Annotated in this window: 51 protein-coding genes, 2 tRNA genes and 1 other RNA gene (1 of these 54 only partly in view); 21 read left to right on the forward strand and 33 right to left on the reverse strand. The window is 66.4% G+C overall.

Annotated features, from left to right (window positions below):
* From ppk2 to ACW18C_RS14170, 4 genes are all read left to right on the forward strand, one after another.
* On the forward strand, positions 1-710 hold the 3' portion of the coding sequence (gene ppk2, locus ACW18C_RS14155) for a polyphosphate kinase 2 (protein WP_492071573.1). It extends 40 nt beyond the left edge of the window; the window shows 710 of its 750 coding nt (coding positions 41-750); its start codon lies off the left edge, out of view; its stop codon occupies positions 708-710.
* Positions 711-1,059: 349 nt separating this feature from the next.
* Positions 1,060-2,490 carry a metalloprotease TldD gene (gene tldD / locus ACW18C_RS14160; RefSeq protein ID WP_492071575.1) on the forward strand — a complete coding sequence of 477 codons (1,431 nt, stop codon included), beginning with the start codon at positions 1,060-1,062 and terminating at the stop codon, positions 2,488-2,490.
* Positions 2,491-2,550: 60 nt separating this feature from the next.
* Complete coding sequence (locus ACW18C_RS14165; RefSeq protein ID WP_492071576.1) at positions 2,551-2,856, forward strand: hypothetical protein; 306 nt, start codon at positions 2,551-2,553, stop codon at positions 2,854-2,856.
* A gap of 192 nt (positions 2,857-3,048) precedes the next feature.
* Positions 3,049-5,121, forward strand: a complete 2,073-nt coding sequence (locus ACW18C_RS14170) for a TonB-dependent receptor plug domain-containing protein (protein WP_492071577.1) — start codon at positions 3,049-3,051, stop codon at positions 5,119-5,121.
* Positions 5,122-5,191: 70 nt separating this feature from the next.
* Here the strand turns inward: ACW18C_RS14170 and ACW18C_RS14175 are convergent, their stop codons facing one another.
* Positions 5,192-6,877 carry a peptide MFS transporter gene (locus ACW18C_RS14175; RefSeq protein ID WP_492071578.1) on the reverse strand — a complete coding sequence of 562 codons (1,686 nt, stop codon included), beginning with the start codon at positions 6,875-6,877 and terminating at the stop codon, positions 5,192-5,194.
* A 259-nt stretch (positions 6,878-7,136) separates the two neighbouring features.
* Between ACW18C_RS14175 and ACW18C_RS14180 the strand changes: the two genes are divergently transcribed.
* Positions 7,137-8,285, forward strand: coding sequence for a GNAT family protein (locus ACW18C_RS14180; RefSeq protein ID WP_492071580.1), 1,149 nt, complete (start codon positions 7,137-7,139; stop codon positions 8,283-8,285).
* Positions 8,286-8,314: 29 nt separating this feature from the next.
* Here ACW18C_RS14180 and mscL read toward each other — a convergent pair whose 3' ends face one another.
* From mscL to aroA, 7 genes are all read right to left on the reverse strand, one after another.
* On the reverse strand, positions 8,315-8,731 hold the full coding sequence (gene mscL, locus ACW18C_RS14185) for a large-conductance mechanosensitive channel protein MscL (protein ID WP_008263083.1): 417 nt from the start codon (positions 8,729-8,731) through the stop codon (positions 8,315-8,317).
* 34 nt (positions 8,732-8,765) lie between these two features.
* A complete protein-coding gene (locus tag ACW18C_RS14190; protein WP_035307045.1) occupies positions 8,766-9,056 on the reverse strand; it encodes an integration host factor subunit beta in 291 nt (96 codons plus the stop codon).
* A 244-nt stretch (positions 9,057-9,300) separates the two neighbouring features.
* Positions 9,301-11,004 carry a 30S ribosomal protein S1 gene (gene rpsA, locus ACW18C_RS14195; protein WP_426026486.1) on the reverse strand — a complete coding sequence of 568 codons (1,704 nt, stop codon included), beginning with the start codon at positions 11,002-11,004 and terminating at the stop codon, positions 9,301-9,303.
* 194 nt (positions 11,005-11,198) lie between these two features.
* Positions 11,199-11,843: a (d)CMP kinase gene (gene cmk / locus ACW18C_RS14200; protein WP_492071582.1), complete on the reverse strand. Its 645-nt coding sequence runs from the start codon at positions 11,841-11,843 to the stop codon at positions 11,199-11,201.
* Positions 11,843-12,151: an addiction module antidote protein gene (locus ACW18C_RS14205; protein WP_035307008.1), complete on the reverse strand. Its 309-nt coding sequence runs from the start codon at positions 12,149-12,151 to the stop codon at positions 11,843-11,845. The genes cmk and ACW18C_RS14205 overlap by 1 nt, the downstream gene beginning before the upstream one ends.
* Entirely contained in the window at positions 12,141-12,467 is a 327-nt protein-coding gene (locus tag ACW18C_RS14210) for a type II toxin-antitoxin system RelE/ParE family toxin (protein WP_492071584.1), read from the reverse strand. The genes ACW18C_RS14205 and ACW18C_RS14210 overlap by 11 nt, the downstream gene beginning before the upstream one ends.
* Positions 12,468-12,471: 4 nt before the next feature.
* Positions 12,472-13,782 (reverse strand): 3-phosphoshikimate 1-carboxyvinyltransferase, encoded by a 1,311-nt coding sequence (gene aroA / locus ACW18C_RS14215; protein WP_492071585.1) that lies wholly within the window; start codon positions 13,780-13,782, stop codon positions 12,472-12,474.
* Positions 13,783-13,906: 124 nt separating this feature from the next.
* Between aroA and ACW18C_RS14220 the strand changes: the two genes are divergently transcribed.
* The 3 genes from ACW18C_RS14220 to ACW18C_RS14230 all read left to right on the forward strand — a co-directional run bounded on the left by ACW18C_RS14220 (position 13,907) and on the right by ACW18C_RS14230 (position 15,819).
* Positions 13,907-14,365: a TIGR02300 family protein gene (locus ACW18C_RS14220; RefSeq protein WP_008261678.1), complete on the forward strand. Its 459-nt coding sequence runs from the start codon at positions 13,907-13,909 to the stop codon at positions 14,363-14,365.
* A gap of 219 nt (positions 14,366-14,584) precedes the next feature.
* A tRNA-Ala gene (locus ACW18C_RS14225) sits at positions 14,585-14,660 on the forward strand.
* Positions 14,661-14,742: 82 nt separating this feature from the next.
* A complete protein-coding gene (locus tag ACW18C_RS14230; protein WP_492071586.1) occupies positions 14,743-15,819 on the forward strand; it encodes a mechanosensitive ion channel family protein in 1,077 nt (358 codons plus the stop codon).
* 45 nt (positions 15,820-15,864) lie between these two features.
* Here ACW18C_RS14230 and ACW18C_RS14235 read toward each other — a convergent pair whose 3' ends face one another.
* On the reverse strand, positions 15,865-18,003 hold the full coding sequence (locus tag ACW18C_RS14235; RefSeq protein ID WP_492071588.1) for a malate synthase G: 2,139 nt from the start codon (positions 18,001-18,003) through the stop codon (positions 15,865-15,867).
* 151 nt (positions 18,004-18,154) lie between these two features.
* Here ACW18C_RS14235 and ACW18C_RS14240 point away from each other — a divergent pair, with 151 nt between their 5' ends.
* Together ACW18C_RS14240 and ACW18C_RS14245 are read left to right on the forward strand one after the other, a co-directional pair.
* Positions 18,155-18,805 (forward strand): DUF1345 domain-containing protein, encoded by a 651-nt coding sequence (locus ACW18C_RS14240; protein WP_492071590.1) that lies wholly within the window; start codon positions 18,155-18,157, stop codon positions 18,803-18,805.
* A gap of 122 nt (positions 18,806-18,927) precedes the next feature.
* Positions 18,928-19,302: a hypothetical protein gene (locus tag ACW18C_RS14245; protein WP_492071591.1), complete on the forward strand. Its 375-nt coding sequence runs from the start codon at positions 18,928-18,930 to the stop codon at positions 19,300-19,302.
* 93 nt (positions 19,303-19,395) lie between these two features.
* On the opposite strand, the gene ACW18C_RS14250 is transcribed toward ACW18C_RS14245, so the two are convergent.
* Entirely contained in the window at positions 19,396-19,551 is a 156-nt protein-coding gene (locus tag ACW18C_RS14250; RefSeq protein WP_164952699.1) for a hypothetical protein, read from the reverse strand.
* A gap of 216 nt (positions 19,552-19,767) precedes the next feature.
* Between ACW18C_RS14250 and ACW18C_RS14255 the strand changes: the two genes are divergently transcribed.
* Positions 19,768-21,402, forward strand: a complete 1,635-nt coding sequence (locus ACW18C_RS14255) for a DUF1570 domain-containing protein (RefSeq protein WP_492071592.1) — start codon at positions 19,768-19,770, stop codon at positions 21,400-21,402.
* A gap of 101 nt (positions 21,403-21,503) precedes the next feature.
* Positions 21,504-23,141 (forward strand): peptide chain release factor 3, encoded by a 1,638-nt coding sequence (locus ACW18C_RS14260; RefSeq protein ID WP_492074035.1) that lies wholly within the window; start codon positions 21,504-21,506, stop codon positions 23,139-23,141.
* Here ACW18C_RS14260 and ACW18C_RS14265 read toward each other — a convergent pair.
* Positions 23,138-23,755: an SCO family protein gene (locus ACW18C_RS14265; protein WP_492071593.1), complete on the reverse strand. Its 618-nt coding sequence runs from the start codon at positions 23,753-23,755 to the stop codon at positions 23,138-23,140. The two genes, ACW18C_RS14260 and ACW18C_RS14265, sit on opposite strands and share 4 nt — an antisense overlap.
* Positions 23,756-23,799: 44 nt before the next feature.
* On the opposite strand from ACW18C_RS14265, the gene ACW18C_RS14270 reads away from it, so the two are divergent.
* The 3 genes from ACW18C_RS14270 to ACW18C_RS14280 all read left to right on the forward strand — a co-directional run bounded on the left by ACW18C_RS14270 (position 23,800) and on the right by ACW18C_RS14280 (position 26,300).
* Positions 23,800-25,305 (forward strand): ActS/PrrB/RegB family redox-sensitive histidine kinase, encoded by a 1,506-nt coding sequence (locus ACW18C_RS14270; protein WP_492071595.1) that lies wholly within the window; start codon positions 23,800-23,802, stop codon positions 25,303-25,305.
* Between the two features lie 109 nt (positions 25,306-25,414).
* Positions 25,415-25,972: an ActR/PrrA/RegA family redox response regulator transcription factor gene (locus tag ACW18C_RS14275; RefSeq protein WP_035307519.1), complete on the forward strand. Its 558-nt coding sequence runs from the start codon at positions 25,415-25,417 to the stop codon at positions 25,970-25,972.
* A gap of 97 nt (positions 25,973-26,069) precedes the next feature.
* Positions 26,070-26,300 (forward strand): hypothetical protein, encoded by a 231-nt coding sequence (locus tag ACW18C_RS14280; protein WP_492071596.1) that lies wholly within the window; start codon positions 26,070-26,072, stop codon positions 26,298-26,300.
* A 296-nt stretch (positions 26,301-26,596) separates the two neighbouring features.
* On the opposite strand, the gene ACW18C_RS14285 is transcribed toward ACW18C_RS14280, so the two are convergent.
* The 9 genes from ACW18C_RS14285 to ACW18C_RS14325 all read right to left on the reverse strand — a co-directional run bounded on the left by ACW18C_RS14285 (position 26,597) and on the right by ACW18C_RS14325 (position 40,900).
* Positions 26,597-30,166 (reverse strand): TonB-dependent receptor domain-containing protein, encoded by a 3,570-nt coding sequence (locus tag ACW18C_RS14285; protein WP_492071597.1) that lies wholly within the window; start codon positions 30,164-30,166, stop codon positions 26,597-26,599.
* Between the two features lie 131 nt (positions 30,167-30,297).
* Positions 30,298-31,326, reverse strand: a complete 1,029-nt coding sequence (locus tag ACW18C_RS14290) for a FecR family protein (RefSeq protein ID WP_492071599.1) — start codon at positions 31,324-31,326, stop codon at positions 30,298-30,300.
* Positions 31,323-31,835, reverse strand: a complete 513-nt coding sequence (locus ACW18C_RS14295; protein WP_052004898.1) for an RNA polymerase sigma factor — start codon at positions 31,833-31,835, stop codon at positions 31,323-31,325. Before ACW18C_RS14295 ends, ACW18C_RS14290 begins: the two co-directional genes overlap by 4 nt.
* Before the next feature lie 454 nt (positions 31,836-32,289).
* The gene (locus ACW18C_RS14300; protein WP_492071601.1) at positions 32,290-34,428 is read right to left on the reverse strand and encodes a TonB-dependent receptor; all 2,139 of its coding nucleotides are present in this window, start codon (positions 34,426-34,428) and stop codon (positions 32,290-32,292) included.
* 148 nt (positions 34,429-34,576) lie between these two features.
* Positions 34,577-35,101, reverse strand: a complete 525-nt coding sequence (locus ACW18C_RS14305; protein WP_492071603.1) for a PraA/PraB family alkane oxidation protein activator — start codon at positions 35,099-35,101, stop codon at positions 34,577-34,579.
* Between the two features lie 232 nt (positions 35,102-35,333).
* The gene (locus tag ACW18C_RS14310; protein ID WP_492071604.1) at positions 35,334-38,891 is read right to left on the reverse strand and encodes a TonB-dependent receptor; all 3,558 of its coding nucleotides are present in this window, start codon (positions 38,889-38,891) and stop codon (positions 35,334-35,336) included.
* A 102-nt stretch (positions 38,892-38,993) separates the two neighbouring features.
* Complete coding sequence (locus ACW18C_RS14315; RefSeq protein WP_492071605.1) at positions 38,994-39,803, reverse strand: FecR family protein; 810 nt, start codon at positions 39,801-39,803, stop codon at positions 38,994-38,996.
* Between the two features lie 197 nt (positions 39,804-40,000).
* The gene (locus ACW18C_RS14320; protein WP_492071607.1) at positions 40,001-40,537 is read right to left on the reverse strand and encodes an RNA polymerase sigma factor; all 537 of its coding nucleotides are present in this window, start codon (positions 40,535-40,537) and stop codon (positions 40,001-40,003) included.
* Between the two features lie 288 nt (positions 40,538-40,825).
* Positions 40,826-40,900 (reverse strand) — tRNA-Gly (locus ACW18C_RS14325).
* A 74-nt stretch (positions 40,901-40,974) separates the two neighbouring features.
* Here ACW18C_RS14325 and ACW18C_RS14330 point away from each other — a divergent pair.
* Positions 40,975-41,103 carry a hypothetical protein gene (locus tag ACW18C_RS14330; protein WP_492071609.1) on the forward strand — a complete coding sequence of 43 codons (129 nt, stop codon included), beginning with the start codon at positions 40,975-40,977 and terminating at the stop codon, positions 41,101-41,103.
* A gap of 19 nt (positions 41,104-41,122) precedes the next feature.
* On the opposite strand, the gene ACW18C_RS14335 is transcribed toward ACW18C_RS14330, so the two are convergent.
* The 7 genes from ACW18C_RS14335 to ACW18C_RS14365 all read right to left on the reverse strand — a co-directional run bounded on the left by ACW18C_RS14335 (position 41,123) and on the right by ACW18C_RS14365 (position 45,775).
* A complete protein-coding gene (locus tag ACW18C_RS14335) occupies positions 41,123-42,106 on the reverse strand; it encodes a TraB/GumN family protein (protein WP_492071610.1) in 984 nt (327 codons plus the stop codon).
* A 40-nt stretch (positions 42,107-42,146) separates the two neighbouring features.
* Positions 42,147-42,800 (reverse strand): hypothetical protein, encoded by a 654-nt coding sequence (locus ACW18C_RS14340; RefSeq protein WP_492071612.1) that lies wholly within the window; start codon positions 42,798-42,800, stop codon positions 42,147-42,149.
* Entirely contained in the window at positions 42,797-43,000 is a 204-nt protein-coding gene (locus tag ACW18C_RS14345; RefSeq protein ID WP_492071613.1) for a helix-turn-helix transcriptional regulator, read from the reverse strand. Before ACW18C_RS14345 ends, ACW18C_RS14340 begins: the two co-directional genes overlap by 4 nt.
* A gap of 10 nt (positions 43,001-43,010) precedes the next feature.
* Positions 43,011-43,481, reverse strand: coding sequence for a hypothetical protein (locus tag ACW18C_RS14350; protein WP_292149685.1), 471 nt, complete (start codon positions 43,479-43,481; stop codon positions 43,011-43,013).
* Between the two features lie 81 nt (positions 43,482-43,562).
* The gene (locus ACW18C_RS14355; RefSeq protein ID WP_492071614.1) at positions 43,563-44,777 is read right to left on the reverse strand and encodes a DNA recombination protein RmuC; all 1,215 of its coding nucleotides are present in this window, start codon (positions 44,775-44,777) and stop codon (positions 43,563-43,565) included.
* Between the two features lie 51 nt (positions 44,778-44,828).
* A complete protein-coding gene (gene recR / locus ACW18C_RS14360) occupies positions 44,829-45,446 on the reverse strand; it encodes a recombination mediator RecR (protein ID WP_008259401.1) in 618 nt (205 codons plus the stop codon).
* Entirely contained in the window at positions 45,446-45,775 is a 330-nt protein-coding gene (locus ACW18C_RS14365) for a YbaB/EbfC family nucleoid-associated protein (protein ID WP_008260925.1), read from the reverse strand. The genes recR and ACW18C_RS14365 overlap by 1 nt, the downstream gene beginning before the upstream one ends.
* A 165-nt stretch (positions 45,776-45,940) precedes the next feature.
* On the opposite strand from ACW18C_RS14365, the gene ACW18C_RS14370 reads away from it, so the two are divergent.
* A complete protein-coding gene (locus ACW18C_RS14370; protein WP_492071615.1) occupies positions 45,941-46,555 on the forward strand; it encodes a malonic semialdehyde reductase in 615 nt (204 codons plus the stop codon).
* Positions 46,556-46,638: 83 nt separating this feature from the next.
* Here ACW18C_RS14370 and ACW18C_RS14375 read toward each other — a convergent pair whose 3' ends face one another.
* On the reverse strand, positions 46,639-47,358 hold the full coding sequence (locus ACW18C_RS14375; RefSeq protein ID WP_008260941.1) for a c-type cytochrome: 720 nt from the start codon (positions 47,356-47,358) through the stop codon (positions 46,639-46,641).
* 159 nt (positions 47,359-47,517) lie between these two features.
* Here ACW18C_RS14375 and ACW18C_RS14380 point away from each other — a divergent pair, with 159 nt between their 5' ends.
* Positions 47,518-48,240, forward strand: a complete 723-nt coding sequence (locus tag ACW18C_RS14380; protein ID WP_492071617.1) for a 3-deoxy-manno-octulosonate cytidylyltransferase — start codon at positions 47,518-47,520, stop codon at positions 48,238-48,240.
* 56 nt (positions 48,241-48,296) lie between these two features.
* On the opposite strand, the gene nudC is transcribed toward ACW18C_RS14380, so the two are convergent.
* On the reverse strand, positions 48,297-49,217 hold the full coding sequence (nudC, locus tag ACW18C_RS14385) for an NAD(+) diphosphatase (RefSeq protein ID WP_492071619.1): 921 nt from the start codon (positions 49,215-49,217) through the stop codon (positions 48,297-48,299).
* Positions 49,218-49,266: 49 nt separating this feature from the next.
* On the opposite strand from nudC, the gene ffs reads away from it, so the two are divergent.
* The 3 genes from ffs (at position 49,267) to ACW18C_RS14400 (ending at position 51,838) form a co-directional block, all read left to right on the forward strand.
* Positions 49,267-49,362: signal recognition particle sRNA small type (gene ffs, locus ACW18C_RS14390), an RNA gene on the forward strand.
* Positions 49,363-49,579: 217 nt separating this feature from the next.
* Positions 49,580-49,882, forward strand: a complete 303-nt coding sequence (locus ACW18C_RS14395; RefSeq protein WP_492071621.1) for a hypothetical protein — start codon at positions 49,580-49,582, stop codon at positions 49,880-49,882.
* A 96-nt stretch (positions 49,883-49,978) separates the two neighbouring features.
* Complete coding sequence (locus tag ACW18C_RS14400; RefSeq protein WP_492071623.1) at positions 49,979-51,838, forward strand: DNA polymerase III subunit gamma/tau; 1,860 nt, start codon at positions 49,979-49,981, stop codon at positions 51,836-51,838.
* A 4-nt stretch (positions 51,839-51,842) separates the two neighbouring features.
* Here ACW18C_RS14400 and ACW18C_RS14405 read toward each other — a convergent pair whose 3' ends face one another.
* From ACW18C_RS14405 to ACW18C_RS14420, 4 genes are all read right to left on the reverse strand, one after another.
* Positions 51,843-53,000, reverse strand: coding sequence for an acyltransferase family protein (locus ACW18C_RS14405; RefSeq protein ID WP_492071625.1), 1,158 nt, complete (start codon positions 52,998-53,000; stop codon positions 51,843-51,845).
* 54 nt (positions 53,001-53,054) lie between these two features.
* On the reverse strand, positions 53,055-53,645 hold the full coding sequence (folE, locus tag ACW18C_RS14410; protein ID WP_008264053.1) for a GTP cyclohydrolase I FolE: 591 nt from the start codon (positions 53,643-53,645) through the stop codon (positions 53,055-53,057).
* 135 nt (positions 53,646-53,780) lie between these two features.
* Positions 53,781-54,290, reverse strand: a complete 510-nt coding sequence (locus ACW18C_RS14415; RefSeq protein WP_492071626.1) for a chemotaxis protein CheW — start codon at positions 54,288-54,290, stop codon at positions 53,781-53,783.
* Positions 54,290-55,978: a methyl-accepting chemotaxis protein gene (locus ACW18C_RS14420; RefSeq protein ID WP_492071628.1), complete on the reverse strand. Its 1,689-nt coding sequence runs from the start codon at positions 55,976-55,978 to the stop codon at positions 54,290-54,292. The genes ACW18C_RS14415 and ACW18C_RS14420 overlap by 1 nt, the downstream gene beginning before the upstream one ends.
* Positions 55,979-56,272 lie beyond the last annotated feature (294 nt).

The raw sequence follows: 56,272 nt of genomic DNA on the forward strand, positions 1-56,272 counted from the left end.
AGTTGCAGCTCGCTGTCGTGAAGACCCAGGCCTGGACCATCGAGCATGGGCTGCGGGTGGTCGTCGTGCTGGAGGGGCGCGACACCGCCGGCAAGGACGGGGCCATCAAGCGGCTGACGGAATACATGTCCCCGCGCCAGACCCGCGTCGTCGCCCTGCCCAAGCCCAGCGACCGGGAAACCAGCCAGTGGTATTTCCAGCGCTACGTCCCGCATCTGCCGGCGGCGGGCGAGACCGTCATCTTCAACCGCTCCTGGTACAATCGCGCCGGGGTCGAGCCGGTGATGGGCTATTGCACGCCCGAGCAGTACGCCCAGTTCCTGACCGATGCGCCGCGCTTCGAGCGGATGCTGACCGACGACGGAATCATCCTGATCAAGCTCTGGCTGGACATCTCGCGCAAGGAACAGGCGAAACGGCTGAAGGAACGCCGCGTCGATCCGCTGAAACGGTTCAAGCTGTCGTCGCTGGACGCCGAGGCCGAGGCGCGGTTCGACGCCTATTCCGACGCCCGCGACCGGATGCTGGACGAGACCGACCGCGCCTTCGCCCCCTGGACCATCATCGCCACTGACGACAAGAAGACCGCCCGGCTGAACCTGATCCGCCACATTCTGAAGATCCTCGACCACTGCGGCGAGGAGATCACGGCCCCGGACCCCGACATCGTTCTCGACTCCGACAAGGCCAAGGGCAGGCTGGCGCGCTGAGCCGCTCCCCTTTTCTTTCGTCATTCCGGGCGCAGCGCAGCGGAGACCCGGAATGACGAAAAGGGTCTTTGCCCTCATAATGACGCTGGTCCCTCCGTATGGATTTCAACGCCCTGCTGAACGGCTGGGCCTTTCGACCGGGCGCCCCTCCCGCGCGTGCTAGTCTTCTGGTCTTGCCGCCGTCGCCGGAGATTTCAGACGATTCAGACAAATTAGACTGTGTTTTTTCCTGAACGCCGCCGTCGCCGATTTCAGACTATTCAGACGATTCAGACTCTCTTTTTTCGTCCCGGCGTCTGAATCCGCCCCGGCAGGTGACGAACCGCCCTTCAGCCCCTACCTACAGCCCATGACCGTTCACGCCGCCCCGCCCCCCATCCTCGACGCCGCCGGCGTCGAGACCGACGAAGCCCTGTCGATCCTGAAGACGGCCCTGGCCGGCGCCGACGACGGCGAGCTGTTCCTGGAACGGTCCGAGAGCGAGAGCCTGGTGTTCGACGACGGCCGGCTGAAGTCCGCCGCCTATGACGCCACCGAGGGCTTCGGCCTGCGGGTCGTGGCGGGCGAGACCGCCGGCTACGCCCACGCCAACGAGATTTCGGCCGCCGCCCTGCGCCGCGCCGCCGACAGCGCGGCTCTGGCCAAACAGGGCCACGCCGCCCGGGTCGCCGAGGGGCCGCGCGCCACCAATCAACAACTCTATGACGCGGTCGATCCCCTGGCCTCGCCCGCCTTCTCGGACAAGATCGCCCTGCTGGCCGAGATCGACGCCTGGGCCCGCGCCCGCGACCCGCGCGTGGTCCAGGTCTCGGCCTCCCTGGTCGGCGAGCGCCGCGCCATCGAGATCCTGCGCGCCGACGAACGGGTGGTGCGCGACGTCCGCCCCCTGGTCCGGCTGAACGTCTCCGTCACCGTCGAACAGAACGGCAAGCGCGAGAGCGCCTCGTCCGGCGCCGGCGGCCGTGCGGGCTTCGAGGCCTGGGTGGCGCCCGAACGCTGGCAGGCCCAGGTGGACGAGGCCCTGCGCCAGGCCCTGGTCAACCTCGACGCCATCGACTGCCCGGCGGGCGAGATGGACGTGGTCCTGGGGGCCGGCTGGCCCGGCGTCCTGCTGCACGAGGCCATCGGCCACGGTTTCGAGGGCGACTTCCACAGGAAGGGCTCGTCCGTCTTCAACGGCATGATGGGCCAGCGGGTCGCCGCCCCCGGCGTCACCGTGGTCGACGATGGCTCCATCGCCGGCCGTCGCGGCTCCCTGTCGGTCGATGACGAGGGCACCCCCACCTCGCGCACCGTCCTGATCGAGGACGGAATCATGGTCGGCCTGATGCACGACCGGCTGTCCGCGCGTCAGCTGGGCGTCGCCGCCACCGGCAACGGCCGTCGCCAGTCCTTCGCCCACATGCCCATGCCCCGCATGACCAACACCTTCATGGAGGGCGGCCGGGACTCCAAGGCCGACATGATCGCCAACACCAAGCGCGGCCTCTACGCCGCCAACTTCTCGGGCGGCCAGGTGGACATCACCAACGGCAAGTTCGTGTTCCAGTGCAACGAGGCCTATCTGATCGAGGACGGGGTCATCACCGCACCCGTCCGCGGCGCCACCCTGATCGGCGACGGCGCCACGGCCCTGACCAGGATCCAGATGATCGGCGACGACTTCGCCTTCGATCCCGGCGTCGGCGTCTGCGGCAAGGCCGGCCAGGGCGTTCCCGTCGGCATCGGCCAGCCCTCGCTGAAGATGGGCGGCCTGACCGTCGGCGGCACGGCGGTCTGAGGAGGGCGGAACCCTAATCGCCGAGCGCGTGTTTCCTCGCCACACTGGAGAGGACACACCATGCCCACCGAACGCACTGTCGAACACCCTGACGGCCGGGTCGAACGGATCACCGAGAACGATCCCGCCGCAGCCCCCGTCGTCGTCGAGAGCCGTCGCGGCGGCGGCCTGGGCGGCGTCGTCGCCCTGATCATCGGCCTGGCCCTGGTCGGGCTGATCGGCTGGTTCCTGATCAACATGAACCGCAACGACGCCGTCGAGTCGAACGCCATCGCCGGCGCCGCAGACAGCGTCGGCGGCGCGGCTGAGAACATCGGCGACGCCGCCCGCGACGCCGTCCCGGACCGCCAGGCCCCGGCCAACTGAAGACCGCAGGCTCTCCGCCCCGCAGGGTGGAGAGCCTGTAACTATTACAGATCTGTATACTTGCCAAACCAAGTACAGTTTAATGAACGCCTTGTAATGATGTCGCCGATTTAATCCACCTTTCCGCCTTGTAACTGGAGAATAATGCGGCGGATCGGCACACCTCTCGCCAACAAACCGAGGGGAAGATCGATGACGAAGGCCTTACTTCTGGGCGGTACAGCCCTGCTCTTTACGACGGGCGCCGCCTTCGCCGGCGACGAACCGCAGGTGGCTCAGACGCCCGTGCCGACCGGACCGGTCAGCCAGGCGCCCTTGGCCGACGCCGCCCAGCGCGGGGTGCTGGTCTTCACGCCCGCCTTCTTTCTCGCTCAACAGCCCAACACCGCGCTCGACATGGTCAACCGGGTGCCCGGCTTCGACCTCGACGACGGCACGGGCGCGCGCGGCTTTGAAGGGGCGGTGGGCAATGTCCTGATCGGCAACGCCCGGCCGGCCTCCAAGAACGACACCGGCTCCAACGTGCTCAGCCGCACCCCGGCCCGTCAGGTCGAGCGGATCGAGCTGATCCGGGGCGGCGCGCCCGGCATCGACATGCAGGGGTTCTCGGTGGTGGTGAACGTCATCCTGAAGAAGGAGACCAGCCGCCAGTCGATCCTGACCTGGAACACCACCCAGTTTGAGGGATCGGGTCAGGACCTGTACGGCGGCAGCTACCAGTTCACGGCCCGCAGCGGCGACCGCAGCTGGGGCGTCACCCTGTCCGACGGCGTCAGCATGAGCGATTCCAACGGCCCCGGCCGCCTGATCCGCCGCGACGCCTCGGGCAATATACTGCGCGACGAGCTCACCGACACCGACGGCTATGGCGGCGGGAACTCGATCCGCGGGACCTACGCCGGCCCGCTCGCGGGCGGCAAGGTCGATCTGACCGCCCGCTACGGGGTCAACGACTGGCAGGGCTACAACACCAGCCGATCCGCCACCGCCTTCCGCGAAAGCCTGGACAGCGAGGACAGCGACAGCGGTGAGTTCGGCGTGACCTGGGAGCGTCCCCTGAACGACCGTTTCAAGCTGGAAACCCGGCTGATGCACGAGTTCGGCAGCTGGGACGGGGTCTCGACCTACAACGTGCTGAACAACGGCGTGGACGCCCCCGAACAGGTCTTCGCCTATTCCGGCGAAAGGTCAGAGACCATCCTGCGCGCCCTGGTCCGCCACGAGCGCTCGCCGAAGCTGACGATCGAGACCGGCGGCGAGATCGCCTACAACATGCGCCAGGCCGATCAGGCCTATACAGAGGGCGGCGCGCCCATTCCCCTGCCCAGCGCCTCGGTCAAGGTCGAGGAGACGCGCGGCGAGGCCTTCTCCAAGGGAACCTGGCGGCTGCACCCCGACCTGACGCTGGAGGCCGGCCTGCGCCTGGAAGCCTCGACCATCAGCCAGTCCGGCGACGCCGACCAGGAGAAGAGCTTCTTCTTCGCCAAGCCCCGCTTCATGGCCACCTGGACGCCGATGCCGAACAACCAGCTGCGCCTCCGCTTCGAGCGCGAGCTGGGCCAGCTGGACTTCTCCGACTTCGCCGCCTCGGCCGACCTGGAAGAGGAGAACGTCTATGGCGGCAACGTCGATCTGGAGCCGGAGCAGCGCTGGATCTCGGAACTGACCTACGAACGCCGCTTCTGGGGCGAGGGCGTCGTCTCCATCGGCTATCGCCACGACGAGATCATCGACGCCATCGACCGGATCCCCCTGGCCGGCGGTCTGTCGGCGGTGGGCAATATCGGCGAAGGCACGCTGGACCGGCTGTCGCTGAACGTGACCCTGCCGCTGGACAAGCTGGGCGCGCCGGGCGCCCGCTTCACCTTCAAGAACGACTGGAACAAGACCGCCGTCACCGACCCGACCACGGGCGAAGAACGGCCCATCTCGGGGGTTCGAGCCACCCAGGCCAATATCGGCATCGAGCAGGACATCACGCGCTGGAAACTGCAGTGGGGCGTGAACTGGCTGCCCTATCTGGGCCAGCCCAACTATTCGCCCGACCAGGTCTCCAAATGGCGCGGCACGGACTATTTCGAGATGTTCGCCGAGTACAAGCCGAGCCCGACCCTGGCGATCCGCGCCCAGCTGAACCTGTGGGACGACTTCACGAACAGCCGGACGGTTTTCGCCGACCGCGAGACCCGCGCCGTGGCCTTCATCGAGGACAGCACGGTCGATCCCCGCACCTTCGTCTCGATCCGGGTCCGCAAGACCTTCTGAGGCGAAAGGCCAGCAAAAAGCCCCGGCGGATCGCTCCGCCGGGGCTTTTCCTTGTTTCAGGCGGTCGGGATCAGTGAACCCCGGCCATGCCCTTCTTCAGCAAGGGCGAGATCAGCAGCAGGAAGACGCCGACGCCGACGCCCGTCCAACCGATGGTGCCGAAGATCGACCCATAGGTCTGCAACGCCAGCGCGGGACTGGTGACAACCCCTGCGACCGTGTCGGTCGCCGTCGCCTTGGCGATCAGGCCGGCGACGATGTGGGCGACCGAGCTGGACAGGAACCAGATCCCCATCATCATGCCGACCACGCGCGCCACCGACAATTTGGTGATCATCGACAGGCCGACCGGCGACAGGCACAGCTCGCCGATCGTGTGGAAGACATAGGTCAGGAACAGGAACAGCAGCGGCACCCGGAAGGCGTCATTAGCCTGGGTTCCCGCCGCCCAGGTCAGGACCAGGAAGCCCAGGCCCACGAAGACCAGGCCGAACGAGAACTTGACCGGTGTCGAGGGCTCAAGGTTCCGCTTCCCAAGCCAGACCCACAGGGCCGCGATGATCGGACCGCCGATGATGATGACGCCGGGGTTGAACATCTGGGTGTAGCCGGCGTTGAACCAGTCGGGCATCTGGGTCGACTGGTCGGCGAACAGGGTCAGGGACGACCCGGCCTGTTCGAACAGGGCCCAGAACAGCACCGAGAAGAAGATCAGCAGCTGGGCGACCAGCATGCGGCTCCGTTCGGCGCCCTTCAGCCGGAAGACCGTATAGCCGACCACTGAGGCGAAGATGACGCCGGCGATCCAGGGCAGACCTGTCTCGATGATCTCGTGGCGTTGCATCAGCAGCCAAGTCGGGATGACGGCGACCAGGCCGGCGATCCAGAAGAAGGGAACAAGGGGCACGCCCAGAATCGAACGTCCCTCGACCGGAACGGGCGGCGCGCCGCGACCCTCAAGCCAGGACTGGCCCAGAACGAAGGTCAGAAGCCCAAACAACATGCCGATGCCGGCCAGACCGAAGCCGTAAGCCCAGCCATAGTTGAAGCCGAGATAGGAACAGGCCGCCGTCGCCAGGAACGAACCCAGGTTGATGCCGACGTAGAAGATGGTGAAACCCCCGTCGCGACGGGGATCGTTCTCTTCATAAAGGGCGCCGACGACGGTCGAAATGTTGGCTTTCAGGAAGCCCACGCCGACGATGATCAGGGCCAGGGCCAGGAACAGGACCGGCTCGCCGAGCGCCGTATCGCGCTCGGTTTCCAGCGTATATCCGCCTGTGGCGGTGAAGGCCGGGAAACCGGCCGCGGCGGCAGGAGCGGTCGCGGCGTTTGCGGCGGAGGGTTCGGCGCCGAGGGTGGAAACCCCTTCCGGCGTGATCGATATGGGCACGCGCTGGTCGCCGTTGACGGCGAACATCTGACGGTTCTGATCGCGGCCTTCGACCTGGATCTGATAGGTGGTGTCGCCGATGGTCAGGCTTTCACGACCGCCTGTGCCCTCGAACGCCATGGTGAAGTGGCCCATGACCAGCAGGACAGCGCCGATGATGACGGCTTTGCGCGATCCCAGATATTTGTCCGCGATCATGCCGCCGATGACCGGCATCAGATACACGAGAGCCGCATAGGCGGCGTAGATGCCCTGGGCCTCGGCCGGGCCGAACAGGAAATGCTGCGTCAGATACAGGACCAGCAGGGCCCGCATCCCGTAGAAGGAGAACCGTTCCCACATCTCGGTGAAGAACAGGATCACCAGCCCCCTCGGGTGCCCCAGGAAAGTCTTGCGAGGCGCCAGCGCCCCCCCATCCGTCGCTGTCAACGGCTCACTCCCAACTGCCGCGCCGCAACTGGGCGCGCGAAAGGCGCATACCCAGCACAGCAGGCAAATGCGAACAAGTGTTAAGGCTGTCGCGCCCCCTCCCTTCACTGTCGGACAAAGGCCACTTTGGCGCGGCTTCTGCACTGTGCGCCCTCGAGCAGCAGTCCCGGTTTCATTATGGGAAGGAGCGCCGATGTCCGTGCGACCCATCCGCAGATCCGACTACGAGGCCCTGAACAGGCTGCATCGTCAGGTCGGTTGGCCGGAGCGATCGCAGGCGGGGTGGCGCTGGCTGGAGGACAATCCGGCGCGGCGCGACATCGACGCGCCCTTCGGCTGGGTCGTCGCCGATCGGCAGGACGAACCGGTCGCCATGCTGGGCAATCTGATCCAGAGATTCTGCAAGGACGATGAAAGCCTGTACGCGGCGACGGGTTTTTCCATCATCGTGCCGCCGGAACGCACCGGCGCCAGCCGCTGTCTGATCAAGGCGATCCTGGCTCAGCCCGACCTGTTCGCCTGCTATACGCTGAACGCCAATCCCCGCGCAGCGCCGCTTTATCGGCTGTTCGGCCTCAAGCCGGGGCCGACGGAGACCCACGCCCTGAAACTGTCCTGGATGGTGGATCCGCTGACCTGTCTGAAGGGTCGACTGCTGCGGCGTCTGCTGGGCGGGATTTCGGCGGAGCAGGCCCGACGTCTGGGCGAGCCCCTGATGAACGCACGCCTGTTCCAGCCTCCACGCCTGCAATTGCCGGACGACGTCGTCGTGCTGCGCGATGTCAGGGAAAACTCGCCCTATGCCGACTTCTGGCGTGCGCTGACGGCCGAGGGGCGGCTGCTGGCGGACCGGGGGCCCGAGATCATGGCGTGGCGCCTGGCCGACCCGGACCAGACCTTGCCCCCCATACTGCTGGGGCGGATGCGCGACGGACGACTGGTGGGGACGGCCACGGCGATGATGACCAAGACCAGCCCGATCGAACCGCCGTGCCTCGACATCATCGATCTGACGGCGCTGCAGACGGACCCCGAAGCGATCGAAGTCCTGGCGGGCGTCCTGATCGACAATGCGCGGGCGCTGGGCGCGGCCAAGGTGCGGTTGCCGGTGACCAATCCGGACATCCTGGACCATCTGGGCGCCCTGACGCCCAAGGCGCGGCGCGAAGGCGGCTGGGGGCATTGTCACGCGCGCGTCGATGACCCGGTCCTGGCTGAAACCTGGGCTCCGACGCCGTTCGACGGCGACTACGCCGTCTGCGCCCGCCCCGTGCCTCAACCCCGCGCCCGGCGCGCGCCGGTCCGCGCCTCAGCGGTCCAGGGTCGGTTCTGGAAGGCCTGACCCCGACCGGCCGGCGGGAAATTCCGGCTTCAGGGACGCGCCTTCAGCGCGTCGCGAATCTCGACCAGCAGGGATTCGATCGGCGTGGGGGCCGAGGGCGCCGGATCGGGCTTGGCCGCTTCCTGGCGCCGCATGCTGTTGACGCCCTTGACCACCAGGAAGACCACGAAGGCGACAATCAGGAATTGGATCACGGTATTGGCGAAGGCGCCGTACTGGATCGCGACCTTCTCGACCGCCTCGGTCGCCGGGTTCTCGCGCCGCAGCACCCATTCCAGTTCGGAAAAGTCGATGCCGCCGGTCAACAGGCCGATGGGGGGCATGACGACCTGATCGACCAGGCTCTTGACGATGCCGTTGAAGGCCGCGCCGATGATCACCCCGACCGCCAGATCGACGACGTTCCCCTTGACCGCGAACTCGCGGAACTCGGACAGCAGGCTCATTCGAAAATTCTCTTGGCAGTCAGGACGTGGAGATTCAGGCGTCGCCGGACGCGTTCAGACGCTCGCGCAGTTCCTTGCCGCTCTTGAAGAAGGGCACGGCCTTGGCCGGCACCTCGACCGTCTCGCCGGTGCGCGGATTGCGACCCAGGCGCGCCGGACGGGACCGCACCGAAAAGGCGCCGAAGCCGCGCAACTCGACCCGGCCGCCCTCGGACAAGGCCCCGGTCATCTTGCCGAGGATGACATTCACCAGCCGCTCCACCTCCGCATGGGTCAGGTGGGTGTTCTCGGCCGCCAGCTTTTCGATCAGTTCAGACTTGATCATCAGGGCCCCTGCCAGCTCGCGATCGACAGGCCAGCGCTCGCCGACGATCCAGAAGCCGCACACTAACCCTCGCTCGCCGCGTGAAAAAGCCCTTATCCGCCAAGGAGGGGCGGCATTCGCATGATTTATGTCCGGTTCCGCTCATGCCAGTGCGCCAAATAGAGAAAAGGGCGGCGGGATCGCTCCCGCCGCCCTCATCTGTTTACGCTACTGCGGAGCGCGCGGCGCTCCGCGGCTTGAGCGCCTACTCCTTGGTGCCGGCGTTCTTCAGCGCGGCGCCCAGGATGTCGCCCAGAGAAGCGCCCGAGTCGGACGAGCCGAACTGTTCGATGGCTTCCTGTTCGTCCTTCATTTCCAGCGCCTTGATCGACACCGAGACGCGGCGCGAGGCCTTGTCCACGGCGGTGATCATGGCGTCGACGCGGTCGCCGACGGCGAAGCGTTCCGGACGTTGCTCGTTGCGGTCGCGCGACAGGTCCGACTTGCGCACGAAGGCCGTGACCGGCGCGTCGTCTTCACCGAACTTGACCTCGATGCCGCCGGTCTCGATCGACGAGACGGTGACGGTGATCTGCTGGCCGCGACGATAGGTGTCGCCCTCGCCGATCGGATCGCCGCCGAGCTGCTTGATGCCCAGCGAGACGCGTTCCTTCTCGACGTCGACGTCCAGGACCTTGGCCTTGACCATCTCGCCCTTGCGGTAGCGCTGGATGGCTTCTTCACCCGAAACCGACCAGTCGAGGTCGGACAGGTGCACCATGCCGTCGATGTCGTTGTCCAGGCCGATGAACAGGCCGAACTCGGTGGCGTTCTTGACTTCGCCCTCGACGGTCGAACCGATCGGGTTGTTGGCGACGAAGGCGTCCCACGGATTGTCCTGAGCCTGCTTCAGGCCCAGCGAGATGCGGCGCTTGGAAGCGTCGACGTCCAGGACGACCACGTCCACTTCCTGAGAGGTGGAGACGATCTTGCCCGGATGGACGTTCTTCTTGGTCCAGGACATTTCCGAGACGTGCACCAGACCCTCGACCCCGGCTTCCAGCTCCACGAAGGCGCCGTAGTCGGTGATGTTGGTGATGCGGCCCGTGTACTTGGCGCCGACCGGATACTTGGCTTCCACGCCGTCCCAGGGGTCCGACTGCAGTTGCTTCATGCCCAGCGAGATACGTTGGGTGTCCGGGTTGATCTTGACGATCTGGACCTTGACGGTGTCGCCGACGGCGAGAACCTGCGACGGGTGCGAGACGCGCTTCCACGACATGTCGGTGACGTGCAGCAGGCCGTCGATGCCGCCCAGGTCCACGAACGCGCCGTAATCGGTGATGTTCTTGACCACGCCTTCGCGGACTTCGCCCTCTTGCAGCTGGCCGACCAGCTCGGTGCGCTGTTCGGCGCGGGCTTCTTCCAGGATGGCGCGACGCGAGACGACGATGTTGCCGCGCGGACGGTCCATCTTCAGGATCTGGAACGGTTGTTCCTTGCCCATCAGCGGGCCGACGTCGCGCACCGGACGGATGTCCACCTGCGAGCCGGGCAGGAAGGCCGAGGCGCCGCCCAGGTCGACGGTGAAGCCGCCCTTGACGCGACCGACGATGGCGCCGTTGACCGGCTGGCCTTCGGCGAACACGACTTCCAGACGGGTCCAGGCTTCCTCGCGGCGGGCCTTGTCACGGCTGATGACGGCTTCGCCCAGGGCGTTCTCGACGCGCTCCAGGTAAACCTCGACGTTGTCGCCGACCTTCGGCAGCTTGGCGTCTTCGCCCTGGCCGAATTCGCGCATCGAGATGCGGCCTTCGGTCTTCAGGCCGACGTCGATGATGACGATGTCTTTTTCGATGCCGACGACGCGGCCGTGAACGACCTGGCCTTCGCCGAAGTCGCGACCCTGAAGCTGTTCGTCGAGCAGCGCCGAGAAGTCGTCGCGCGTGGGATTGAGAGTATCAGACATGAAGCTCTGGTGTTTCCGGTAGGGCTGTGGCGCGCGACCGAACGGCCCCGCGCGAGGTGGACGCCCCTCACACAGCAAAGCGCTGCGCCGAGGCGAGAGGAAAAGATAGGCAGGTCGTCAGGATGCGAGGCCGTTCAGAACGATCAAAACGCCCGCGGAAGCCGAGGATGGGCGCGTTGGATTTGCAAGACCGGTCAGAGACCGTGTTTCGCGCGCGCCGCCTCGACGATACGGCGGGCCGCATCGAAGGCCGCCTCTATACCCATGTCGGTGGTATCCAGCAAGACCGCGTCTTCGGCCTGGACCATCGGCGCCGCGCCGCGACCGGCGTCGCGCTCGTCCCGGCGCTGAATGTCGGCCAGCATGTCGTCGAAGCCGATGTCGAAACCCCGCGCCGTCAACTGTTTCCAGCGGCGGTCGGCGCGGACCCGGGGCGTGGCGGTGACGAACAGTTTGGCCGGGGCGTCAGGCGCGATCACCGTGCCGATGTCGCGGCCGTCCAGCACGGCGCCCCCCGCCTGGGCCGCAAAGGCCTGTTGCAGGTCCAGCAGGGCGGCGCGCACGCCGGGATGGCCGGCGACACGGCTGGCCACCTCGCCCGCCTCGCCGGTGGTCAGGCGGGGATCGTCGGACACCTGAGCCGCGTCCAGGCCACGCGCCGCCTCGGTCGCCGCCGCCTCGTCGTCCAGTGAACCGCCGGCCTCCAGAAGTTTGACGCCCACGGCGCGGTACAGCAGGCCGGTGTCCAGATGCGGCAGGCCATAGGTCCGCGCCAGCCGCGCGGCGATGGTGCCCTTGCCCGAGGCGGCGGGGCCGTCGACGGCGATGATCAGCGACATCAGGCGGCGGAGTCCACGCGAACGGGGGCGAGGCGAAGGCCCAGGGCCTGCATCACCTTGAAAATGGTCGAAAGCTCGGGCCGCCCCTCCTCGCTGAGCGCCCGATAGAGGGCCGTGCGCGACAGGTCCGCGTCCCGCGCCATCTGGGTCATGCCCTTGGCCCGGGCGACGACGCCCAGGGCGTTGGTGATGATGCGCGGATCGCCGAGCTCGGCGGCGGACTCGAACGAAGCCACCAGAAACTCCTCGACCGCCTCAGGCGTATCGAGGAAGTCGGCCGCGTCGAAGGGAACAGTTTCAATCGGCATGTCTCAACTCTCTCGCCAGAAGCAACGCCGCCTCGATGTCCCGCTTTTGAGACGACTTGTCGCCGCCTCCGAGCACGACGACCCAGGTGCGGTTCCGCTGAACCACATACACCCGATAGCCAGGGCCGACGTCGATCCGCAGTTCGCTGACGCCCTCGCCTACGGGCTTGACGTCGCCCCAGTGTCCAAACTGAAGCCGGGTCAGCCGGTCGGCGATCCTAGCCAGCGCCCGAGCATCTCGCAGTCTTGAACGCCAGCTCACGAACTGCGGCGTCAGTTCTAACGCAACCCGCTCACTGTCGTCTATGGGCGACATTTCGTCAAGCGATCCGCCCGCCCAGGCCGTTCATCATCTCGACGAAGCCAGGGAAGCTGGTGGCGATCATACCGGGCTCGTCGACCGAGACCGGTTGTTCGGCGGCCAAGCCCAGGACCAGATGGCTCATGGCGATGCGGTGGTCGTGGGCGGTGTGGACAGTCGCGCCGCCCGGAACCCTGGGAGCGCCGGTGACGATGAAGCCCTCGGGTTCTTCCTCCACCTGCACCCCGCAGGCGCGCAGGCCCTCGACCATCAGCGAGATCCGGTCGCTTTCCTTGACCCGCATCTCGCCCACGCCGCGCATGACGGTGACGCCGTCGGCGAAGGCCGCCGTCGCGGCCAGGATTGGATATTCGTCGATCATCGAGGCGGCGCGGGCTTCCGGCACGACCACGCCCTTCAGGGCCGAATGGCGGGCGGTGATGTCGCCGACGTCCTCGCCGCCGGCCTGACGCCGGTTCGATATGGTCAGGTCGGCGCCCATTTCGAGCCAGGTGTCGAACAGGCCGGTGCGCAGGGGGTTCAGCATCACCCCCTCGACCGTCACCACCGAGCCCGGCACGATCAGACCCGCCGCCAGGGGGAAGGCGGCCGAGGACGGATCGCCCGGCACGGCGACGAAGGTTCCGGTCAGCGGCTGACCGCCCTTCAGCGTGACCGTCCAGCCCTCGCCCATTTCTTCCACGCCGACTTCGGCGCCGAAGGCGCGCAGCATGCGTTCGGTGTGGTCGCGGCTCTTTTCCGGCTCCGTCACCGAGGTGACGCCCTGGGCGTTCAGGCCGGCCAGAAGTATGGCCGACTTCACCTGGGCCGAGGCCACCGTCTGCACATAGTCGATCGCCGTCAGCCTCCCGCCGGTCAGGGCGACCGGGAGCCGGTCCTCGGCCGCCTGCCAGTCGAACCGGGCGCCCATGTCGGCCAGCGGGCCGGTGACGCGCTTCATCGGCCGCTTCCGCAGCGAGACGTCGCCGTCGAAGGTGGCCGTCAGCGGATAGCCGGCGGCCGCCCCCATCAGCAGCCGCACGCCGGTGCCGGCGTTGCCGCAATCGATCACCGTCAAAGGCGTTCTGAAGCCGCCCGCCCCCTCGATACGCCATTTGCCGTCACCGGTCCGCTGGACCTTGGCGCCGAAGGCTTCGACCGCGCGGGCGGTGGCCAGGACGTCGTCGCCCTCCAGCAAACCCTCGACCTCGGTGACGCCCGAGGCCATGCCGCCCAGAATCATCGAGCGGTGTGACATCGACTTGTCGCCGGGCGCGCGAGCCGTTCCGGCAAGGGCGTCAGAGCGTCTGGAAGTCAGTTGGGACGGCATAATCACCCGCTTCAGGCTGCGTTCGCGAAAGGGCCGCGCGGGCGGCGCGAAAGATGGCTTTTGACAGCGGCTCCTAGGGGTGGCAAGGGACCGCCCCGAATTCAACCCGTTGAAGGTTCCAAACGTGGCCAATCCCGAACTGGGCGCCAAACAGGTTTGCCCGAACTGCCAGGCTAAGTTCTACGACCTGAACCGCCGCCCCGCACACTGCCCCAAATGCGCGACCGACTTCGATCCCGAAGAGGCGCTGAAGCTGCGCAGCCGTCGCGTTCGTCCCGGCTATCCCGCCGACGACGAAGAGACCGAAGATCAGGTCAAGGACAAGAAGGCCGAGTCCGACGAGGACGAGGAAGAAGAGATCCGGGCTCCGGAGATCGACGAGGAAGGCCATGAGCCGATCCTGACGCCCGACGACGATGACGACGACGCCCCCGCTGACGCTTCCGAAGAAGCCGGCATGGGCGCCACCGACGGCGACGACGACCTGGCCGACGACGATGACGACTCCGTGCCGTTCATCGAAGACGACGACGATGACTCCATCGAGGACGAGATCGCCAAGCCGTCGCGCGACGACGACTGATCTTTCTTGTTGCGTCCGCCGCATTTCCCGCTAGGAACTGCGGCGGACGGTCGATTTCAGCTCCCTTTTGGTTTGAAATCGCTGTGTTTTTTCGCTTCCGGAACCGATGCGAAAATAAATGTCGAAACGGGCTTGATCGCAAAAAAGCTCTGACATAGGTTCCGCCGCCTCGCCGGGGGCCATCGCAAGATGAACCGGGCGGACCAGACCGCAAGGTCCGGGGCTTTAGCTCAGTTGGTAGAGCGCTTGCATGGCATGCAAGAGGTCAGCGGTTCGACTCCGCTAAGCTCCACCAGTTTCCAGAAGCCCGGCTGTGAAAACAGCCGGGCTTCTTTGCTTTCTGGAACCTGAGCCGTTCGCCGCGCGCTTGCGCCCTTATGACATCCCCCATCCAGGCCGGCCTCGAATCCCTCGACGACACCCAGATCGTTCGGGTGGCGGGCGCGAGCATCACTGTCGGCGGCCTGGTCAGCGCCCTGGTCATCCTGCTGGTCGCCCTGATCGTCGCGCGGCTGGTGACGCGCGCCCTTCGGCGGGTGCGCGAGCGGTCGGAACGCAGCCGCCAGGCCCTGTACCTGCTGGAGCGGCTGTCGGGTTACGCCGTCATCATCGTCGGCGTCATGTCGGCCCTGTCGGCGGCAGGGCTGAACCTGTCGTCGCTGGCGGTCTTCGCCGGCGCGGTGGGCATCGGCGTCGGTCTGGGCCTGCAGGGGGTGGTCAAGGAGTTCGTGTCCGGCCTGTTCCTGATCTTCGACCGGATGGTGTCGGTCGGGGACTATATCGAGATCGAGGACATCGGCATTCGTGGCGCCATCATGGAGATCGGGCCGCGCGCGACGCGGGTGCGGACCAATGACAACGTCAATGTCCTGGTGCCGAACTCGCGCTTCATCGAACAGCCGGTGACCAACTGGACGCTGAAGGGCGACACCCGGCGCATCCACATCCCCTTCGCCGTCGCCTATGGATCGGACCGGGGCAAGGTGCGCGAGGCGGTTCTGGCCTGCGCCCGGGCCAGCCCCTTCACCCTGCCCGAGACCGAGGCGCGCAAGAGCCAGGTCTGGCTGGTGGGGTTCGGCGACAAGGGGCTGGATTTCGAACTGCTGGTCTGGCCGACACGCGAGGCGGTGAAGCGGCCGGCGGCCATGCACGCCGCCTACACCTGGCTGATCGCCGACGCCCTGGACGGCGCCGGGATCGAGGTGCCCTTCCCCCAGACCGACCTTCGGATCCGCAGCGCCTTCGGCCTGGAGGGCGACGACGCCCTGGGGCGGCTGGGCTACGGCCGGGGCGCCCGCCCGGCGACGGCGGCGACCGTCACGCCCCAGGCCCAGCCCTCTGTCTCCGCTTCGGGCGCCAGCAACGACGCCGCCGAGGACCTGATGATGGCCGAAGACGAGGACGGCCCCCTGGAACCGGCGCCCGGCCTGCCGCCGGGACGGACGGGGGGTTAAACCACAGCCCCGTCACCCTCGGGCTCGTCCCGAGGGTGAGGGATTTTAATGCTGGGCCTTGGCCCTCAGCCGGTAGGCGTGAAGCAACGGCTCGGTATAGCCGTTCGGCTGGGCCGCGCCCTCGAACACCAGGGCCCGGGCGGCCTGGTAGGCCAGACTGGCGGCGGGATCGGGGGCCATGGGGCGATAGAGCGGGTCGCCGGCGTTCTGGGCGTCGACCTTGGCCGCCATCCGCAGGAAGGCCGCATCCACCTGATAGGGGGTGCAGACGCCGTGCAGCAGCCAGTTGGCGATATGCTGCGAACTGATCCGCAGGGTGGCGCGATCCTCCATCAGACCGATGTCGTGGATGTCGGGCACCTTGGAACAGCCGACGCCCTGGTCGATCCAGCGGACGACATAGCCGAGAATGCCCTGGGCGTTGTTGTCCAGCTCGGCTGCGACCTCGTCCTCGGACCAGTTGATCCCGTTGGCCAGAGGCGGGGTCAGCAAGGCGTCCAGACCCGGCGTCGGGCGGTTCGCCACCTCGGCCTGAACGGCGAAGACGTCCACCGCGTGATAGTGAAGCGCGTGCAGGGTGGCGGCGGTCGGCGACGGGGTCCAGGCGGTGTTGGCGCCGGTCCTGGGGTGGGCGATCTTCTGCTCCAGCATGTCGGCCATCCGGTCGGGCGCGGCCCACATGCCCTTGCCGATCTGGGCCTTGCCCGACAGGCCGCACTTCAGGCCGATGGCGACGTTGCGCGCCTCATAGGCGGTGATCCAGGCGCTGGACTTGATGTCGGCCTTTCGCACCACAGGCCCGGCCTGCATGGCAGTGTGGATCTCGTCGCCGGTCCGATCCAGGAAGCCGGTGTTGATGAAGACGATCCGGTCCTTCACCGCATGAATACAGGCCGCCAGATTGGCCGAGGTGCGGCGTTCCTCGTCCATCACCCCGACCTTGATCGTGTGACGCGGCAGGGCCAGCAGGTCCTCGACCGCGTCGAACAGCCGGTCGGTGAAGGCCGCCTCGTCCGGCCCATGCATCTTGGGCTTGACGATATAGACCGATCCGGTCGCGCTGTTGCCGAAGGTGCCGAGCCCCTTGATGTCGTACAGCGCGATCAGGCTGGTGACGACGGCGTCCATGATCCCCTCGGGCGCGTCCGATCCGTCGGTTAAACGGACGGCGGGGTTGGTCATGAGATGGCCGACGTTGCGCACGAACAGCAGGCTGCGGCCCTTCAGGGTCACGTCGCCGCCGTGGGGCGCGGCCCAGCGGCGGTCAGGCTCCAACGCGCGGGTCAGTGTCTCGCCGCCCTTCCTGAAAGTGGCGGCCAAGTCGCCGCGCATCAGGCCCAGCCAGTTGCGATAGGCCTCGGCCTTGTCGGCGGCGTCCACGGCGGCGACTGAATCCTCCAGATCGACGATGGTGGTCAGGGCGGATTCCAGCACGACATCGGCCAGGCCCGCCGGATCACCGCGGCCCACGGGATGGGACGGGTCGATCACCAGTTCGATATGCAGGCCGTTGTGCGCCAGCAGGATGGAGGCCGGCGAGGCCGGGTCTCCGGTGAAACCGACGAACTGGGCCGGATCCTGCAGGGCGGGAACCAGGGCGCCGTCGACCACCGACCAGCCGGCGACATCGGCGTGCGTCCCCTCAGCCAGGGGCGCCGCCTCGTCCAGGAAGGCCTTGGCGCGGGCCACGACCCGGGCGCCGCGCGCCGCGTCATAGCCGCCGCCGGTCGGCAGGTCGCCCAGAGCATCCGTGCCGTAGAGGGCGTCGTACAGGCTGCCCCACCGGGCGTTGGCGGCGTTCAGCAGAAAGCGGGCGTTCAGCACCGGCACGACCAGCTGCGGCCCGGCCATGCGGGCGATCTCGGCGTCTACGCCGCTCGTGCCGATGGAAAAGGGCGCCGGCTCCTCGACCAGATAGCCGATCTCGCGCAGGAAGGTCTGGGACGCGGCCACGTCATAGGGCTGGCCCCTGCGGGCGGCGTGCCAGGCGTCGATCCGGGCCTGAAGATCGTCGCGCCGGGCCAGCAGGGCGCGGTTCTCCGGTGCAAACCGGGCGAAGACCTCCGCCGCACCGGACCAGAAGTCCGCCGGGTCCAGTCCCAGACCCGGCAATACGTCCTGCTCGATCAGGGCCGCGAGCTCGGCCGCGACCTTCAATCCGGCGCGATCTTCATAGGACGTCATGGCGGCCTTTCTCCGGCGCGACGCCGGACCTGTAACAATGCGTGATCACGCTAAGCCGACCGTGCAGGGCTTCGCAAGGGTCACGTTGCGTCAGGCGCTTCGCTTTTCGTCTAGCGCTTGCGGCACGCGCATGGGGCGTCATGATCCGACCATGAGTCTGTTTCGCACCCTGCGCCTGTACGGCGTCCTGTTTTCCAGCCTGGGTGTGGTGATCCTGGTCGCCCTGCTGATCCCGGCCGGTGAAAGCGCTTTGACCCGGATGGCCTATGGCTGGATCGCGGGGGTCGCGGTCTTTATCGCCGCCACCCTGACCCGTATGGCCCTGGTCCAGGACGCCAACGCCATTCGCAGGCGCGCGGCGGCCCTGGACCAGACCGGCGGCGCCGTGCTGCCTCTCAGCCTGCTGGCGGCGGTGGCCAGTATCGTGGTGGTCGTCGGCGAGGCGGTGCAGGCCGGCGGCTCGCCGATCCTTGGTCTGCTGGCCCTGGGGACCGTGACCCTGTCCTGGACCTTCATCCACCTGATCTTCACCCTGCACTACGCCCACGCCTTCTATCAGCACGGCGACCACGGCAAGGACCGGGGCGGCCTGATCTTCCCCGGCGAAACCGAGCCCGACTATTGGGACTTTCTGCATTTCGCCCTGATCATCGGGGTGGCGTCCCAGACGGCAGACGTCCAGATCGCCGATCGGGGCATCCGTCGGCTGTCGACCGTGCACAGCCTGACCGCCTTTGTTTTCAACACGGTGATCCTGGCCCTGACGGTGAATCTGGCGGTCGGATTGGTGGGCGTTTCGTAGAATTCCCGGATCGCCCGGTCAGAAAGGCTTAACCGCGTCCGTGAACGGGACCGCAAGCGACTGGGGCGTAAGGCTGTCTGTACGGACGACCTCCCGTCCGGATCGCAAGAAGCGTCTCGCCCATGCTGTTTCTTCTGAACGACGTCGTGTTCGACCTGGACGAGGCCTGTCCGGTCACGCCCGCCGACGCGCGCCGGTTCGAGAAGCTGGGCTTCGACTATGTGCTGGAACTGGGCTGCGAACTGTTCGCCGGGGATCCGCTGCTGCACCGCAACGATCCCGGCCGGGCGCGCCGTCTGGCCTGGCTGATCGCCGAGCGCAGCCCCGAGGTCAACGCCGCCCTGTTCGCCGCGCCGACAGCCGCCTGCAATCCCGACCTGGTCGAGCCGCGCTTCTGCACCCTGCCCGACGTGGTGATGAGGCAGTTGCAGGAGAAGGGCCGCCGACTGGACGCGATCGCGGCGGATCGCGCCGTGTGGAACCGTCTGGCCGCCTGACCGTCTCTGCTCATCGTCTGAGGCGGATCCCCAGACGCCTGTTTATTCCGTGAAGCGACCGATCAAACGGCCGCGCCAAATGTCGTCGCGCCTTCAGAACGCCGTGAACAAGGCGTGGACGACGGCCGCTGCGGCGAAGATGAAGCCGAAGCCGATCACCAGTCCGAAAGCGGGGTGCAGCCTGTGCGGACGCTCGAATTTCGAACGGTCGAGACCGACGGCGCGGTCCTCAGGATGGATAACAGCCATCGTCATTTCCTTTCCCTATGGTCCCGGATCGATCCGGGAGAGAAGCGCCGGGCTCTGACGGCCTGATCGTCTCCTCAGACCCGACAATGACTCCAATAGCCCCTTATGGCGAGGGGTTATTTGATGTGGCGCAAATGCGCACTTTTCAATGGAGCGCTTTGGAAGCCCTTTACCCGAACCGCAATCTGCGATTGATGTTGGCGAGTGGAGGGGTTCATGAATTTTAACATCGTACGCAGCAGTATCGTCGGCGCTCTTGCTGCGCTGGGACTTGTCACCGCAGCCGCTCCGGCCCAGGCTGACTGGCTTAGGGCGGAAACAGAACATTTCGTTGTCTACGGAGATACGTCGGAGGCCAGCCTCCGCCGGTATGCCCGCAAAATCGAGCGGTTCGACGCCTTGCTGCGAACCTACTACCCCATCAACACCGAATATCAGATACCGAAGCTAGAGATATTCATGGCTGACGGTAGACGCGATATGGTTCGCGCCTATCCCGGCATAAGCGAAAGTGTCGCTGGCTTCTACTCGCCCAACAGCGGTCGAATTTACGCAGTAATCAATACGAAAAGCTCGATGGGAGACGTCGTGGCTTATCACGAATACGCCCACCACTTTATGTTTCAAATGAAATCCAATGCTTACCCGTCGTGGTTTGTCGAAGGATTCGCTGAATACTATTCAACTGCCGACCTCGATGGAAACGAGATTCAGTTCGGACGCCACAACCCCGGCAGAATGAACTCGCTGACAGCGGGAGCGAATACCTGGGCAAAAATGGATGATGTGCTGAAGTGGAGGGTGACGGCGTCGGGGCGCTATCCGGCGCATCAATACTACGCCCAAGCCTGGGCGATGACCCATTACTTCATGAGCACTCCGGATCGCACCCAAATTCTGGGACGATACCTCGCGGCGGTAGCTGGGGGCGAAGATTCGGTCGCCGCCATGCAAACAGCGGCGGGGCGAACGACAAGCCAACTCCAAGACGACATTTGGAGCTATATATCCGGGCGGATCAACATCCTGTCGCCGCAGATTAAACTGGCCGAGCCGACCGTCGCCATTTCACGCCTGACCAGCTCCCAAGCGGACGCAATCTGGCTGGACGTCCGACTGGACAATACGCCTGTCATCCAGAAGCCCGACGACAACGACGATGATGGCGACGTGAGACAATCCGCCGCGCAGAAGGCTCGCGAGGAACGTGAAGAGGCCGCCAGCCGCGCCGAGCTAATCAGCGCCGCCTTGGCCTTGGCCGAAGCGTATCGGAACGAGGCGACAGGAGCATTGCTCGCCGCTCGCGCGCACCGGCTGAGCGGACAACCAGACTTGGCATTGGAAGCTTTGGCGCCGTTCCTGAACGACCAGTCGACCGACGCCGACGTCTTGCGCGTTGCAGCCATGGCGCTGCTGGATCAGGTCCAGACAGCGCAGTCCCCAGAGGCCGCTACGGCGCTTCGTCGCAAGGCGGGCAGATATCTAGCCCGGGCGATGGAGGCCGATCCTTTGGATTTTCGCATTTATCTGGGCTTGAACGACACCCGACGCGGGCAGGCCCAATACCCCACTCCAAACGATCTCGCGACACTGGAGGCCGCCTACGCCCTGGCGCCTCAGTCGTTCGATACACGGCTGAGACTGGGCGAGGCCTATATGGCGCGCAACATGGCGGGCGCCGCGATCAATGTTCTCACTCCCGTCGCGAACAGCCCGCACCGCAGCGGCTTTTCGAGACAGGCTCGGATAATGATCAACCAGGCTCACCTCTCGTTGGGGCAGACGGCCGAGCCGTTCGAGGAGCCGCCAGAAGAGGATTCCCCAGCGCCTGAAGCGGCTTCTTCACGTTGAAAATCACGGCATAAGCGGCGACACGGCGACTTTGCCGATTTGTCGCCATTGCTACCAACGGCGTTGCGAGATACCCCCGCGCCGAAGGACACCCTATGCCTATGCTGACACTGCCCGAGGAGGCGGCCCGCCGCCGGACCTTCGCCATCATCGCCCACCCGGATGCGGGCAAGACGACCCTGACCGAGCATATCCTGCTGGCCGGCGGGGCCATTCGCGCGGCCGGCGCCGTGCGGGCGCGGGGCGAGAACCGGCGGACCCGGTCCGACTGGATGAAGATCGAGAAGGAGCGCGGGATTTCCGTCAGCGCCTCGGTCATGACGTTCGAGCACGACGGCAAGATGTTCAACCTGCTCGACACGCCGGGGCACGAGGACTTCTCCGAAGACACCTATCGCACCCTGACCGCCGCCGACTGCGCCATCATGGTGCTGGACGCCGCCAAGGGGATCGAGCCGCAGACGCTGAAACTGTTCGAGGTCTGCCGCCTGCGCGACATCCCGATCATCACCTTCATCAACAAGCTGGACCGCGAGGCCCAGGATCCGATGACGCTGCTGGACGACATCGCATCGCGGCTGCAACTCGACCCGGCCCCCATCTGGTGGCCGGCCGAGAGCGGCAATCGTCTGCGCGGCATGGTCGAGGTCGGCACCGGCCGGTTCCAGCCCTATACCCGCAAGATCGCGGGCTCGGCCGAGGACCCCGACCACCCCGCCGCCCTGCCCCTGGACCAGGCGGCGCAATATTTCGAGGCGGGCGAGCAGAATAACCTGGCCGAGGCGGTCGAACTGGTCGAGGGCGGCTATCCGGCCTTCGACCGGCAGGCCTTCCTGGAAGGCCATATGACGCCGGTGCTGTGGGGTTCGGCCCTGCGCCATTTCGGTATCGACGAACTGCTGAAGGCCATCGGCGACTGGGCCCCGGCGCCCAAGGTGATGAAGGCCAAAAAGGAATCTCCGCCCGAGACCCGCAACGCTCCGCCTCCCGTCGAGACGGTGGTCGAGCCGGGCGCCGACGAGGTCACCGGCTTCGTCTTCAAGGTCCAGGCCAATATGGACCCCAACCACCGCGACCGGATCGCCATGTTCCGCATGGCGAGCGGCGCCTTCAAGCGCGGCATGAAGCTGAAGGTGCAGAACACGGGCAAGTCCCTGTCGGTCAATGCGCCGATCATGTTCTTCGCCAGCGACCGCGAACTGGCCGACGACGCCTTCGCCGGCGACGTGATCGGCATTCCGAACCACGGCGTGCTGCGTGTCGGCGACAGCCTGTCGGAGAGCGGCGTGGTGCGGTTCGCCGGCCTGCCGAACTTCGCCCCGGAAATCCTGCAACGGGTGCGGGTCAAGGATCCGCTGAAGGCCAAACACCTGAAGAAGGCGCTGGAAGGCCTGGCCGAGGAAGGCGTCACCCAGTTGTTCCGGCCCGAGATCGGGTCCGACTTCATCGTCGGCGCCGTGGGCCAGCTGCAGTTCGAGGTCATGGCCGACCGACTGGGCGAGGAATACGGCCTGGACGTCATCTTCGAGCCCAGCCCCTACGCCGAGGCGCGCTGGGTCACTCCAGCCTCGGGGGGAACCGACGCGGACATCGAAGACTTCAGCGGCAAATACCGCCCCCAGATGGCCCGCGACATCGACCAGGCCCCGGTCTTCCTGGCCAAGTCCAGCTGGGAGACCGGCTATGTCGGCGAACGCTTCCCCAAGGTGGCCTTCACCAAGACCAAGGAGCGGGGTTAACCCCGCGCCATCGCGTCCTCGATGATCTTGGTCGCCTTGTCCGGACCCAGGCCATAGGCGACGGCGGTGCGGAACTTGCCGTCCGGCCCCATCAGATAGACGGTCAGGGAGTGGTTCATCGTATAGCCCTCCCCCTCGCCGACCTTCTCGTAATAGGCGCGATAGGCCTTGGCCGCCTGGGCGACCTGTTCCGGCGTGCCTGTCAGGCCGATGGTCCCCCTGGGGAAGCCGTCGGAGGACAGATAGTCCTTCAGCTGCCGGGGCGTGTCGCGTTCGGGGTCGATGCTGACGAAGACGATCTGGAGGTTGTCGGCCTTGTCGCCCAGCCGCTGCTGCACCGCCGCCATTTCGGCCAGGGTGGTGGGGCAGAATTCGGGGCAGTAGGTGAAGCCGAAGAAGACCAGGCTCCATTTGCCGTTCAGCATCGTCTGATCGACGGGCGCCCCGTCCTGGTTCACCAGCTGGAAGTCGCCGCCGACCAGCGGCTGGCCAGTGGAGGAGACCTCGCCAGCCGCCGGGCCACGGCCTGACACCACCACCACGGTGACGATGGCCAGGGCGGCGGCGATGGCGATACAGGCGCCCGCGAACAGCAGGATGGAACGACGCGGCATGACGACCTCTGACGAAAACCTCGGACCCGGTCTATAGAAGGCCCGTGACCTCGACAGAAGACCGCATCGCGCCGCATGCGCCCCCGGCCCCTTCAGAGGGGAGTCTGTCCGGCGCTTCCTTGGCCGACGCCGGCCTGTCCGAAGCGGGTTGGCGCGAGGCGCCGCGGCGGGGGCGCGGCTTTTCGCTGCGGACCCTGATCGTCCTGCGCTGGCTGACGATCCTGGGCCAGAGCGTGGCCATATTGACGGCGTCGCAGGGCCTGCACTTCCCCCTGCCTTTGTGGCCCTGCCTGATCGTCATCGCCGTAAGCGCGGCCGTCAATGTCGGGGCCATGGCGCGGGTGAGACGACTGGAGGCCAGCCTGCCGGACGGGCGAACCACGGCCGTCCATCTGGGGTTCGACATCTTCCAGCTGGGCCTGCTGCTGGGCCTGACCGGCGGGCTGGAGAACCCCTTCTGCCTACTGCTGGTGGCGCCGGTGACGATCGCCGCGGCGGCCCTGCCGGCCCGCCAGGCCCTGTTGCTGGGCCTGCTGGCCCTGATCGCGGTCGGGGTGCTGTTCTTCTGGTCCGAGCCCCTGCCCTGGCGCGCCCACGAGAATTTCCACCTGCCCCTGCTCTATCGGCTCGGCATGGCCATGGCCCTGGTGACCGGGGTGGTGTTCACCGCCGGCTACGCCTGGCGGGTGGCGGCCGACGCCGAGAAGCTGGAACTGGCCCTGGCTACGACCCAGGACGTGCTGCAGCGCGAGCAGAGGCTGGCGGCCCTGGGCGGGCTGGCGGCGGCGGCGGCGCACGAACTGGGCACGCCGCTGGCGACCATCCAGGTCGTGGCCAAGGAGCTTCAGCGCGCCTCGGCCCCCGACAGCGACGCGGCCGAGGACGCCGCCCTGATCCTGCAACAGGCCGAGCGGTGCCGGGGCATACTGACCCAACTCTCGCAACAGCCCGAGGGCGACGACGCCCTGTATGCCGACGTCGCCCTGAAGGCCCTGCTGGAGGAGGTGGTGGAGCCGCACCGGGGGTTCGATCTGAACTTCGAGGTTCTGGTCAAGACCCCGCCCGGCCAGCCCGCCCCGCGCGTGCGTCGGATGCCCGAGGTGGTCCACGGCCTGTCGACTCTGGTCGAGAACGCCGCCGATTTCGCCGCCTCCACCGTGCGGGTCCAGGCCCTGGTCGACGCCGGCTGGATCGAGATCGCCATCCTGGATGACGGCCCCGGCTTCGCCAGCGACATCCTGCCCCGGCTGGGCGAGCCCTATGTGACCAGCCGCCCCCAGGGCAAGGCGCGCCTGGCCCTGGCCGCCCAGATCGCCGCCGCCACGTCCCGGCGGCGCAACACCGGGGCCGAGACGCCCATCGCCCCCAGCCAGGGCGGCATGGGTCTGGGCTTCTTCATCGCCCGCACCCTGCTGGAGCGGACCGGGGGGGTGGTCAGCGTCGGCCAGGGTCTGCTGCGGCCCGAAGTCCCCTCCGACGCCCGCAGCCCTGCGCGCGGCGCCCGCGTGGCGGTGCGGTGGGCGCGCCCGGCCCTGGAGGTGGCGGCGTGAACGGGTCCAGTCCCGCCCAACCTGCGTATTGGGTCGAAGAGTCGCAGGGTTGAACCTTGGCCTTGACCCCGCCCCGCCCCGCCCCGACTTGAACCGGCAGGAGAGACCCATGCCCGAGATAGACGCCCGTATCGCCGCCCTGCCCGACAAGTCCCTGCTGCTGCTGGACGACGACCAGGCCCTGCGCACCCGAATGGGGCGGGCGCTGGAGGCGCGCGGCTTCGAGGTGACGACCGCCGAGTCCGTCGCCGAGGCCACCCGGTTGCTGCGCGACAAGGCCCCGGCCTTCGCCGTGCTGGACATGCGGCTGGAGGACGGCAACGGCCTGAAGGTCGTCGAGGCGGTGCGCGACCGGCGCGCAGACGCCCGCATCGTCATGCTGACGGGATACGGCGCCATCGCCACGGCCGTGGCCGCAGTCAAGGCCGGGGCCGTCGACTATCTGTCCAAGCCCGCCGACGCCGACGACGTGGTCAAGGCCCTGCTGGCCACCGCCGACGAGGCGCCCGAGCCGCCGGACAATCCGATGAGCGCCGACCGGGTGCGCTGGGAACATATCCAGCGCGTCTATGAACTGTGCGACCACAATGTCTCGGAGACTGCACGACGTCTGGGCATGCACCGCCGCACCCTGCAACGCATCCTGGCCAAGCGCGCCCCGCGCTGAACCGGGCAGCCGCCCCGACCCCGACCTGAGCTGATCCACGGGTGGCCGCAAAATTGCGTCACGCCGGACCAGCTTCTCGCTTTGGGACGGATCAGGCATGGCCGCGCAACACACCGATTTCGCCCTGCATCTGGCCGAGGTCCGCCCCGGCCTGTGGAACTGGCGCGTGCTGGGCGATGACGGCGAAGCGGCCGTGACCGGCGACACGACCACGAAAGAGACCGCCTACCAACAGGGCGAACTGTTCCGCCGCTACCTGTGCCGTTTCAGTGCGGAATGCGGCGGCGCTGGCCGCTCGGCCAGGCTGCGTTCGGCGCCTCGGCGCTGATCCTCAAGACGCGGGCGGGCGCCTGAAGCGGGTTTGGGGGATCGAACCCCGACATTCAGCCTGATATCGGGCGACATCGACCACCCGCCTCAAAATCGGCGCTTCAGGCTCAGTTGAACCGTGCGTCCCAGCGGATCCTGATCATCCCGTCCATAGCCGGGCGCAGGGCGTCCGTCGCCCAGGCGCGCCTTGATGAAATCGAATAGCCCAGATTGAATACAGAAAATTTAGACATGCTGAAGGGCCGGACTGCTGAGCAGTCCGGCGCCAGTATCAGCTCGCAGTAAAATTTTTACTCAGAATGATTTCCTGACCGATACTCCGATGATGCGCGGATCCAGGGTGAAGACATTGGTCGAATTGCCCAGGTCGTCGGGCCCGGTGAAGCCATCGGTGATGGGGGTGTCGTCGAAGACGTTCTTCACATAGGCCTGGACGACGAAGTCGGCGCTGGCATTGGCCAGGGTCAGGGACAGGTTGGCGTTCTCCCAACCCTTCAGCCGATCATAGGGGGCGAGATTATAGACCCGCATCCAGCTGTCGGACTGGCGGTAATAGTCGCCGCGCACCGTCACGTCCCAGCCCTGGGGCAGTTCGATCCGGTACTGAGCGCCGATGTTGAAGGTGACATGCGGCGCATTGGGCAGCTCATTGCCCGACAGATCCGCCGCGAAGCCCCGGCCGCCGTTGGGCGCCATGGTCAACGGGTCCCAGTTGATCGGGCTGGTGGCGTACCACTCATCCTTCAGGCCGTTGGCGTAGTTGTACGTCGACCCGCTGCCGGGCACCCAGGTGCCGCCGTAGTACATCGATGGACACAGGCTTCGCATGTAAGGCATGCTGCCGAGGTAGTTCGTGTTGCTTCCCCCCTGGTAGTCCTGGTAGTTGGCGACCCGACCCACGATGTCTTTCGGCACGATGCAGGTCGAGGGGCTGCCCGGCCAAGGCTTCAGGACCAGCCAGTCCTCATTACCTTGGGTCCGGTTCATGACGTCGATCGATTCCTCGCCGTCGCCGATACGGGTTTTCAGCAAGCCCAGGGTGGCGTCCAGGCGGAAGTTGCGCGTGGGGGCCCAAGCCGCCTCGAACTCCGCGCCCCAGATCTTGGCGTCGAAATTCTCGTTGTGGATCGCCCGTTCGATCAGCTGGGCGACCTGATAGTTCTTATAATCATAGTAGAAGCCGGTGGCGTTGAAGGTGAGACGGCCGCCGGACAGGCTGTTCTTCATCCCCACCTCATAGGCGTTGACGAACTCAGGATCGTAGCGAGACGGAAGAACCGGCGTATCGACCAGTTTGGGATTGTAGTCGCGATCGCGCGGATTGCCCCCGCCCCCCTTGTAGCCCCGCGAATAGGAGGCGTAGATCAGGGTGTCGTTGGTGAAGGCCAGGTCCGGCTTCCAGTCGATGGCCGCCCGACCGGTCCATTCGCCCCAGCCCATCTCCTCGTCCGGATACCGGGGATAACCGCGACCGACCAGGCCGGTGGAATCGGGATGATAGATGTCGGGGGCCGCCGCCAGCAGTTGCCCCGGCACAGGCGTGATGGTCTTTGTGTCGTCTGTATAGCGAAGACCCAGGGTCAGGCGCAGATCCTCGCGGACCTTCCAATAGCCTTCACCGAACACGGCCCAGGATTCAGTCTGGCTGATACTGGTGCTGCGGATATAGTTGTGGCCATCGCCGCCCTCGCCGTTCAGCAGGCCGGACAGGGGCGTGGGATCGATATAGATGCAGACGTTCGGGTCGAATGTCCCCGCAGCGGCCGCCGCCTGGCCGGCGGCGGTCGGATTGCAATATTGATCGACTAAGCCGTCCCCAAAGTAACTGGCGTTGTTCTGAAGCGCCATCATGCTGAAGACGTTGGAGATGATCCAATAATTCTCCTCGGTCTCATATTTCAGCCAGTTGGCGCCGAGATTGAAGTTGAACGGGCCGTCCCAGGCCGATTGCAGTCGGAACTCCTGCGACCATTGGGTGCTTTCGGCCTGGCTGAGGTCCAGCGCCATGAACCGATCGGTCGCGCCCAACTGGGGGTCGAGCCAGACCCCCCCCGTGGGGACGCCGCAATTCGGAAGCGGGCCGCAGACCGTCTTCTCACCAAAGGAGCCCGTGACCGCGCCATACACCGGCTTGCCGCCCGAAATGGAAGCGCCGATCCAGGGCGCCCAGTTCGGATTGACGGTCCGCGGCAGGCCGGTGAACTTGCCCGGCGTTTCATAGGCGTACATCTGGCCCGTGGCGTAGGACCGGAAGAAATCCTGGAAGCCGGAATAGCTGTCTTCCATATAGAGGGTCTGGGAATACAGGGTCAGGCCCGGCGTCAGATTCCATTCCAGGTTCAGTTGAAACAGGTCGTTCTCAGCCTGGAACTTGGGATCATAGGCGGTGGAAATGGTGCGCAGATCGGCGACCTGGCGGTTTCCCTCGACCGCAAAAGGATCGAGATAGAGGGGGAACAGATAGGTGCCGTCGTAACCGTTTGCATCGGCGCTGTTCCACTGGTTCGGCCGTCGTCCGGGGCCGGGCCAGACGGGATTCACGAAGATGTTCACGAAGTTGGTCAGGGAGGCGGTGATCGGGAAGCTGCGCCCGTCCGGCACGCCATAGGCGTCGTCGCTGTAGAGCGAATCCGGCGTGCAGCCCGGCGTGATGGTCGTCTTCGTCCAATAGGCGAAGGTCGGGTGCGAGTGATCGCCGCCGGCGGGGTCTGTCCAGTCGATGCTGGCGGGCGTCTCGCCCCGCGTGCACAGCATCTTGCCCGTGCGTGAGCGGTCGTCGTCCTCGCGGAACCGTTCCCACAGGAAGTTGGCGCGGAAGTTCTCGGTCGGCTGCCACAGCACGCCCAGGCGCGCGCCCCATAGGTCGCGGCCGTTGACGTTCTGCTGGGTGATGCTGTTGTAGTCGAAGCCGTCGCGCTGGGTCGCCGCGGCCGCAAAACGCAGCGCCAGCGTATCGCCGATCGGGATGTTGATCATGCCCTTGGCGCGGCGGCTGTCGTGATTGCCGACCTCCCACTGGGCGTCCATCGAGAACTGCTCCAGCTCGGGCAGGTTCGGCAGCATGTTGATGACGCCCGCCGTGGCGTTACGACCATACAGGGTGCCCTGCGGGCCGCGCAGCACCTCGACCCGATCGACGTCGAAATACTCCTGCTCGAACAGGCGGTTTCTGAGCAGGGCGGTGTTGTTGAACGACACGGCCACGCCCGGGTCGGCCGTGGTGGCCAGCACTTTTGAGCCGATGCCGCGGATCGAGAAATTGTAGCTGGTGAAATTGTCCTTGGAGAAGCTGACGTTCGGCACGATCCGCAGCAGTTCCGCACCCCCCTCGACCTTGCGGTCGTCCAGCTGCTGGGCCGAGAAGGCCGAGACGGCCACCGGCACGTCGATGATCCGCTCTTCCATCCGCCGCGCCGTGACGACGATGTCCTCCAGCGCCGCGACGTCGGGGCGCGCCTGTTGCGGCGCCGACAGGGCGGCGGGCGCGGTCGTCTGACGGCGCCGCACCGGCTCGTCGGCGGCCGGCGCGATCACATAGGCCCCGTTCACATCGCGCCGCCACCCCAGTCCGGTGCCGCGCAGCAAGGTGGTCAAGGCCTGTTCGACGGTGCCGGCGCCGGAGACGGCGGCGCTGCGGCGGCCGTTCAGCCGCACGCCGGCGGCGATGACCACGGCGTCGGTCTGTTCCGACAGCGCCTGGACGGCCGCGCCGAGCGGCTGGGCCGGAATGGTGATGGCGCGACCGTGTGCGGACGCGCCCGACGCCGCCTGCGCCGCAGCGGGCGTCGTCGCCAGACCCGCCGCAAGCACGGCGGCGGTCGAAGCCAGGAACAAGCCCTTCAGGCTCGAACAATGAGATTTCATGAAGTCCCCCGTGTGAAATCCCGCGTTGGAACGCGGGGCGGGCGCTTCCCTTTGGGCGCGCCTCACCTACACAGGACAGCGGACGAAGACCGGCGTTTCAGGCCTGCGCAAAATTTCACAAAAACTTCGCCTTACGCCCCCCGCTTGCGGCCGATGACCATGCGTCCGGCGGCGTCTCGTCTCACGCTCAGACCCTTGCCTTGCGCCAGGGCGGTCAGGGCGATCTCCATCTGATCGAAGCGGAAGGCCACTGTGACCGGCAGGTCGGCCAGACTGGGATCCTCCAGGACCACGCCAGCCGGATGATAGCGGTTCAGGCTTTCCACCACCTGCCCCAGGGGCGCGTCGCGGAAGGCCGCGCGCTGGTCGCGCCAGCGCCCCGCGCTCGCCGGGTCGAAGGTCTGGACGGCGAGCGATCCGTCGGGGCGCACGGTGGCGGCCTCTCCCGGCGTCAGGATGGCGACGCTTTCGGCCGACGCGGCCCTGACCCGTCCTCGGGACACCGCGACATGGGCGCCCCGGCTGCCGCGATTCACCTCAAAGGCCGTGCCGATGACGGTGACGGTCAGATCACCGGCCGCGACCGTGAACGGACGCTGGGGCGCCGCCGCGACGTCGAAGTAGGCGTCGCCTTCCAGAAGTTCGACCTTGCGCCTGTCGTCTTCCATTCGGACGCGCAGGGTCGATCGACCGCCCAGGGTCACGCGGCTGCCGTCGGAGAGGACGATGCGGCGGATTTCCGCCGGGCCAGTCGCGGTTTCCACGGTTCTGACCCAAAGCGCCGCCACGACCTGGCGATGCAGATCAGGTCCGATCATGACGGCGCCGAGCATGGCCGCGGCGACGGCCGCCGGCGCGCCCCAGCGTTTCCAGCGCCCTGAACGGGTCTCGCGGCGGGGCAGCCGCCGTCGATTCGGCGTCGCCACGGGTTCCGCCGGCAAGACGGCCGCGTTCAGGGCCTCGGACCAGTCCAGATCCGCCCAAAGCCCGCGGGCTTCAGCGAAGGCGTCGGCATGCGCCGGCTGAGCCTCCAGCCACGTCGTCAGCGCCCGCCGCCGTTCGGCCGGCAGAGGCGCGCCGCTGTTCAACTCCGACAGCCAGTCGAAGGCGGCGTCCATCACCTCATCTGGCGCCTCATCGGGGACGACGGGCGCGGTCAACGCACGCTCCTGTCCAGTTCGGCGGTCATGCGCGCCTTGAGTGTGGAGAGGGCGCGCGAAATCCGGCGGCTGATGTCCGCCTGAGACCGACCGGTCCGCTTCGAAATCTCATCGTAGGTCATGCCTTCAATCCGGCTCATAACAAGCAGGCTGCGCTCCTCTTCGGGCAGGTCAAGGATCGCCTGATTCAATCGCCTGTGCCTTTCCCTCTCCAGAAGGACACTTTCGGGGGTTCGTTCTTCCAGGATCGGAAGCAGGGGCGCCTGCGCCTCCTGATCGAGCGTGCGTTGCGCCACGGCCGCGTGGCGCATCTGGTTCAGGACCAGGTTTCGCGCCATGACCAAAAGGAAGGCGCGAGGATTGCCGACCGAGCGGCGGTCCGGCAAGCCGCCGAAGCGCAGGAAGGCGGTCTGGATCGCGTCCTCCAGCCCGTCGTGATCGACGCCGAAACGCCGGCGCAAGGCCTTCAACAGATCAGCATGATATCTGCGGTGCAGGCTGTCCATCATGCTACGCCACTCGGTGTGATCCGATCTGAAGGCTAGTCCTCGTCGAGCCGAACCCGAGCGCCGCCTTCGATAGGGACGAAGCATGAAGGTTGGATGACGCCCTGCTTCAGCGACCGCCGGGCTCCCTCGAGAGGCGATTCCTCAGAAGCGCGTCCATCTCCGCCGAACAGAACCGGAACGCGTTGCGTCCGCAGGGCGGACGAAGCGGGGAATTCTAGGTGACCGTAGGGCAGCCGCCGCGTCCGGACGGGAGCCGGCCACTGACCATGTTCCGTCGCCTCGCCGTCACCGCGGCCCGACTGCGCGCCCTGCTTGAGTTGTTGACGCGTTCGGATTCACCGCGGCTTAGGTGGAATTGTCCAGCGGCCTGACGTCGTTCACAGGAGGCGTTCCTTCCGAGCAAGCCGGAGCAGCAGCCGATGAAGGAACTGGAGAATCATAGATCGCTGGCCCGCTAAAATCGGCGCTTCAGGCTGATAAGGATCGTTCGCCCCATGGGATCCTGATCATCGCGTCCATAGCCCGGCGCCGAGCGGTCGTCGCCCAGACGGGCGCTCGGCCGCGCATCAAGGAGGTTGGAGATGTCGAGTTGGACCTGAAGGCCCGTTCCACGTCGCGGCCGTCCTCCATCCTCTGGCGGCGGGCCGGCGAACTGGTAGCTGGCCTTCAGATCGACGGTGCTGAAGGCGTCAACGCGCAGGTCGTCCGGACCGTCCTGTCCGATCATTCGACGAGTCCGGTAGCCCTCGCGCCAGTTGGCGACCGCATTCAGGCCCCAGGCGCCCCGGCTCACGTCAACCGCCAGCCCAAGCCTGTGTCGTGATACTCCGCCGCCGTCACCCGCCAGACGATCCATCGACGGCAGGCCGTCATGGATGGTCGTGGCGTTGCTCAGATTCCAGGTGTGATTCAAGCGCAGACGGAGCGTCGCGTCCCGGCGCCTGCCCCCCTGCCCCAGTGAGGCGCTCACGCCGAAACTCGTGTTCAGCGTCTCGGCGAGCGCGGAGGCATAGTTGATCGGACGCTGGTCAATGCTGTCGAGACGGCCGTCGGACCCGCGGTGGAACCGCTCGGGAAAGGCGGCCTCGACCTGGAGCGTCAGCGCCGGCAAGCCGCCGACGCCATCGACCGCATCGCTTCTATTGTAGCTGACCCCCCCCTGGAGCGGGAAGCCGCTGAACGGCCCCGCCGCCAGCGACAGGGACAGTTGATCGGTACTCGGCGCGCGCAGGTCGGGATTACCGCCGAGGATCGGCAGCACCTCGACGGCTTCTCCCGTCAGAAAGTCGAAGACGACGACGGGGTCGCCATAGTATTCTGGCTCGAACCGCTGGGCGTCGTCGAGGCTTTGCGCCGAGGTCGACCAGTGCCCGCTGATCCGTAAGGACGGACGTGGATTCCAGGCGAAGCCTAGGTTCGTTCCCTCCCCTCGCCCGGAGTCCGTTTTGCTCACATTCGCACCGACGGTCACTGAGAGGTCGCCCGGATGAAAGGCAGGCGCGTCCTCGCCGATCGGCCTTCGCAGCAGGGGAACGGACAGGCTTCCGCTGAAACCCTCCGCCCGGCCCGAATGGGTCGTGCGAAAGGCCGCACCTTCGGTCTCCGACCGCGACCGGGATGCGCGCCCCGCAAGGCTGACGGCCGCCGGTCCCGCCGGGATGTCGAACAGGGGGCGGCTCAGGCTCAGGTTCGCCGAAACGATCCGGGTGCGGGAATCGGATGGCGACAGGCCAGATCGTTCGTTCTGGGACACGGCGCCGTTCAGGGCGCCCTGAACCGACCAGCCCGCCAGTTTCCCATTCAGGCCACCGACCATGTTCAGTGACCGCGAGGTCTGTCGGCTGCCCGTCGGCTCGTCTTCCCGCAGGGCTGTCGAGCGACGCTCCTGAATCCGACCGTCGGCTCTCAGACTCAGGGCCCAGTCGCGGAGCGAAGCGGTCTGGGCCCAGTTGGCGGAAAGGGATTTCGACGCAGGACGCAGCGTGACCGTCTCGGCGGCCGACCCGTCAGCGCGCGTCTGGTCGCGCTCCCCGGCGCGCAGGGCCGTGTCGAGGTCGAGCTTGAGCCCGAGTTGGCGCGTGCGTGTGTCGATGATGGAGGATTGACGCAGATCGAGCGATGTCTCGGAGCGGCCCCCAGCGGTCGGAAGGCGCAGACTGGCGCGAGCGTCCCGGCTGTGGAAGCGGCGTTGCAGGACGATGTTCACCACGCGGCGCGAAGGATCGGTCTCGCCATACAGGGCTCCGGCCTGAGGGGGCAGGACCTCGGCCCGGATCAGGGCGTCTGGCGGAAATCCGGAGAAGACCCCCGGATCGGCCATGGGCCGCCCGTTCACGATGATCAGGGGGCCATCGCCGAGGCCAAAGTCCTCTGACAGGCGCCGGATCACCTGGCCGATGTCGTCGGCGCCCAGGGCGTCGATCTCGAACCCGTCCAGTTCGACCTCGGGCTCGACCAGGGCGACGCCGCGACGGCCCTGCACCACCACATCGTCCAGGACGGCGGGCTCGCCGTCCGGGGACGGGGCGTCCTGCGGGTCCGGCGCTTGCCCGATGACCAGGGTCGAGATCAGCACGAGGGCGAGGTCAGCCACGGCGAGGTCTCCGATGGGCGCGGCATCCCGACAGACCCGACGCTTGTCCTACGGGCCGCGCCCCCAGCAACCTGACCAACCGGACAAAAGAGAAGGCAAGGCGCCACCAAGCCGCGCCTTGCCTCCGTGTTTGGGGGATGAGTGGATCCTACTGGATCAGAACCAGATTGTTGCCGATGTTGGTTCGCAGAGCCAACTGGCCGCCGGCGCGGCAGATGCCGCTCTCGCCGAACCAGTCGCCGTCGAAGGTCGCAGTAGCGGTGGTGTTGTTATAGGCGAGAGGATACTCAAATTCCTCGCAGTCGCCGCCGCGCGTTCCGACGATGAACTCGTCGAGGACGATCTCGTTCAGCGAAGCCGGCGTCACTTCGATCGGGAAGTTCAGCGAGTTGTCGCAGGCGAGATTGCCGTTATTGCCCGGCGCCCGGACGCCCGTATAGCTGTTGAAGACGATGGTTTCGCCGCCAGCGCCCACCACGCCATTGATCGTGACGTTGCAGACCGTCTCGATGACGCCCGGGTAGTCGACGAACTGGACAAGTTGGCCGGAGGCGGTGACGGCAGTGCCGGCGGTTTGGTTGAAGCTGTAGCTCTGGGCCGACGCGGCCGAAGCGCCAGCCACGAGGGCCAGAGCGGAAATCGCGGCCGCAGCCATCTTTTCGAACTTGGTCATGAAAGTGTTTCCTTGCTTTGGAGGTTAACGAGATTGGATTTAGACTTCGCAGCACTCTTACGCAGGCCGCCGCTTTTTTGGCGACACGAGAACCTTAGATGGTGATTGCGACAACTTAGATTCGACTTGATGAAATGAATCGATTCTAAATTTATACCGCCATCATTACAGAAAATGCGCACACGAAAACATGCCGCACATCGCAGCAAGCCCAAATCTATTCTAATTCTAGTTAGAATGATTTCCTGACCGACACTCCGATGATGCGCGGATCGAGCGTGAACACGTTGGTGGGATTGCCCAATTCGTCCGGTCCGGTGAAACCATCCGTGATAGGCGTCTTGTCGAAGACGTTCTTCACATAGGCTTGGACGACGAGGTCGGCGGTTGGATTGCTCAGGGTGACGGAGAGATTGGCGTTGTCCCAACCCTTCAACCGATCGTAGGGCGCGTAATTGTAGACCCGCATCCAGCTGTCGGACTGCCGATAATAGTCGCCGCGCACCATCACATCCCACCCTTGCGGCAGTTCGATGCGATACTGGGCGCCGATGTTGAACGTTACGCGCGGGGCGTTGGGCAGTTCATTGCCGGATAGGTCGGCCGAAATGCCCCGCCCTCCGTTCGGAGCCGTGAGCGGATCCCATGCGAGGGGGTATTCGGACTGCCAAGGGTCGGAGGTTCTTCCCCACTTGTCCGCATAGTTGAACTGTGATCCGCTCCCCGGCACCCAACTGCCCAGCAACTGACGGGCGGGGCACAGCGTCCTAATTTGGGTTGAGCCCAGCATCTTCTCGGTCGCCCTAGCCGTATAGGGACGGCTCCAGTCATTGATGCCGATCAAGCGGCCCACGACATCGGCCGGCACGATGCAGGTGGAGGGGCTCCCCGGCCACGGCTTCAGGACCAGCCAATTGGGATCACCCTGGGTGCGGTTCATGACGTCGACGGATTCCATCCCGTCGCCAATCCTGGTCCTTAACAGACCAACGGTCGCGTCGAGCCGGAAGTTGCGGGTGGGTTGCCACGCGGTCTCGAACTCGGCACCCCAGATCTTGGCGTCGAAGTTCTCATTGTGGATCGACCGTTCGATCAATTGGGCGACCTGATAGCCTTCATAGTCATAGAAGAAGGCGGTAGCGTTGAACGTCAGTCGCCCACCCTGCATCGCGTTCTTAAGGCCGAGTTCATAGGCATTGACGAACTCGGCATCGTAGCGGGACGGCAATTCAGCCACGTTAATCAGATTTGGGTTATAGTCTCGGTCGCGCGGATTGCCGCCGCCGCCCTTATAGCCACGAGAGAAAGAGGCATAGACCAAAGTGTCGTCGGTAAACGACAGGTCCGGCTTCCAGTCGATGGCGACTCGGCCCGTCCATTCGCCCCAGTTCATCTCTTCGTCTGGGTATCGGGGATAATCTCTACCAACCAGACCGGTGTTGTCGATGATCGGAACACCATCAATGGTGTATGGTGTTGCCGCCAGCAACTGGCCTGGCACCGGTGTGATGGTCTTCGTATCATCCGTGTAGCGTAGACCCAGGGTCAGGCGCAGGTCGTCGTGGACGGTCCAATAGCCCTCGCCGAAGACGGCCCAGGATTCAGTCTCGCTAATGCTCGTGTTTCGGGCGTAGTTGTGTCCATCCCCGCCCTCCCCTTGGAGGAGCCTGTCGAGCGGTGTCGGATCGATATAGGCACAGGTGTGAGAATCGAAGGAGGCGTCGCCTGCATCGATTTTTCCCTGACCTTGCGCGGTCAGGTTACAGTTTTTATCGAAATCACCGGTCGAATACATAAACTCGTTTTGCTTCACAGCCATCATCGAGAAGACGTTGGATATGACCCAGTAATTTTCTTCTGTTTCATACTTCAAATAGTTGGCGCCAAGGTTGAAGTTGAACGGTCCGTCAAAGCTGGATTGCAGACGGAATTCCTGCGACCATTGGGTGCTTTCAGCCTGGCTTATGTCCAGGGCCATGAAGCGGTCCGTGGCGCCCAACTGGGGATCGAGGAAGACCCCGCCGGTAGGAATCCCGCAGTCCGCCAACGGACCACACACTTGGCCGCCTGCCCACGACGTCGAATACACAACCCCGACCTCCGGGACGGAGTCGCCGATCCAGGGTCGCCAAAAATTCTTTACCGTTCGCGGAAGACCATTGACGATGCCGGGCGTCTCCCAACGATACATTTGGCCAGTGGCTTGCGAGCGAAAGAAATCCTGAAATCCGGAGTAGGAATCTTCCATGTAGAGCGTTTGCGAATGGAGGGTCAGGCCGGGGCTCAGATTCCATTCGAAATTAAGCTGGAAGATGTCGTTCTCAGCTTGGAATTTCGGATCGTATGAGGTCGAAATCGTACGCAGATCCGCTACCTGGCGGTTGCCCTCGACCGCAAAGGGATCGACCTCCAGCGGGAACAGATAGGTGCCGTCGAAGCCATTCGGAGCCGTCCCGCCAGGCGTCGATTCAAAGACATACATGTCGTTCAGCGAGGCGGTGACCGGGAAGCCCCGACCGTCCGGAACGCCGTAGGCTTCGTCCGTATAAAGGGAGGACGCCGTACAAGGCGGGGTCAGAGTGTGGCGTGTCCAATAGGAGAACACCCTGGAGGTCTGCGCCGTACCATCCGGCGCGGTCCAGTCGAAACTTTCCGGCGTCTCGCCGCGGGTGCACAGGTTCTTGCCGGTGCGGGCGCGGTCGTCGTCCTCGCGGAACCGTTCCCAAAGGAAGTTGGCGCGGAAGTTGTCGGTCGGCTCCCACAGCACGCCGACGCGCGTGGACCACAGGTCGCGGCCGTTGACGTTCTGCTCGGTGACGGAGTTGTAGTCGAACCCGTCGCGCTTGGTCATCGCCCCGGCGAAGCGCAGCGCCAGAGTGTCGCCGATCGGAATGTTGACGTAACCCCGCGCCCGCTCGGTTCCGTGGTTGCCCAGTTCGCCTTGGATGTCGCCCGAGAACTCGCCCAGTTCCGGGAGGTTGGGTAGCAGGTTGACCACGCCCGCCGTGGCGTTGCGGCCGTACAGGGTACCCTGCGGCCCGCGCAGCACCTCCAGCCGCTGGACGTCGAAATATTCCTGCTCGAACAACCGGTTGCGCAGCAACGGCGTATTGTTGAAGCTGATCGCCACTCCCGGGTCGGCCGTGGTGGCCAGAACCTTGGCCCCGATGCCGCGGATCGAGAAGTTGTAGCCGGTGAAGTTGTCCTTGGAGAAGTTGACGTTCGGCACGACGCGCAGCAGCTCCGACCCGCCCTCGATCTTGCGGTCGTCCAGTTGCTGGGCCGAGAAGGCCGAGACCGCCACCGGCACGTCGATGATCCGCTCCTCCATGCGCCGCGCAGTGACCACGACGTCCTGGATCACCGTGGCCTCAGGCGCAGGCTCCGCGCCCGGCGGGGGCGTGGCCGGACGGCGGCGCGGCGTCACGGGCGCCTCCTGTGTCGGTCGCGCAGGCTGCGCCGCGCGCGTGATCAGATAGGTCCCCGATCCGTTGACACGATACGCCAGGCCGCTGCCGTTCAGCAGGGCGCCCAGCGCCTGATCCACCCCACCCTGGCCGCGATAGCCCGAGGTCCGCTTGTTGCGCACCAGATCGGCCGCAAACACGATGTTGCGGCCGCTGTCCCGGCTCAGTTGCGTCAGGGCGGCGCTCAGGTCCTGGGCGCCGATGCTGAAGGCCGCTGGGCGGCTGGCCTGGGCCTTGGCCTGGGCGGATAGCGGCGCCAGAATCACGACAGCGGCGCTCAGCAAAAGAAGCGCCTTGCGGCGCGGCCCTTGATCAATCGTCATTTTGGAATTCGTCCCCCGTCCGATCCCCCCGACGGGGTCGGTCTCCCACACAGGAACGGCAGGCGGGAACGAATCCCCTCAACTTTCGCCGTGAAGTTTTTGCTACATCGTCGCAGGCATGAGGATTGTCCGTCCGTCGGCTGAATGCTTGGTCGACAAGGGAAAAATGTCCGTCATCGTTTCGGCGAAGGCGTCCGCCTCGGCGACGCGGAAGGCCCCGCTTACACGCAAAGCGCCGGCCGGGCCCTCGGCCACCACTATGGGCCGGCGCGTATAGCGGTTCATTTCGGCGACCGCCTCGCTCAGCGGCGTTTCCTCGAAATACACTACGCCGTCGCGCCATCCCGCCAACCGAGCCGCGTCGGCCTTGCGGACGGTCGTCGTCCCGTTGGCGCGCGCCGTCATCACCTCGCCTTTCGACAGAATCTGCGTCGGCCTTTGGCCGTCCGACGAAACGCGCACGACGCCGTCGAGCATGGCGACGCGAAGGGCGCCGGGCAAAAGAAGCACGTCGAAGGCAGTTCCCACCGCCGTGACCCGGCGATCGTCCGCCAGCACCTCAAACGGGCGGGAAGCGTCATGTGCGACCGTGAAAAAAGCCTGTCCCTTCTCAAGGCGCACCATGCGGCTGCGCCCGGAGAAGGTCACCTCTGCGGCGCTGTCGGCGTTGAGCGCAAGCACGGACCCGTCTTCGAGGGTCACGGAGGCGCGTTCGCCCGCGGCGGTGACATAGCGCGCGGTCTGCATCCCGCCGACGCCGAACACCGCCGTCAGGTGGGAAAGAGGCCCCGCCCCCCAACCCATGGCTCCCGCGACGAGCAGGGCCGCGACCAAGCTGGCCGCCACCGCGCGCAGCGACGGCCATCGGCTTTCCGGTCGCGCCTTCAGCGCCGCACCGCGCAGGACCATCATCGCCTCGTCGGCGCCATGCCTTCCCAACGCTTGGTCCGCGTGAAGGACCGCATCATAGGCGGCCCGATGATTCGGCGCGACCTCGAGCCAGGCGGCGAGCCGCGCCTCATCCCGGGGGCTGAGGCCGGCCTCCGCCCTAAGCGCCCATTCGCCCGCCGTTTCAAGCAGATCGGGAGCGGATCGCTTCGTGTTTCTCCTCATTGCCCCGCCTCTCCGAGCTGCGCGGCGAGTTGGGCCATGCCCTTGACCAGCCGACGCTCGACCGTGCTGATCGATATCCCCAACCGTCGCGCGATCTGCGCATGGGTCAGGCGTTCCAGGCGAGCGAGCATCACGACGTGGCGGGTGCGTTCCGGCATCAGCCGCAGGCATTCGATCAGGCGCTGCAGTTCCTGCCGACCTTCGACGATGCGTTCGACAGAATGGTCGGGCACGGCGTGCCGGGCCTCGTCATAGGCCGTGTGCTGGTCCTCTCGGCGTGTGTGGGCGCGGCGGTGGCGATCGATCGCGACCGAGGCGGCCGTTTCGAAAAGATAGGCCTCCCCATGGTCCCAGCCTACGATATCCGGTCGCCGCGACAGGCGCAGAAAGACATCCTGCACCGCGTCTTCCGCGTCCGACGCGGACAGCCCCCTGCGCTGAAAATAGCGCAGCAGGGCCGGCCGCGACCGCCTGGAAAGATCGGCCAGCGCACGTTCTCCAGCGTAATCCCCGTCCCGCAGGTCGTCGGCCATGCCTGCTCGCCATCTCGCCATGAACCGCCTCCTTCTACGCCTTCGTTGCGGACGGATTGTGAAGACCCGCCTATTCAGGAACGGCGCATACGGAGAAACCCCTCATTCAGGCGTCGAAAAGACAATCAGGGAGTCGAACACGCGACGAATGGGAGCCCTCAGGCGTCCGTTTACCAGGCAGACCAAATTGGAACTTCCAACTCCGAACCTGCGAACGAAGCCAGATTTTTTTGCAAAGCCAATCGCAAATTTGCAGACTTCTCGCCCGGCCAGCTTTTCTATTGAAATTGGAGCGGGCGATGGGAATCGAACCCACGACATTCAGCTTGGGAAGCTGACGTTCTACCTCTGAACTACGCCCGCGCGACGTCTTCCTTAGACGGAGGTCTGGCGCGGCTCAAGGCGGCGGGGCAAGGTCTTGTCGGGGAGGATGCGAAATGCGGCGAGGAAACGACGGCGGCGGCCTGGGCGGCCTCGGCTTCGGCTGTCTTGCCTCCACGATATTGGCGGGCGTGGCGGCGGCGGCGCTGTGGGTGATCTTCGCCTGGGGCGTCAATCAGGCCTGAGCGCCGCCGCCCTTTACAACTATTCGACGCTTTCGACGGCGACGCCGCGCGACTTCAGGATCGACTGGACGCTGTCGTCGCCGGTCAGGTGGGCGGCGCCCACGGCGATGAAGGCGGTGCCGGAGCCCTGGAGTTGGGTCTGGATCTGGTCGGCCCAGTCGGTGTTCCGGTCGACCAGCAGCACCTTGTACAGATCCGGGGCGTCGGTCTTCATCTCCTCGACGACGATCTTGTCCAGGGCTTTAACGTCGCCCTTGGCCCAGGCCTCGACCATGGAATCGAGCCGGACCACCGCCTGATCATAGTCCTTCAACGTCTCGCGCAGGAGCTCCAGCTGGACGTCGTCAGGCAAGGTGGCCAGCATGCCGATCTGTTCCTCGATCGTTTCCAGACCATGCACGGGCTTGCCCGCCGCGATGGCGCGCGCCTTCAGGGCCTGCTCGACGCCGGACTGGGGATCATAGCCGGCCTTCAGCAGGGGGGCGACCGACAGGGTCAGACCGACCAGCCAGGGCTTCATCGGCTCCATCTGTGCGGCGGTGAGACCGATGGTCTGGGCGGCGACGTCCAGCTGGGCCACTTCCTCGGCCGTCAGACGGCTGGACAGCGGGGTCTGGGGCGACATGCCGTATTGCTGCACCAGGGGGATGACGGCCGCCTGGTCATCGGGATTGCTGATTTCGAACCAGATGTCCGAGGCGCTTTCGAAGGCGGCCTGGACGCGTGGGCTGTTCCAGCCGGTGGTCGGGCGCAGCACATGGACCGTGCCGAACAGATACAGGGTCGAGTCCGCATCCTTGACCACCCACAGGGCCGGTCCCTGGCCCTGAATGGCGGGCGCCGCAGCGGGGACGGGCGCCGGAGCGGCCTGGGTCTGGGGCTGGGCCAGGGCCTGGGCCGGAGCGCCGGCGATGGCGAAGACCAGGGCCAGGCCGGCGGCGACGCCGACGACGCCCTGGGTGAGGGTGGAAACGGAAGACTTGAGGCGTTTGGAAAGGGTCATGGTTGTTTCCTCGGTTGAAAAGATGTGGAAATGTTGGGGTTTAGGCGAGCCCACGACGGGCGGACACGACGGCGGAGACGAACAGGTAGAGGGTCATCAGGACGGCGTAGACGTCCCAGGCGGTGAGCGGCGGCAGCAGGCTGAGCCGCTCGGCCGCCGCCCAGAGGAAGAGCAGGCCCTGGCCCAGGAAGAAGGTCGCGGTGGCGGCCTCCAGGGTGGCACGGCGCAGCAGTTCATCGACGCCGCGCCACATCCTGATGTTCAGCACCGTATGAACGGCGAACAGCAGAATGATCAGGCCCATCGCCAGGCCGCCGGCCAGTCCCGCCAGAGAGAAGGCCAGGGGCAGCAGCAGGATGAAGCCGGAGAAGCCTAGGACGGCCGCCTGGAAGCGGGCCTGGCCGACCTCCTCAGGCGAGGCGGGCTCTTCCAGATGGTACATTCGGGCCAGGCGGCGCGGGTCCAGACTGATGACCATGACCGCACCGGCGCCGATCATCAGGGCGATTCCAGTCAAGGCCGCCAGGGCGTCTGACCATCGCAGGTTCAGGCCGTCCAGGGCGTCCGGCCCGATCAGCTGGGGCAGGACCGTTCGGCCGAAGACATAGCCGGCGGCCCCCATGACCGCGCCGAAGCCGAAGCCGACCAGCAGACGACGCGGCAGGCGAGCGTTTTTGGGGGGTGAAGCGGTCATCCGTTGTTCTCCTCTTCCGAGAAAATGGACTCGATCGGTTGTTCGAAGATGCGGGCGATCTTGAAGGCCAGCGGCAGGGACGGGTCGTAGCGACCGGTCTCCAGCGCATTGACGGTCTGTCGCGAGACGCCCAGCAGTTCGGCGAGATGGGCCTGAGACCAGTCGCGCTCGGCCCGCAGCACCTTGAGGCGGTTGTTCATGGTTCAGCCCTCAACGGCGCTTCCACCACCACCAGGCCCAGGCGAGGCCGTAGCCGAGCAGCATCAGCAAAATCATCGCATAGGCGCCGATGGCCGCATGGATGGCGGGGTCATCCCGGTCGAAGAAGGTGAAGGGAAGACGCCATTCCGACGCCTGGGGCAGGAAGGACAGAATAATCGCGATGCCGCCCAGCATCATGCCCGTCGAGCCGCCCCAGAACCAGGCCGACTTGTGAGCCTCGCGCGCCGCCTCATCGATCGAACGCATCCACAGCACGGCCGTCCATAGGGCGGCGGACATAAGCCCGACACCCAACACGCCGAGCACGACTGGCGCGACCGCCGCCTCAAACCGGGCCATGGCGTCAGGGTCGTCGGCGAAGAAATAGCCGACCGCGTATCCAGCGACGCCGGAGAGGATGATCAGAGCGACCATGGCTACAGCCGAGCCGATCAAGATTTTCACGACAGTCCGCGGCATGGAACGCCTCCTTGTCTTTATGACAAGGACACTTTACCTCGCGACCCAAGGATGTCAAGCACCCTTGTCAAAGAGACAAGCTCAGTTGTCTGCCGGCCCCGTCAGCTCCGGCCGGGTGATGGTGCGCGGCTGGGTTTCGACCTGGGCCAGGGCGGGGATCTCCTTGCCTTCGTGGTCCACCTGCAGATCCTCGAACCGGCGGGCGGACACCATGACCTGGCTCTCCAGCGAGCCGACGAACTGGTTATATTTCCCGACCGCCTGATCCAGCGCCCGGCCGACCGCCGAGGCGTGGCCGCCCATGACCGACAGCCGTTTGTAGAGTTCGCGCCCCAGGGCGGCGACCTTGTCGGCGTTGGCCGCCTGTTCCTCGGCCCGCCAGCCGTAGGCGACGGCCTTGCACAGGGCGAACAGGGTGGAGGGAGTGGCGATGACGACCCGCGACTCCATTGCGTCCGACAACAGGTCCGGCGCATGGTCCAGGGCGGTGGACAGGAAGCTGTCGCCCGGCACGAACAGGACGACGAAATCGGGGCTGGGCTTGAACTGGTCCTGATAGGCCTTGGACGACAGCTGGCGCACATGGGTCTTCAGGCTGGCGGCGATGCGCAGGCCGACCGAGCGGGCGCGCGCCTCCTCGTCCCCCTCCTCGTCGTCGAAGGCCAGCGGCACCTTGGCGTCGATGACGAACAGGCCCCCGCCGGGCAGGCGCACCAGGAAGTCGGGCCGGTTCTGCCGCCCCTCGTCATCGGCGCTGGAGGTCTGTTCGGTGAAGTCGAACCGGCCGGCCATGCCGGCGGCCTCCAGCACATTGCGGCAGGTCTGTTCGCCCCAGCGGCCGCGCCGCCCGGTATTGCCGCGCAGGGCCTCGGTCAATTTGCGCGCCTCGTCCCGCGTCGCCGACGAAGCGGCCATCAACTGGGTCAGCTGCTCCTTGAGACCCCCGGTCTCCTCGGCGCGGGTCTTCTCCAGCGCCGCCACATGTTCCTGAAACTTCGTCAGGGTGTCGGCCACCGGCTTCAGCTGGGCCGCCATACGCTCGCGCGCCAGTTGGTCCTGGGCGCGGAAGGTCTCGGTCGCGCGACTGACCATCTGGTCGGCCACCACCTGGGCCGACTGGGCCGCCTGGGCCTTCAGCAGCTCGCCCATGGTGACCCGGCTTTCCTCGACCAGATCAATCCGCGCCAGGGCGGCCGACAACGCCCCCTGCGCCCTCTGCCAGCCCATATAGGCCCACAGGAAACCGCCCCCCAGGGCGGCGGCGAGAACGGCGAGGATCAGCGCGAGCATGTTCATGCTCCGTTCCTAGCGGGAGTCGCCCTCCCGGAAAAGCCGGGAGCGGCGTCTTTACGCCGGCCGGCGCGCGCGCATGGCCTGAACGATAGTACCGTCGTCCAGCCAGTCCAGTTCGCCGCCCACCGGCACGCCGCGGGCCAGGGAGGTGACCTGGACGTCGGGGCCCGAGATGCGTTCGGCGACATAATGGGCCGTGGTCTGGCCGTCGACGGTGGCGGGCAGGGCCAGGACGACCTCGCGCACAGCCCCGCCCCCCTCGTTCTGGTGTCTGACGCGCCCGACCAGTTCGGCGATGCGCAGATGCTCGGGGCCGACCCCGTCGAGCGCCGACAGCAGGCCGCCCAGCACATGATATTTGCCGCGGAAGGCGCCGGACCGCTCCATGGCCCACAGGGCGCCGGCCTCCTCGACCACGCAGATCAGGCCGTTGTCGCGCGATCCGTCGGAACAGATGGCGCAGGGGTCGCGCGTGTCGGGCGCGCCGCAGACCGAGCAAGACACCACCTTCTCGGCCGTCTCGGCCAGGGACGCCGCCAGCGGCACAAGCAACTGCTCGCGCCGCTTCAGCAGGGCCAGGGCCGCGCGCCGGGCCGAGCGCGGGCCGAGCCCTGGCAGTTTGGCGAGAAGGGAGATCAGCCGCTCGATCTCCGGCCCGGCGGAAGCAGCCATCAGAACAGTTTCGGCATTCCGGGAATATTCATCCCGGCCATGGGGCCGGCGGCCTCGCGCATCAGGGCGTTGTTGACCTCGTCCAGCTTGCGCTTGGCGTCGGCGTGGGCGGCCACGATCAGGTCGGCCAGGATCTCGCCCTCGCCGGGCGACAGCAGGCTGTCGTCGATCTTGATCGCGGTGATCTCGCCGGCGCCCTTCAGGGCCACGGTCACAAGGCCGCCGCCCGAGGAGCCTTCGGCGGAGGTTTCGGCCATCTTCGCCTGGGCGTCCTGCAGCTTTTGCTGCATCGCCTGGGCCTGCTGCATCAGTTGGGTAAGGTCTTTCATGCCCCCTAGATAAGACGAAGCCGGCCGGTGCGACAGGGGTGTTTCGCCCGGATGACGTGCGCCCCCTCGGAAACGATGGATTGCCTGATTTGCACTTGAAACAGTTGCTGAAGCGACTAGATCAGCACCTGCATTTGTTGCTTTTCATGATCAGGACGCCTTCCCATGGCCTATGATGCCGCCACCCAACGCGACGCCCCGCTGTCGGACGCCGCCCTGTCGCAACTCTTCACCGAGGCGCGCACCCGCAACGCCTGGAGCGACCGCCCGGTCGCGCCGGACCTGCTGCACAAACTGTACGACCTGACCAAGTTCGGCCCCACGGCCGTCAACGCCAGCCCCGCCCGGTTCGTCTTCGTCACCTCGCCCGAGGCCAAGGCGCGGCTGACCCCGCTGATGAGCGAGGGCAATCGCGCCAAGACGCAGCAGGCGCCGGTGAACCTGATCATCGCCCAGGACATCGACTTCCACGAGCATCTGGACGCCCTGTTCCCGCACGCGCCGGGGGCCAAGGCCTGGTTCGCCGATGAGGCCGGACGTCGCGAGAGCGCCTTCCGCAACGCCTCGCTTCAGGGCGGATATCTGACCATCGCCGCCCGGGCCCTGGGCCTGGACGTCGGCCCCATGTCCGGCTTCGACGCCGCCGCCGTGAAGGCGGAATTCTTCCCCGACAGCAATGTCGAGCCGAACTACATCCTCAACCTCGGCTACGGCACGGAAGAGAACCTTTTCCCGCGCTCGCCGCGCCTGTCGTTCGAGCAGGCGGCGCAGATTCTCTGACCACCCGCGATCAGGGCCCAAAAAGACGACGGGGCGGCCTGCAAAGGCCGCCCCGCTTCAATTCCGACCATGCGAGGTCGATCTCAGGTGTTCGGCGGCGCTGCGCTGGTCGCAGCGGGCGGAGCCGCCGGGGTCTGCTGGGTCGTGGGCGCAGCGCCGACAGCCGGGGTTTCGCCGGTCGCCTCGGTCGCAGGCGCGCCCTCGGCAGGCGCCGCTTCTCCTTCGGCCGGGGCCGTCGCGCCGGGCTGACGGGCCGGATCGGGCGCCGGAATGGCGAAGCCGCCCGAGCCCTGGTTCCGCAGCCAGGCGATCAGATTGATCCGCGTCTGCGTATCGCGAATGCCGGCGAAGGACATCTTGGTGCCCGGCACATAGCGAGCCGGAGCGGTGATGAAGCTGTTCAGTTCGTCATAGCCCCAGGTCGGCGCCTCGGCCTTGTGCTTGGCCATGGCGTCCGAATAGGCGAAGCCCGCCCGGTGCATGACCGGGCCGCCCACGACGCCAAACAGGTTCGGGCCGATGCCGTCGGCCCCGCCCTGCGCCGCATTGTGGCAGGCCTGGCAGCGCGCGAACGCGGCCTCGCCGGCGGCCAGATCGGCGGCCGGCAGGACCGTGCCCCAATCCGGCGGCAGCTCGGCCTGTTCAGCGCCGGCGGCCTCATCGGGCGCATCGACGAAATACCCCATCTTTTCCGGCGGCGCGGAATGATAGATCAGGCCCGACGCCTGTTGCACGACCAGGATGACGAACGCCGTCCCCAGGGCCGCACCGAATATCTTGTTCCATTTCAGATCGCCGCTCATGCGCGTCGTCTCATCCCGTCCCTAAGGTTTCCCACCTCCGCCGTCTTACGCAGCGAAGCCTTCCTTGCCTGATCAGGTCTTACACGGTAGCGCGGGGTTCGCAACCGGCGCGAACGCTCCAACAGCGGCGGCTGATCCAGGCAGGCTCCGAGTAGACTCATGAATCCGTTGATATTGATACCCGCTCGCATGGCGGCGACCCGTCTGCCGAACAAGCCCCTGGCCGATATCGGCGGCAAACCCATGATCGTGCGGGCCTATCAGCAGGCCGAGGCCTCGGGCCTGCCGGTCGCGGTCGCCGCGGGCGATCCCGAGATCGTCGCCGTCATCGAGGCCATCGGCGGCCGGGCCATTCTGACGGATCCCGACCTGCCCTCGGGCTCGGACCGCATCCGCGCCGCCGTCGACGCCATCGACCCGGAAGGCGATTTCGACGCCGTGATCAATGTCCAGGGCGACATGCCCTTCGCCGATCCCGGTTTGGCGACCGCCTGCGCCGCCATTCTGCACGGCGAGCCGAACTGCGACATCGCCACCCTGGTCGCCGCCGAGGCCGATCTGTCGGACCGCACCAACCCCGACGTGGTCAAGGCCGTCCTCGCCCTGGGAGAGAACGAGCGCCAGGCCCGCGCCCTGTATTTCACACGCTCCACCCTGTACGGCGACGCCCCGATCTGGCGTCACATCGGCGTCTACGGCTATCGCCGCGCGGCCCTGAACCGCTTCTGCGCCGCGCCCCAATCGCCGCTGGAGAAGCGCGAGAAGCTGGAACAGCTGCGGGCGCTGGAAATGGGCATGCAGATCTGGGCCGCCGTCATCGACGAAGCCCCCCTGTCGGTCGACAATCCGGCGGACCTGGAGGCGGCGCGAGCGCTGGTCTGACGAATCTCCCTCCCTGATCGCTGCGCAATCGCCCCTCCCCATGAAGGGGAGGGAGATCAGGCCTCCTCCGCCCAGGCCTTGATCAGGCTGTGGGCGATGGCGAAGGGCGGCGGGGCCTGGATGGTCGGATGGTCGCCGGCGATCACGGCCTTGGCCTCGGCCCGCGTCAGCCAGGCCACCGATTCCAGCTCGGTCTGATCCGGCCGGGCCTGGTCGTCCGACACCTCGGCGATCAGGCCGATCATCAGTTGCGACGGGAACGGCCAGGGCTGGCTGGAGTGGTAGGCCGTGGCGACCACGGTCAGGCCGGCCTCCTCCTTCACCTCGCGGGCGCAGGCCTCCTCGATGGATTCGCCGGGCTCCAGGAAGCCGGCCAGGGCCGACATCCGCCCGACAGGCCAGGCCGCCTGGCGGCCCAGCAGACAGATCGGCTCAGGCCCGCCCTTGTAGACCGGCAGCATGATGGTGACCGGGTCCACGCGCGGGAAATGTTCGGTCCCGCAGGCCGGACAACGCCGCTTCCATCCGCCGGAGGTCGTCTCGCTCAGCGTGCCGCAGTTGGCGCAGAAGCCATGTTTGCGCCGCCAGTCGAACAGGCTCTTGGCCCCGCCCGCCATGGCCGCGTCCTGGGCCGGCAGGATGGCTGCGGCGCCGCGCATCTCGTGGAAGGCGCCCAATCCCCTCACCGGCCCTTCGGCCGGATCGATCGAGCCTTCGAACTCGATGGCGAAGACCGGCGCCCCGGCCCACAGACCCAGGAAGACATCGCGGTCCGGAACCATATCGCGCGCGTGTTTCAGCGACAGCCAGGCCAGGCGCGGCCCCTCGGCCGTCTCCTCGACCAGCGGCCGCCCCTCCCACAGCACCATCGACTGGGCTTCGGGATTGGCCTCCTGCTCGGCCAGCCATTCGGAATCGTTGCGCAGGTCGCCGGCCCGATCCAGGGGATTGCCGGCGAAGATGTTCTGATGAGCCATGCGGCCTTGTAACCCTTGATTCCGTTCGCCGCACCCGTCATATCCCCTCTCGGAGATCGCGCGGGCGAAGGCTTCGCCAACCTGGTCAGGGCCGGAAGGCAGCAGCCACAACGAATTCCCCTTCGGGTCGCGCGGTCTCTACTTCATTCTTTTTGGCGCTATTGCTTGCCGCGCGGCGGCTCGCTGCTTGAGCGCGTTTGTGCGCCTCGTCTGCGTGGTTAGCTTTGACCAACTCGGATTGAGACAATGCGGTTGTGAGCAAGCACAACTTCTGCGAACGTCGCCTTATGAAACCCGTATGGCTTCTGGGACTGTTAGGATTGTGCGCCTGCGGATCAGCCCCTGCAGACCGGCGCCAGCAGTTGACCGAGTTCAAGCTGTACCGAACGATAGGATGTTACGAGAACGCCCTTCAGACAAACGGCGCCCAGATCGATATCAACCCTGACGGCACAGTCGAGATTTCGACATGGACGGGACAACAGGCGTCACAAACGCCTTCGAATGAGATCGGTCGCCGCCTCTACGAGTTCGGGCTCGACCTTAAAAATCCGATCTACGTCGAGCCGGAAGCGTCCAATAGGTACATGGACGTCGTTGGAATCGTTAAAGACTTGAAAGGGCGAGGATACAGGCACGTCCGACTGGTGGACCTGCCTGCGTGATCACGCGCTCACGCTGCGTTTTCGATCCGGGATATTCCGGCTTTTTCGGTGAACGCCCGCTTCGCTGCAGACCTGACCCGCTGTAAGACTTCGCCCATGACGGACAGCGACACGAATCTCGACGGCCCGCCCTGGGAAGAGGACGAGGTCCTCGCGCGCGACGAAAACACCGACGACATGTTCGGTGCGCCCGCCTCCACGCCCGAGCCCGTCGCACCGCCCCCAGCCGTGACCGCCCCCGCGCCCCCCTCCGACCAGGCCCACGCCGGCGTCGAGGCCCATGCCGACGACGGGTCCGCCTATCAGGTGCTGGCGCGCAAATACCGGCCGCGCACCTTCGAGGACCTGATCGGGCAGGAGGCGATGGTCCGCACCCTGACCAACGCCTTCTCGACCGGCCGGATCGCCCACGCCTTCATGCTGACCGGGGTCCGCGGCGTCGGCAAGACGACCACCGCCCGCCTGCTGGCCCGCGCCCTGAACAACGAGACGGAGAGCATCGACCGGCCGTCCCTGATCCTGACCGCCCACGGCCGGCACGACGCCGCCATCATGGCCGGCCAGCATATGGACGTGATGGAGATGGACGCCGCCTCCCACACCGGCGTCAACGACATCCGCGACATCCTGGAGAGCGTCCGCTACGCCCCGGTCGAGGCGCGCTACAAGGTCTATGTGCTGGACGAGGTCCACATGCTGTCGACGCAGGCGTTCAACGCCCTGCTGAAGACGCTGGAAGAGCCGCCGCCCCACGCCAAATTCATCTTCGCCACCACCGAGATCCGCAAGGTGCCGGTGACGATCCTGAGCCGCTGCCAGAGATTCGACCTGCGTCGGGTCGAGCCCGAGATCCTGATCGGCCACCTGGGCCGGATCGCCGAACGCGAGGGGATGAAGATCGAGCAGGACGCCCTGGCCCTGATCTCGCGCGCGGCCGAAGGCTCGGTGCGCGACGGCCTGTCCCTGCTGGACCAGGCCCTGGTCCAGGCCGAGCGCGGCGAGATGGTCAAGACCGAGACGGTCCGCGACATGCTGGGCCTGGCCGACCGCAGCCAGACCATCGCCCTGTTCGAATCCGTCATGGCCGGCCGCACGCCCGAGGCCCTGGAGAATTTCCGCACCCTGTACGGCTTCGGCGCCGATCCGGTGCAGGTGACCAACGACCTGCTGGAACACTGCCACGCCGCCTCGGTGGCCAAGATGCTGGGTCCGAACGCGACCCGCCTGCCCAATGACCAGGCGCAGAAGCTGGCGGCCCTGGGCGCCGCCATTCCGGCCGCCACCCTGTCGCGCACCTGGCAGATGCTGCTGAAGGCGCTGGACGAGGTGCGCCGCGCGCCCAATCCGGCCGATGCGGTCGAGATGGCCATTGTCCGCCTGGCCTACGCCGCCGACCTGCCGGGACCGGAGGAGGCGTTGAAGCGACTTCAGTCCGGCGAACCGTTCGGCGGCGGTTCCGCGCCACGTGGCGGCGGCGGAGGCGGCGGCGGAGGGACGTCCGCGCAACTGGCCGCCCGGCCCGTCATGGCCCCGGCCCTGCCCGACCCGCAGACCTTCGAGCAGGTGGTCGCCCTGATCGGCGAGAAACGCGAAGTCGGTCTGCAGATGGATGTCGAGCGGTTCGTCAAGCCGGTCTCGTTCAAGCCCGGCGCCATCGTCTATGAAAGCGTCGAGGGCGCGCCGGTCGAACTGGCGCGGCGCCTGGCCGGGCGGCTGCGGGAATGGACCGGCCGCACCTGGCTGATCGCCGCCAACGGCCAGGGCGGCGGCGAGACCCTGATCGAGCGCCAGAAGAAGGAGCGGGCCGCCGAGCGCGAGAAGGTCGAGGCCGACCCCTTCATCAAGGCGGTGCTTTTGGCCTTCCCCGGCGCCAAGCTGGGCGAGATCAAGACCATCGCCCCCGCCGTCGTCACGCCGGAAATCCCCGACTCGCCCGAGGACGACGACGAGGACTGACGGCCTATCCCTCGAGCGAGACCACAGGCCCTGCTTCCACCGGGGTCGTTCGACGTCCGCCACGGCGGCGCTTCAGCCAGGACCGGATCCGCGACTGGATCCGGTCGTCGATCGCGAAATGGAAGGCGAAGGCGAAGGCGACCGCCGCCAGCACGCCGCCGCCCCAGAGCGCCCACTGCACGGGCGCCGACAGGGCGAAGCGGGCCGCAGCCGCATTGACCACCCCGAACCAGGCGATGCGGACGATCTCATTTGAGATGAACATCGAGAAGGAGACCATGGCGGCGGTCTCCACCCATTTCGACGGACGACGCACCGGCACGGCGCCGGCGGCCAGAATGATCAGGGAGATCATCGCCAGGGAGATCAGGGCGTTCTTGCCGAAGGCCTGAGCGAGCGCCAGGCCGAGGAAGGCGGCGACGCCGACCCAGCCGGCCAGGCGGGGGTCGATCCAGATCTTCTGGGCGAACCAGGCCAGGCTCATGCCCAGGAAGAACAGCGGCAGGGCGCGCACGAAGCCGTAACCCATCGGCATCTGGTAGACGGGATGGTCCAGCAGGCTCCAGCACAGCTGGTTGGCGGTCAGATAGGCGGCGACGCCCAGGGCCAGGGCGCCCCAGGGCCCCAGTCGCGTCAGACCGCGCAGGATCCAGGGGAAACACAGATAGCAGCCGATCAGGGCCGAGATCGACCAGGTCGGGGCGTTCCAGCCCAGGCCGCCGGGCACGCCATAGGACTGCAACAGCAGCAACTGGGCCGGCAGCTGGTCCCAGCGGAACCATTCCGGATTGCGCGGCGCGGCGCCCGCCGCCGCACCGAGCAACACCAGGGCGACCAGCGACAGCCCCATGATCAGATGAGCGGGGACCACGCGAAGGACCCGCTTCAGCACGAAGTCGCCCGCCGACATCCGGCCCTGGCCCACGGCGGCCCCATAGACCCGCATCAGCACATAGCCGGAATCGATCAGAAAGAAGTTGGTCAGCAGGAAGCCGCCACGCGAGAACACCGGATGCACGGCCTCGGCCAGAGGAACCGGCCCGGCTCCCTGGAAGTGATGCAGGATGATCAGGAAGGCCACAATGAAACGCAGCGCGTCCAGCCAGCCGCCACGGGCGATCGGGGTTGTCTCGTTTCGGGTCGAAATCAGGCTCCAGGGCACGGCGAACGCCTCCTATGACCCCGATCTCGCAAGAGCCGGGCCGTGGTGGGACCTCTAGCCGCGCACGAGGCGCAGGAACTCCTCGCGGGTGCGGGGATCGTCGCGGACCACGCCGATCAGGTGGCTGGTCGACAGACTGGCGCCGGGGGCGTTGACGCCACGCAAGGTCATGCAGCTGTGTTCGGCCTCGATGACCACGCCCACGCCCTGGGGCTTCAGGACGGTCTGGATGGCCTCGGCGATCTCGGCCGTCATCTTTTCCTGGATCTGCAGGCGTCGGGCGAAGCCGCGCACCACGCGCGCCAGTTTGGAAATGCCGACCACGCGGTCGGTCGGCAGATAGGCGACATGGGCCTTGCCCACGACCGGCAGCATATGGTGCTCGCAGAAGCTGACGAACCGGATGTCCTTCAGCACGACCAGCTGGTCGTAACCGCCCGTCTCCTCGAAGGTCTTCTCCAGATAGGACAGGGGATCGACCTCGTAGCCCGAAAACAGCTCGCGATAGCTGCGCGCCACCCGCGCCGGTGTTTCCAGCAAGCCCTCGCGGTCGGGATCGTCGCCCGCCCATTCGATCAGGGTGCGGACGGCGGCCTCGGCGTCGGCCTGGGTCAGTCGGGAGGCGGTCGGGGGCGCATCAGTCATTGCGGGCCTATTAGCGAAGCGGAGCCGAGAAAGAAAAGCCTTCTTCCCGTCCATTACGCTGCGGCGACCGATTTGGACCCCCGGGGACCTGGAAACGTGGTCCGAGTATCCGAGCCGCCTGACCGTCGGCGGCCGTCAGGCCGCTCGATCGATGTTGGGGAAGGACGCCAGAGAGACGGTGTCGGTGCTGGACAGCAGTCGAGGCAGGTCGATCAGGACGACGAAGCCGTCCTCGCGCCGCACCACGCCCGAGATATAGTCCGAGCGCCACTTGATCCCGATGTCGGGCGACGGCTCGATCTGGTCGGCGCTGAAGACCGCCACCTCGAACACCCGGTCCGCCACCAGGCCCAGGCTGAGCACCCGGTCCTCCAGCGGAATGTCCAGCACCAGGATGCGGGTGTTCAGCGTCGGCTCGGTCGGCGCCATGCCCAGGCGGATCCGAAGATCCGCCGTGGGAACCCCCTGCCCCCGCACGTCCGTCAGGCCCAGAAGATAGTCCGGACTGTTGGGAATGCGCGAGGGCGCCTGATAGGTCAGGATCTCCCGCACCAGGCCGACCGGGGCGGCGAAGAGTTCGTCGCCCAGGCCGAAGGTCACATATTGCCCCTCAGAGGCGCCTTGCCCCTTGGCGGTTTCGGACATCAGGCGCTCTCCCGGAAGTCCATGTCCTCGTCGTCCGCGCCGCCGGTCGCCAGGTCCAGGGCGAAGCCCTTGGCGCGGGCCTGCTGGGCGTGGACGGCGGGCTTGGCCGGCGCAGCCTTGGGCGTCGGGCGGGCCGCCGGCTTGGCCGGAGACTTGAAGGTCGAGACCCGGGCCTGAGCACGGGCAGGGACTCTTTCGGCGTCCGTGCGGAAGAAGGCGATCGAGGTCTGCAGCTCCTCGGCCTGGGCCGCCAGTTCCTCGGAGGTGGCCGACATTTCCTCGGCCGCGCCGGCGTTCTGCTGGATCACCTTGTCCAGCTGCTGGATGGCCTCGTTGATCTGGCTGGCGCCGACGTCCTGCTCGCGGCAGGCGGCGCTGATCTCCGACACCAGTTCGGCGGTCTTGCGGATGTCCGGCACCAGGCGTTGCAGCATCTCGCCGGCTTCCTGGGCCGCCTTGACGGTGTCGCCCGAGACGGCGCCGATCTCGGCGGCGGCCGTCTGGCTGCGTTCGGCCAGCTTGCGCACTTCCGAGGCGACGACGGCGAAGCCCTTGCCGTGCTCCCCGGCCCGGGCGGCCTCGACCGCCGCGTTCAGGGCCAGCAGGTCGGTCTGGCGCGCGATCTCCTGCACGATGCCGATCTTGGCGACGATGGTGCGCATGGCCTCGACCGCGCGATGAACGGCCTCACCGCTGGTTTCCGCGTCCTTGGACGACTGACGCGAGATCTTCTCGGTCTGGGCCGCGTTGTCGGCGTTCTGCTTGATGTTGGCGGCCATCTCTTCCATCGAGGCCGAGGCCTGTTCGGCGGCGGCGGCCTGTTCGGTCGCGCCCTGGCTCATCTGTTCCGACGAAGACGACAGTTCCTGGCTGCCGGCCGAGACATTGTCTGCAGCCGCTAACGCGTCCCCGACTACGCTGCGGAGGCGTTCGATCATCCGGTTAAGGTCGCCCAGCATGTCGCCGATTTCGTCCCGACTGGTGACGACGACCGCCTGGGTCAGATCGCCTTCGGCGACGGCGCGAACGGCCTCAGTGGCGCGGATCAGTCCCTTCCGAACAATCAGTGTGATGCAGACACAACCGAAGACCGCAGCGAATAGAGCGAAGGCGCTGGCGACGATCAGCCCTACACGCGCTTCCTCAAACACCGCATTGGCGCCCTCCTCGGCCTGCGCCATCAGCGCCTTGTCCGTCGCGACGATGTTTTGGGCGGAGTCCTCGATCGCAGAAAGGCTGGCGCGCGCTTCGTTCAACATCAACGCCTTGGCGCCGACGTCGTCGCCGGCGAGCGCCAGCCTGTGAATTTCTTCGCTGATCGGCTTGTATTCTGACCAGGCGTTCGCGAGCGAAACCCACTCGGCCTTGGCGTCTGCCGATGCGACCGCCTGGCCTTGAGCCAGCAGGTCTTCCAACATGCCTCGGCCCCGGCCTACCTCTTCGGAAAACTCACGCACCGCTTCAGGGTCGGTGGTCAGGAGCATGCCGCGCTCACGCCTCACATAGCTGCTGAACTCGGTCTGGATGCTCTGGGCCCGGCTCAGTTGAGCGGCCGGTCCGGCGACAACCTCATGGATGGCGGCGTGCAGAGACGAAAGATGACTGAGGGAAACGCCGACTAAAACGGCGATCGCCGCGATCAGCACCCCGAACGTCAGGATCAACTTGGCCTTGATGGTGAAACGCATAGCCTATCTCCCGAAAAATCGATCATGACGAGCGACGGACGCCACTGGCGAGCGTGCACCCTGGTGCAGATTGCAGACAGCCGAACATCCGAGGGCGGTCAGGACGAAAGCCAGCGCCATCTGAATGACGAGCGAGCCATCGACCGGGAAAGTCGACCCTCGGAGGCTCGCAACATCACGAACCTCGACAGCCACATCCACTGGTATGCGTATTCTCATATCTCGTCCCATCCCCACGGCGCGCTAAAACACAACCCGAACGCACCATCCAGGGATATGGTTAAACCGACTTCA

This window comes from Brevundimonas sp. FV1ye7S (assembly GCF_058680995.1).

What these genes read in the sequence shown, in the direction of transcription:
- ACW18C_RS14330 (WP_492071609.1), top strand. Translation starts at nt 40,975, where the DNA reads ATGCGGCGAGGAAACGACGGCGGCGGCCTGGGCGGCCTCGGCTTCGGC.
- ACW18C_RS14350 (WP_292149685.1), bottom strand. Translation starts at nt 43,481, where the DNA reads ATGCCGCGGACTGTCGTGAAAATCTTGATCGGCTCGGCTGTAGCCATG.
- ACW18C_RS14340 (WP_492071612.1), bottom strand. Translation starts at nt 42,800, where the DNA reads ATGACCGCTTCACCCCCCAAAAACGCTCGCCTGCCGCGTCGTCTGCTG.
- ACW18C_RS14275 (WP_035307519.1), top strand. Translation starts at nt 25,415, where the DNA reads ATGCCCGAGATAGACGCCCGTATCGCCGCCCTGCCCGACAAGTCCCTG.
- ACW18C_RS14170 (WP_492071577.1), top strand. Translation starts at nt 3,049, where the DNA reads ATGACGAAGGCCTTACTTCTGGGCGGTACAGCCCTGCTCTTTACGACG.
- folE (WP_008264053.1), bottom strand. Translation starts at nt 53,645, where the DNA reads ATGACTGATGCGCCCCCGACCGCCTCCCGACTGACCCAGGCCGACGCC.
- ACW18C_RS14345 (WP_492071613.1), bottom strand. Translation starts at nt 43,000, where the DNA reads ATGAACAACCGCCTCAAGGTGCTGCGGGCCGAGCGCGACTGGTCTCAG.
- ACW18C_RS14375 (WP_008260941.1), bottom strand. Translation starts at nt 47,358, where the DNA reads ATGAGCGGCGATCTGAAATGGAACAAGATATTCGGTGCGGCCCTGGGG.
- ACW18C_RS14315 (WP_492071605.1), bottom strand. Translation starts at nt 39,803, where the DNA reads ATGATGGTCCTGCGCGGTGCGGCGCTGAAGGCGCGACCGGAAAGCCGA.
- aroA (WP_492071585.1), bottom strand. Translation starts at nt 13,782, where the DNA reads ATGCCGTCCCAACTGACTTCCAGACGCTCTGACGCCCTTGCCGGAACG.
- ACW18C_RS14380 (WP_492071617.1), top strand. Translation starts at nt 47,518, where the DNA reads ATGAATCCGTTGATATTGATACCCGCTCGCATGGCGGCGACCCGTCTG.
- ACW18C_RS14240 (WP_492071590.1), top strand. Translation starts at nt 18,155, where the DNA reads ATGAGTCTGTTTCGCACCCTGCGCCTGTACGGCGTCCTGTTTTCCAGC.
- recR (WP_008259401.1), bottom strand. Translation starts at nt 45,446, where the DNA reads ATGGCTGCTTCCGCCGGGCCGGAGATCGAGCGGCTGATCTCCCTTCTC.
- ACW18C_RS14355 (WP_492071614.1), bottom strand. Translation starts at nt 44,777, where the DNA reads ATGAACATGCTCGCGCTGATCCTCGCCGTTCTCGCCGCCGCCCTGGGG.
- ACW18C_RS14365 (WP_008260925.1), bottom strand. Translation starts at nt 45,775, where the DNA reads ATGAAAGACCTTACCCAACTGATGCAGCAGGCCCAGGCGATGCAGCAA.
- ACW18C_RS14370 (WP_492071615.1), top strand. Translation starts at nt 45,941, where the DNA reads ATGGCCTATGATGCCGCCACCCAACGCGACGCCCCGCTGTCGGACGCC.
- ACW18C_RS14305 (WP_492071603.1), bottom strand. Translation starts at nt 35,101, where the DNA reads ATGACCAAGTTCGAAAAGATGGCTGCGGCCGCGATTTCCGCTCTGGCC.
- rpsA (WP_426026486.1), bottom strand. Translation starts at nt 11,004, where the DNA reads ATGTCTGATACTCTCAATCCCACGCGCGACGACTTCTCGGCGCTGCTC.
- nudC (WP_492071619.1), bottom strand. Translation starts at nt 49,217, where the DNA reads ATGGCTCATCAGAACATCTTCGCCGGCAATCCCCTGGATCGGGCCGGC.
- ACW18C_RS14210 (WP_492071584.1), bottom strand. Translation starts at nt 12,467, where the DNA reads ATGTCGCCCATAGACGACAGTGAGCGGGTTGCGTTAGAACTGACGCCG.
- cmk (WP_492071582.1), bottom strand. Translation starts at nt 11,843, where the DNA reads ATGTCGCTGATCATCGCCGTCGACGGCCCCGCCGCCTCGGGCAAGGGC.
- ACW18C_RS14260 (WP_492074035.1), top strand. Translation starts at nt 21,504, where the DNA reads ATGCTGACACTGCCCGAGGAGGCGGCCCGCCGCCGGACCTTCGCCATC.
- tldD (WP_492071575.1), top strand. Translation starts at nt 1,060, where the DNA reads ATGACCGTTCACGCCGCCCCGCCCCCCATCCTCGACGCCGCCGGCGTC.
- ACW18C_RS14295 (WP_052004898.1), bottom strand. Translation starts at nt 31,835, where the DNA reads ATGATGGACAGCCTGCACCGCAGATATCATGCTGATCTGTTGAAGGCC.
- mscL (WP_008263083.1), bottom strand. Translation starts at nt 8,731, where the DNA reads ATGAGCCTGCTGTCCGAGTTCCGCGAGTTCGCGGTCAAGGGGAACGTC.
- ACW18C_RS14280 (WP_492071596.1), top strand. Translation starts at nt 26,070, where the DNA reads ATGGCCGCGCAACACACCGATTTCGCCCTGCATCTGGCCGAGGTCCGC.
- ACW18C_RS14320 (WP_492071607.1), bottom strand. Translation starts at nt 40,537, where the DNA reads ATGGCCGACGACCTGCGGGACGGGGATTACGCTGGAGAACGTGCGCTG.
- ACW18C_RS14190 (WP_035307045.1), bottom strand. Translation starts at nt 9,056, where the DNA reads ATGATCAAGTCTGAACTGATCGAAAAGCTGGCGGCCGAGAACACCCAC.
- ACW18C_RS14255 (WP_492071592.1), top strand. Translation starts at nt 19,768, where the DNA reads ATGAATTTTAACATCGTACGCAGCAGTATCGTCGGCGCTCTTGCTGCG.
- ACW18C_RS14245 (WP_492071591.1), top strand. Translation starts at nt 18,928, where the DNA reads ATGCTGTTTCTTCTGAACGACGTCGTGTTCGACCTGGACGAGGCCTGT.
- ACW18C_RS14265 (WP_492071593.1), bottom strand. Translation starts at nt 23,755, where the DNA reads ATGCCGCGTCGTTCCATCCTGCTGTTCGCGGGCGCCTGTATCGCCATC.
- ACW18C_RS14400 (WP_492071623.1), top strand. Translation starts at nt 49,979, where the DNA reads ATGACGGACAGCGACACGAATCTCGACGGCCCGCCCTGGGAAGAGGAC.
- ACW18C_RS14285 (WP_492071597.1), bottom strand. Translation starts at nt 30,166, where the DNA reads ATGAAATCTCATTGTTCGAGCCTGAAGGGCTTGTTCCTGGCTTCGACC.
- ACW18C_RS14335 (WP_492071610.1), bottom strand. Translation starts at nt 42,106, where the DNA reads ATGACCCTTTCCAAACGCCTCAAGTCTTCCGTTTCCACCCTCACCCAG.
- ACW18C_RS14230 (WP_492071586.1), top strand. Translation starts at nt 14,743, where the DNA reads ATGACATCCCCCATCCAGGCCGGCCTCGAATCCCTCGACGACACCCAG.
- ACW18C_RS14250 (WP_164952699.1), bottom strand. Translation starts at nt 19,551, where the DNA reads ATGGCTGTTATCCATCCTGAGGACCGCGCCGTCGGTCTCGACCGTTCG.
- ACW18C_RS14180 (WP_492071580.1), top strand. Translation starts at nt 7,137, where the DNA reads ATGTCCGTGCGACCCATCCGCAGATCCGACTACGAGGCCCTGAACAGG.
- ACW18C_RS14235 (WP_492071588.1), bottom strand. Translation starts at nt 18,003, where the DNA reads ATGACGTCCTATGAAGATCGCGCCGGATTGAAGGTCGCGGCCGAGCTC.
- ACW18C_RS14420 (WP_492071628.1), bottom strand. Translation starts at nt 55,978, where the DNA reads ATGCGTTTCACCATCAAGGCCAAGTTGATCCTGACGTTCGGGGTGCTG.
- ACW18C_RS14205 (WP_035307008.1), bottom strand. Translation starts at nt 12,151, where the DNA reads ATGCCGATTGAAACTGTTCCCTTCGACGCGGCCGACTTCCTCGATACG.
- ACW18C_RS14415 (WP_492071626.1), bottom strand. Translation starts at nt 54,290, where the DNA reads ATGTCCGAAACCGCCAAGGGGCAAGGCGCCTCTGAGGGGCAATATGTG.
- ACW18C_RS14310 (WP_492071604.1), bottom strand. Translation starts at nt 38,891, where the DNA reads ATGACGATTGATCAAGGGCCGCGCCGCAAGGCGCTTCTTTTGCTGAGC.
- ACW18C_RS14165 (WP_492071576.1), top strand. Translation starts at nt 2,551, where the DNA reads ATGCCCACCGAACGCACTGTCGAACACCCTGACGGCCGGGTCGAACGG.